Origin of the sequence: Streptomyces sp. NPDC102274, assembly GCF_044766385.1 — a bacterium.
In the GTDB taxonomy this organism is placed as follows: Bacteria; Actinomycetota; Actinomycetes; order Streptomycetales; family Streptomycetaceae; genus Streptomyces.
The window spans coordinates 115,344-171,625 of sequence record NZ_JBIWLW010000016.1; the positions used below are offsets into that span (position 1 = coordinate 115,344).

At 70.3% G+C, this 56,282-nt stretch carries 52 protein-coding genes, 4 pseudogenes and 1 riboswitch (2 of these 57 cut by a window edge); of the genes and pseudogenes, 39 read left to right on the forward strand and 17 right to left on the reverse strand.

Features of this window, described 5'->3' with window-relative positions; translation table 11 throughout:
• Both yhfZ and ACIRQP_RS22235 read right to left on the reverse strand, forming a co-directional pair.
• On the reverse strand, positions 1-693 hold the 5' portion of the coding sequence (gene yhfZ / locus ACIRQP_RS22230) for a GntR family transcriptional regulator YhfZ (RefSeq protein WP_403892715.1). Its footprint begins 246 nt before the window's first position; 693 of the gene's 939 nt are visible here — the first part of the coding sequence; the start codon lies at positions 691-693; its stop codon lies off the left edge, out of view.
• A 178-nt stretch (positions 694-871) separates the two neighbouring features.
• Positions 872-1,753: a class I SAM-dependent methyltransferase gene (locus ACIRQP_RS22235; protein WP_403892717.1), complete on the reverse strand. Its 882-nt coding sequence runs from the start codon at positions 1,751-1,753 to the stop codon at positions 872-874.
• Between the two features lie 221 nt (positions 1,754-1,974).
• On the opposite strand from ACIRQP_RS22235, the gene proS reads away from it, so the two are divergent.
• The 18 genes and pseudogenes from proS (at position 1,975) to ACIRQP_RS22325 (ending at position 16,858) form a co-directional block, all read left to right on the forward strand.
• Entirely contained in the window at positions 1,975-3,390 is a 1,416-nt protein-coding gene (gene proS / locus ACIRQP_RS22240; RefSeq protein WP_403892719.1) for a proline--tRNA ligase, read from the forward strand.
• Between the two features lie 250 nt (positions 3,391-3,640).
• Positions 3,641-4,234, forward strand: coding sequence for a hypothetical protein (locus ACIRQP_RS22245; RefSeq protein ID WP_030351743.1), 594 nt, complete (start codon positions 3,641-3,643; stop codon positions 4,232-4,234).
• A gap of 243 nt (positions 4,235-4,477) precedes the next feature.
• Positions 4,478-4,924 carry a 30S ribosomal protein S16 gene (gene rpsP, locus ACIRQP_RS22250; RefSeq protein WP_403892721.1) on the forward strand — a complete coding sequence of 149 codons (447 nt, stop codon included), beginning with the start codon at positions 4,478-4,480 and terminating at the stop codon, positions 4,922-4,924.
• A 2-nt stretch (positions 4,925-4,926) separates the two neighbouring features.
• Positions 4,927-5,166, forward strand: a complete 240-nt coding sequence (locus ACIRQP_RS22255; RefSeq protein ID WP_030351741.1) for an RNA-binding protein — start codon at positions 4,927-4,929, stop codon at positions 5,164-5,166.
• Positions 5,167-5,259: 93 nt separating this feature from the next.
• Positions 5,260-5,892, forward strand: a complete 633-nt coding sequence (gene rimM, locus ACIRQP_RS22260) for a ribosome maturation factor RimM (RefSeq protein ID WP_403892823.1) — start codon at positions 5,260-5,262, stop codon at positions 5,890-5,892.
• Positions 5,892-6,713, forward strand: coding sequence for a tRNA (guanosine(37)-N1)-methyltransferase TrmD (gene trmD, locus ACIRQP_RS22265; RefSeq protein WP_403892723.1), 822 nt, complete (start codon positions 5,892-5,894; stop codon positions 6,711-6,713). The genes rimM and trmD overlap by 1 nt, the downstream gene beginning before the upstream one ends.
• Positions 6,714-6,842: 129 nt before the next feature.
• On the forward strand, positions 6,843-7,193 hold the full coding sequence (rplS, locus tag ACIRQP_RS22270) for a 50S ribosomal protein L19 (protein WP_129772195.1): 351 nt from the start codon (positions 6,843-6,845) through the stop codon (positions 7,191-7,193).
• A 71-nt stretch (positions 7,194-7,264) separates the two neighbouring features.
• Positions 7,265-8,140: a signal peptidase I gene (gene lepB, locus ACIRQP_RS22275; RefSeq protein ID WP_403892725.1), complete on the forward strand. Its 876-nt coding sequence runs from the start codon at positions 7,265-7,267 to the stop codon at positions 8,138-8,140.
• Positions 8,133-9,147, forward strand: a pseudogene (gene lepB / locus ACIRQP_RS22280) (signal peptidase I); the annotation flags it as partial. The gene lepB (ACIRQP_RS22275) and the pseudogene lepB (ACIRQP_RS22280), both read left to right, overlap by 8 nt.
• Positions 9,119-10,054 carry a signal peptidase I gene (gene lepB, locus ACIRQP_RS22285; protein WP_403892825.1) on the forward strand — a complete coding sequence of 312 codons (936 nt, stop codon included), beginning with the start codon at positions 9,119-9,121 and terminating at the stop codon, positions 10,052-10,054. The pseudogene lepB (ACIRQP_RS22280) and the gene lepB (ACIRQP_RS22285), both read left to right, overlap by 29 nt.
• Before the next feature lie 108 nt (positions 10,055-10,162).
• Positions 10,163-10,933, forward strand: coding sequence for a signal peptidase I (gene lepB / locus ACIRQP_RS22290; RefSeq protein ID WP_403892727.1), 771 nt, complete (start codon positions 10,163-10,165; stop codon positions 10,931-10,933).
• Positions 10,934-11,003: 70 nt separating this feature from the next.
• On the forward strand, positions 11,004-11,480 hold the full coding sequence (locus ACIRQP_RS22295; protein WP_403892827.1) for an NUDIX hydrolase: 477 nt from the start codon (positions 11,004-11,006) through the stop codon (positions 11,478-11,480).
• 54 nt (positions 11,481-11,534) lie between these two features.
• The gene (locus ACIRQP_RS22300) at positions 11,535-11,843 is read left to right on the forward strand and encodes a DUF2469 domain-containing protein (protein WP_014675276.1); all 309 of its coding nucleotides are present in this window, start codon (positions 11,535-11,537) and stop codon (positions 11,841-11,843) included.
• Positions 11,844-12,015: 172 nt separating this feature from the next.
• Positions 12,016-12,393: a YraN family protein gene (locus ACIRQP_RS22305; RefSeq protein WP_403892729.1), complete on the forward strand. Its 378-nt coding sequence runs from the start codon at positions 12,016-12,018 to the stop codon at positions 12,391-12,393.
• Positions 12,393-14,018, forward strand: a complete 1,626-nt coding sequence (locus ACIRQP_RS22310; RefSeq protein WP_403892731.1) for a YifB family Mg chelatase-like AAA ATPase — start codon at positions 12,393-12,395, stop codon at positions 14,016-14,018. The genes ACIRQP_RS22305 and ACIRQP_RS22310 overlap by 1 nt, the downstream gene beginning before the upstream one ends.
• The gene (gene dprA, locus ACIRQP_RS22315; RefSeq protein WP_403892733.1) at positions 13,901-15,157 is read left to right on the forward strand and encodes a DNA-processing protein DprA; all 1,257 of its coding nucleotides are present in this window, start codon (positions 13,901-13,903) and stop codon (positions 15,155-15,157) included. Before ACIRQP_RS22310 ends, dprA begins: the two co-directional genes overlap by 118 nt.
• A gap of 245 nt (positions 15,158-15,402) precedes the next feature.
• The gene (whiG, locus tag ACIRQP_RS22320; protein ID WP_403892735.1) at positions 15,403-16,239 is read left to right on the forward strand and encodes an RNA polymerase sigma factor WhiG; all 837 of its coding nucleotides are present in this window, start codon (positions 15,403-15,405) and stop codon (positions 16,237-16,239) included.
• 79 nt (positions 16,240-16,318) lie between these two features.
• Positions 16,319-16,858: a TetR/AcrR family transcriptional regulator gene (locus ACIRQP_RS22325; protein ID WP_403892829.1), complete on the forward strand. Its 540-nt coding sequence runs from the start codon at positions 16,319-16,321 to the stop codon at positions 16,856-16,858.
• A 56-nt stretch (positions 16,859-16,914) separates the two neighbouring features.
• On the opposite strand, the gene ACIRQP_RS22330 is transcribed toward ACIRQP_RS22325, so the two are convergent.
• On the reverse strand, positions 16,915-17,613 hold the full coding sequence (locus ACIRQP_RS22330; RefSeq protein ID WP_403892737.1) for a M23 family metallopeptidase: 699 nt from the start codon (positions 17,611-17,613) through the stop codon (positions 16,915-16,917).
• Between the two features lie 284 nt (positions 17,614-17,897).
• Here ACIRQP_RS22330 and rpsB point away from each other — a divergent pair, with 284 nt between their 5' ends.
• The 9 genes from rpsB to ACIRQP_RS22375 all read left to right on the forward strand — a co-directional run bounded on the left by rpsB (position 17,898) and on the right by ACIRQP_RS22375 (position 27,934).
• Positions 17,898-18,827: a 30S ribosomal protein S2 gene (gene rpsB, locus ACIRQP_RS22335; protein WP_403892739.1), complete on the forward strand. Its 930-nt coding sequence runs from the start codon at positions 17,898-17,900 to the stop codon at positions 18,825-18,827.
• A gap of 93 nt (positions 18,828-18,920) precedes the next feature.
• A complete protein-coding gene (tsf, locus tag ACIRQP_RS22340) occupies positions 18,921-19,757 on the forward strand; it encodes a translation elongation factor Ts (protein WP_403892741.1) in 837 nt (278 codons plus the stop codon).
• A 158-nt stretch (positions 19,758-19,915) separates the two neighbouring features.
• On the forward strand, positions 19,916-20,695 hold the full coding sequence (gene pyrH / locus ACIRQP_RS22345) for a UMP kinase (protein ID WP_403892743.1): 780 nt from the start codon (positions 19,916-19,918) through the stop codon (positions 20,693-20,695).
• 127 nt (positions 20,696-20,822) lie between these two features.
• The gene (gene frr, locus ACIRQP_RS22350; protein ID WP_030351725.1) at positions 20,823-21,380 is read left to right on the forward strand and encodes a ribosome recycling factor; all 558 of its coding nucleotides are present in this window, start codon (positions 20,823-20,825) and stop codon (positions 21,378-21,380) included.
• Entirely contained in the window at positions 21,380-22,450 is a 1,071-nt protein-coding gene (locus ACIRQP_RS22355; RefSeq protein ID WP_403892745.1) for a phosphatidate cytidylyltransferase, read from the forward strand. Before frr ends, ACIRQP_RS22355 begins: the two co-directional genes overlap by 1 nt.
• Positions 22,451-22,658: 208 nt before the next feature.
• A complete protein-coding gene (gene rlmN, locus ACIRQP_RS22360; protein WP_403892747.1) occupies positions 22,659-23,771 on the forward strand; it encodes a 23S rRNA (adenine(2503)-C(2))-methyltransferase RlmN in 1,113 nt (370 codons plus the stop codon).
• Positions 23,772-23,818: 47 nt separating this feature from the next.
• Positions 23,819-23,944, forward strand: a riboswitch (TPP riboswitch).
• Between the two features lie 83 nt (positions 23,945-24,027).
• Positions 24,028-25,152, forward strand: a complete 1,125-nt coding sequence (locus ACIRQP_RS22365; protein ID WP_403892749.1) for a thiamine ABC transporter substrate binding subunit — start codon at positions 24,028-24,030, stop codon at positions 25,150-25,152.
• A 77-nt stretch (positions 25,153-25,229) separates the two neighbouring features.
• Positions 25,230-26,843: an ABC transporter permease gene (locus ACIRQP_RS22370; protein ID WP_403892751.1), complete on the forward strand. Its 1,614-nt coding sequence runs from the start codon at positions 25,230-25,232 to the stop codon at positions 26,841-26,843.
• Positions 26,843-27,934 (forward strand): ABC transporter ATP-binding protein, encoded by a 1,092-nt coding sequence (locus tag ACIRQP_RS22375; protein WP_403892753.1) that lies wholly within the window; start codon positions 26,843-26,845, stop codon positions 27,932-27,934. Before ACIRQP_RS22370 ends, ACIRQP_RS22375 begins: the two co-directional genes overlap by 1 nt.
• 66 nt (positions 27,935-28,000) lie before the next feature.
• On the opposite strand, the pseudogene ACIRQP_RS22380 reads toward ACIRQP_RS22375, so the two are convergent.
• Positions 28,001-28,674: pseudogene (locus ACIRQP_RS22380) on the reverse strand (response regulator).
• Positions 28,668-29,887, reverse strand: a pseudogene (locus ACIRQP_RS22385) (sensor histidine kinase). Before ACIRQP_RS22385 ends, ACIRQP_RS22380 begins: the two co-directional pseudogenes overlap by 7 nt.
• Before the next feature lie 148 nt (positions 29,888-30,035).
• Here ACIRQP_RS22385 and ACIRQP_RS22390 point away from each other — a divergent pair.
• Positions 30,036-30,311: pseudogene (locus ACIRQP_RS22390) on the forward strand (glycosyltransferase); the annotation flags it as partial.
• Positions 30,312-30,345: 34 nt separating this feature from the next.
• Here the strand turns inward: ACIRQP_RS22390 and ACIRQP_RS22395 are convergent.
• From ACIRQP_RS22395 to ACIRQP_RS22415, 5 genes are all read right to left on the reverse strand, one after another.
• Positions 30,346-31,470, reverse strand: coding sequence for an LOG family protein (locus ACIRQP_RS22395; protein WP_403892755.1), 1,125 nt, complete (start codon positions 31,468-31,470; stop codon positions 30,346-30,348).
• Between the two features lie 148 nt (positions 31,471-31,618).
• Entirely contained in the window at positions 31,619-32,956 is a 1,338-nt protein-coding gene (locus ACIRQP_RS22400; protein WP_403892757.1) for a hypothetical protein, read from the reverse strand.
• The gene (locus tag ACIRQP_RS22405; protein WP_403892759.1) at positions 32,938-33,666 is read right to left on the reverse strand and encodes an ABC transporter ATP-binding protein; all 729 of its coding nucleotides are present in this window, start codon (positions 33,664-33,666) and stop codon (positions 32,938-32,940) included. Before ACIRQP_RS22405 ends, ACIRQP_RS22400 begins: the two co-directional genes overlap by 19 nt.
• Before the next feature lie 211 nt (positions 33,667-33,877).
• Positions 33,878-35,257 carry an aspartate aminotransferase family protein gene (locus ACIRQP_RS22410; RefSeq protein WP_403892761.1) on the reverse strand — a complete coding sequence of 460 codons (1,380 nt, stop codon included), beginning with the start codon at positions 35,255-35,257 and terminating at the stop codon, positions 33,878-33,880.
• Complete coding sequence (locus ACIRQP_RS22415) at positions 35,242-35,745, reverse strand: Lrp/AsnC family transcriptional regulator (RefSeq protein WP_383108790.1); 504 nt, start codon at positions 35,743-35,745, stop codon at positions 35,242-35,244. Before ACIRQP_RS22415 ends, ACIRQP_RS22410 begins: the two co-directional genes overlap by 16 nt.
• A gap of 194 nt (positions 35,746-35,939) precedes the next feature.
• On the opposite strand from ACIRQP_RS22415, the gene ACIRQP_RS22420 reads away from it, so the two are divergent.
• Both ACIRQP_RS22420 and ACIRQP_RS22425 read left to right on the forward strand, forming a co-directional pair.
• On the forward strand, positions 35,940-37,379 hold the full coding sequence (locus ACIRQP_RS22420) for a gamma-aminobutyraldehyde dehydrogenase (protein WP_403892763.1): 1,440 nt from the start codon (positions 35,940-35,942) through the stop codon (positions 37,377-37,379).
• Between the two features lie 265 nt (positions 37,380-37,644).
• Positions 37,645-38,568 (forward strand): MIP/aquaporin family protein, encoded by a 924-nt coding sequence (locus tag ACIRQP_RS22425; protein WP_403892765.1) that lies wholly within the window; start codon positions 37,645-37,647, stop codon positions 38,566-38,568.
• Positions 38,569-38,662: 94 nt separating this feature from the next.
• On the opposite strand, the gene ACIRQP_RS22430 is transcribed toward ACIRQP_RS22425, so the two are convergent.
• From ACIRQP_RS22430 to ACIRQP_RS22455, 6 genes are all read right to left on the reverse strand, one after another.
• Positions 38,663-39,877 carry a serine hydrolase domain-containing protein gene (locus ACIRQP_RS22430; protein ID WP_403892767.1) on the reverse strand — a complete coding sequence of 405 codons (1,215 nt, stop codon included), beginning with the start codon at positions 39,875-39,877 and terminating at the stop codon, positions 38,663-38,665.
• Between the two features lie 100 nt (positions 39,878-39,977).
• On the reverse strand, positions 39,978-40,688 hold the full coding sequence (locus tag ACIRQP_RS22435; RefSeq protein WP_403892769.1) for a response regulator: 711 nt from the start codon (positions 40,686-40,688) through the stop codon (positions 39,978-39,980).
• The gene (locus tag ACIRQP_RS22440) at positions 40,685-41,992 is read right to left on the reverse strand and encodes a sensor histidine kinase (RefSeq protein ID WP_403892771.1); all 1,308 of its coding nucleotides are present in this window, start codon (positions 41,990-41,992) and stop codon (positions 40,685-40,687) included. Before ACIRQP_RS22440 ends, ACIRQP_RS22435 begins: the two co-directional genes overlap by 4 nt.
• 1 nt (position 41,993) lies before the next feature.
• Positions 41,994-42,866 (reverse strand): SAM-dependent methyltransferase, encoded by an 873-nt coding sequence (locus ACIRQP_RS22445; RefSeq protein WP_403892831.1) that lies wholly within the window; start codon positions 42,864-42,866, stop codon positions 41,994-41,996.
• 25 nt (positions 42,867-42,891) lie between these two features.
• Positions 42,892-43,650 (reverse strand): glycerophosphodiester phosphodiesterase, encoded by a 759-nt coding sequence (locus ACIRQP_RS22450; protein ID WP_403892833.1) that lies wholly within the window; start codon positions 43,648-43,650, stop codon positions 42,892-42,894.
• Between the two features lie 2 nt (positions 43,651-43,652).
• Complete coding sequence (locus ACIRQP_RS22455) at positions 43,653-44,678, reverse strand: adenosine deaminase (RefSeq protein ID WP_403892773.1); 1,026 nt, start codon at positions 44,676-44,678, stop codon at positions 43,653-43,655.
• A gap of 166 nt (positions 44,679-44,844) precedes the next feature.
• Here ACIRQP_RS22455 and ACIRQP_RS22460 point away from each other — a divergent pair, with 166 nt between their 5' ends.
• On the forward strand, positions 44,845-45,636 hold the full coding sequence (locus ACIRQP_RS22460) for a DUF4190 domain-containing protein (RefSeq protein WP_403892775.1): 792 nt from the start codon (positions 44,845-44,847) through the stop codon (positions 45,634-45,636).
• Here the strand turns inward: ACIRQP_RS22460 and ACIRQP_RS22465 are convergent.
• Positions 45,633-46,205, reverse strand: coding sequence for an NADAR family protein (locus ACIRQP_RS22465; protein WP_403892777.1), 573 nt, complete (start codon positions 46,203-46,205; stop codon positions 45,633-45,635). The genes ACIRQP_RS22460 and ACIRQP_RS22465 overlap by 4 nt on opposite strands.
• A 181-nt stretch (positions 46,206-46,386) precedes the next feature.
• On the opposite strand from ACIRQP_RS22465, the gene ACIRQP_RS22470 reads away from it, so the two are divergent.
• The 8 genes from ACIRQP_RS22470 to ACIRQP_RS22505 all read left to right on the forward strand — a co-directional run.
• Positions 46,387-47,907 (forward strand): gamma-aminobutyraldehyde dehydrogenase, encoded by a 1,521-nt coding sequence (locus ACIRQP_RS22470; RefSeq protein ID WP_403892779.1) that lies wholly within the window; start codon positions 46,387-46,389, stop codon positions 47,905-47,907.
• Between the two features lie 59 nt (positions 47,908-47,966).
• A complete protein-coding gene (locus tag ACIRQP_RS22475; protein WP_403892781.1) occupies positions 47,967-49,214 on the forward strand; it encodes a PotD/PotF family extracellular solute-binding protein in 1,248 nt (415 codons plus the stop codon).
• 75 nt (positions 49,215-49,289) lie between these two features.
• Entirely contained in the window at positions 49,290-50,474 is a 1,185-nt protein-coding gene (locus ACIRQP_RS22480; protein WP_403892783.1) for an ABC transporter ATP-binding protein, read from the forward strand.
• Positions 50,471-51,403 carry an ABC transporter permease gene (locus tag ACIRQP_RS22485; RefSeq protein ID WP_403892785.1) on the forward strand — a complete coding sequence of 311 codons (933 nt, stop codon included), beginning with the start codon at positions 50,471-50,473 and terminating at the stop codon, positions 51,401-51,403. Before ACIRQP_RS22480 ends, ACIRQP_RS22485 begins: the two co-directional genes overlap by 4 nt.
• Complete coding sequence (locus ACIRQP_RS22490; RefSeq protein ID WP_403892787.1) at positions 51,403-52,200, forward strand: ABC transporter permease; 798 nt, start codon at positions 51,403-51,405, stop codon at positions 52,198-52,200. The genes ACIRQP_RS22485 and ACIRQP_RS22490 overlap by 1 nt, the downstream gene beginning before the upstream one ends.
• Before the next feature lie 36 nt (positions 52,201-52,236).
• Positions 52,237-53,697 (forward strand): NAD(P)/FAD-dependent oxidoreductase, encoded by a 1,461-nt coding sequence (locus ACIRQP_RS22495; RefSeq protein ID WP_403892789.1) that lies wholly within the window; start codon positions 52,237-52,239, stop codon positions 53,695-53,697.
• Positions 53,698-53,910: 213 nt separating this feature from the next.
• On the forward strand, positions 53,911-54,399 hold the full coding sequence (locus tag ACIRQP_RS22500; protein WP_403892791.1) for a hypothetical protein: 489 nt from the start codon (positions 53,911-53,913) through the stop codon (positions 54,397-54,399).
• Positions 54,400-54,583: 184 nt separating this feature from the next.
• Positions 54,584-56,282: the 5' portion of a chitinase gene (locus tag ACIRQP_RS22505; RefSeq protein WP_403892793.1), read on the forward strand. It continues 128 nt past the right edge of the window; 1,699 of the gene's 1,827 nt are visible here — the first part of the coding sequence; its start codon is at positions 54,584-54,586; its stop codon lies beyond the right edge, outside the window.

The following is a 56,282-nucleotide window of genomic DNA, read 5'->3' on the forward strand; positions in this document are numbered from 1 at the left end:
GTGTTCGAACAGCTCGCGCAGCTGCATGTACGACGCCTCGATCCACTCGATGTCCGAGCGTCCGGCGAACGCGCGCTCGGCGAGCATCCGCTGATCCTCGGAGGCGTGGTCGACGGCGACGCGCAGCCCCGGGGTCTCCGGGTCGGAGCCGCGACGCAGCAGCAGACCGTGTGCCCCGACATAGGTGGCCGGGCCCAGATCCGCGACCAGCTCGACCGGATGGTCCTCGATCAGCCGGTCGGCGGCGAAGCGCGAGAGGACGACGAGATCGACCTTGCCTTCGAGGAGGGCGGTCGTACGGGCGCCGGCGCCCCGCATGAAGGTGATCGCGAAGGGCGCGCCGGCCTCCTCGAAGGCGGAGCGCAGCCCGGTCGCCAGCCCTTCGTACCGGCGGGAGTACGGCAGCGGCATCGCGGCGAGGAGCGTGCCGAGCCCGGAGAGCCGCCACAGTATGGAGCGGTCCGAGCGTATGAGGAAGGTGCCGAGATGGCCCCGGGCCGTCGTCTCGATCGCCTCGGCGTTCTCCAGCAGCTGGAGCGCGGCCTGGACGGTGCCGTTCCCGACGCCCAGCTCCACGGCGAAGTCCCGCACGCGCGGCAGCCGGGTCTCCGGCTCGTGGTTCAGCAGGAGAACCGCCAGCTGCCGGGCCGCGAGGCCGTTGCGGGTCAGGAAACGCTCGTCGAAGCCAGTCACGCGAGAGACAGTAAACAGAATTCTGGATACTGTCCAGGGTCGTGCACCGGTCCGTTTCCGGACGGGCATCCCTCTCCGATCGGACGGGCATCCGTCCCCGGGCGGACGGGCATCCGTCCCCGAGCGGGCGACGGACCGGCCGTTCAGGTCAGGATCGCGCGGGCCGGGAAGCCACCCCTCAGGGCGTACGGGCGATCAGATACCGGAAGACATTCGGCATCCAGACCGTGCCGTCGCGGCGCAGATGCGGATGGAGCGCCTCGCCGATCTCCTTCTCCACCAGCCTGCGGTTCGTCGTCCGGATCGCGCCGTCGAACAGCCCCGTCGACAGCAGGCCGCGTACCGCGCTCTCCTGGTCCGCGTACCCGAACGGGCAGGCCACCCGCCCGGAACCGTCCGGCTTCAGACCGGCCCGCGCCGCGATCTCCTCCAGATCGTCGCGGTGCCCCGGCCGCCGGGCGCCCTTGCGCGGGCGGTCGCTCAGCCGGCCCGCGACCCGCAGCACCCCGTCCGTGGCACAGCGCTCCGGCGGACCCCAGCCCGCGAGCACCACGGGCGTGCCGCGCCGGGCCGGCGGTATCGCCTCGTCGAGCGCCGGTCCCAGCCCCTTCGCGTCGCCCGCCACGGAGCCGATCGGCTGGAAGGCGGTGATCAGGTCGTACGGTGAACGGCCGGTCCCCGGCGCGGCGTCGGCCATCCGGTCCACCGGCAGCAGCGTGCCCGTGTCGGCCGCCCGGTCCGCCCGGCCGTCCCCTTCCAGGTCGGCGCCCAGCCGCTGGCGGGCCAGCGCCAGCCGCTCATGGTCGGAATCGACGCCGGTCACCCGCGCACCCCGCGCGGCCGCGAGCAGCAGGGCGAGCCCCGAGCCGCAGCCGAGACCGAGCACCCGGGTCCCGCTCCGGACCTCAAGGCGCTCGTACACCGCTTCGTAGAGCGGCACCAGCATCCGTTCCTGGATCTCGGCCCAGTCGCGGGCGCGCGCGCCCGCCTCGGGGAGGACCGCCGGTGCCGTGCCCGCGTGCGAGAACCGTTGGTGCTGCCGGCCGAGCGTACGTGTCATGGATAGCGCCCCAATCCGCCGAGAGGTCGGTCGTGCCCTGATGGACTGCCCCCCCCGTGTACGTGCGCGCGTTCTTCCCCCGTATGTCGGAGAACTCCTATGCCAGAGAACTCCGCATCCGTGCCCGCGTCCAGTGGGCGGCGGGCAAAGCGTCCATGCCCCGGGCGTGCGCCCCGCGCGCATGGCCGGTTCCTTTTCCCCGAGCCCGTACGATGCCGGCCATGGCGAAGGCACCTGTTCTCACGCCCCGGGCGGACGACTTCCCCCGCTGGTACCAGGATCTGATCACCAAGGCCGAACTGGCCGACAACGGGCCGGTGCGCGGCACGATGGTGATGAGGCCATATGGGTACGGACTGTGGGAGCGGATGCAGCAGGAGCTGGATGCCCGTATCAAGGCCGCCGGCGCCTCGAACGCGTACTTCCCCCTCTTCATCCCGCAGTCGTATCTCACCCGGGAGGCGGCGCACGTCGAGGGTTTCGCGCCCGAACTGGCGGTCGTCACACACGGCGGCGGCAAGGACCTGGAGGAGCCGGTCGTCGTACGGCCCACCTCCGAGACGATCGTCAACGAGTACTTCGCCAAGTGGGTGCGCAGCTACCGCGATCTGCCGCTGCTGATCAACCAGTGGGCCAATGTCGTCCGCTGGGAGATGCGCCCCCGCGTCTTCCTGCGCACCACCGAATTCCTCTGGCAGGAGGGCCACACCGCCCACGCCACCTACGAGGACGCCAGGGACTACGCGGCGCACATCCACCGGAACGTCTACGCGGACTTCATGACCGAGGTCCTCGGGATCGATGTCGTCCTCGGCCGCAAGACCGCGCGCGAGCGCTTCGCCGGGGCCGTCAACACCCTGACGCTCGAAGGGATGATGGGCGACGGCAAGGCCCTCCAACTGGGCACGAGCCACGAGCTGGGACAGAACTTCGCGAGGGCCTTCCACATCCGGTATCTGTCGAAGGAGGGCACCGAGGAGCTGGTCTGGCAGACCTCCTGGGGCGCCTCGACCCGGATGGTCGGCGGACTGATCATGTCGCACGGCGACGACGACGGACTGCGCGTCCCGCCGCGCCTCGCCGCCGTACAGGCCGTCGTGCTGGCCATCAAGGGCGACGAGCCGGTCCTGGCCGCCGTCAGGGAGACCGCCGACCGCCTCCGGCTCGCCGGCGTCCGTGTCCGGATCGACGACCGCACCGACATCCCCTTCGGCCGCCGGGCCGTCGACTGGGAGCTGAAGGGCGTGCCCGTACGGATCGAGATCGGCCCGCGCGACGTGGAGAACGGCACCGCGATGCTCGTACGCCGGATCCCGGGCGGCAAGGAGCCGGTGGCGGTCGACTCCCTCGCCGGGCTGCTGCCCACGGTCCTGGAGGACGACCAGGCGCTGCTGTTGACGGAGTCCAGGGCGCGCCGCGAGGGCCGTACCGCCGACGTCTCCACCGTCGAGGAGGCCGCCGAGGCCGCGGCGGCGGGCGGCTGGGCACGCATCCCCTGGGCGACGCTGGGTACCCGCGGAGAGGCGGACCTCGCCGAGCGCGGGGTCTCCGTACGGTGTCTGGTCGCCGAGGACGGGGCGGTGCCGGAAACGGATGATGAGGCGGGTAGTGTCGCCATTGTGGCCCGCGCGTATTGAGCGGATCCGTCACCAGGAGTCCTGAAGCGGGGAGCTCTCCCGGAAAGGGAAGCGCTGGTGTACGTAGATCGTCTACGCGCCGAAGCGTACGTGGCGCTACGTACCACCTTGGTAGGAGCTGTGAGACTTCTCCGCAGATCAGCGCACCCGCCCTCCTCCGGACGCATCAATGGCAACTGACGGGTACGTGCAAATTATTTGGGATGCCCCGTAATGGAACCCGGGAGGGTTCCGGCTCGTTGTTCACGACGTGAGCACGACACCACCTGTTCTCGCCGCAGAGCTGGCGCAGGCGTGGGCCGATATTCAGCGGTCCCACCCCGAGCTGCCGGATCTTGCCGCGCCAGAGTCCCTGATCGGAGAGTCGTCGTCCGCCTGTGGCGCCGAGCTCTCTTTCGAACGACTGCTTCACGAAGCGGTCCACGGCATCGCCGCAGCCAGAGGTGTTCGGGACACCTCGCGGGCGGGCCGCTATCACAACCGCCGATTCCTGGCGATCGCCGAGGAGATGGGCCTCGACCATCCCGAGGAGCCGCATCCCAGCAGCGGTTTCTCCCTGGTCTCGCTCAGTCCCGAGGCGAAGCGGCGGTACCGCCCCACCATCGAGCGATTGCAGCGCGCCCTCAAGGCGCACACGGTCGCGACGGCCGCCGACACCAAGCGCAGCTTCCGCGGCCCGGCCGCCAGACACGGTTCGTCCGGCGGCGGGGTACGCGTCAAGGCGGTCTGTGACTGCGGCCGGAACGTACGGGTCGTACCGTCGGTCCTCGCCCAGGCCCCGATCGTCTGCGGCGGCTGCGGCAAGCCCTTCCGTATCCCCGAAGTGGTCGGCGCCGCGGGCTGAGTCCTCGCGGGCCGGGCCACCGGCCGCCCCGGCCGCTCCCGGCCCCTGCCCGCTCGCCGGATCATGACCGCCGGCGGGTCATGGCCGGTCGCGGTCGTATGGCAGAATGGCCAGCTGTACTCGACAGTCGCACAGGACCCCTCTCTCCTCCGGCTGACGCGTCCATCGGGCGGATCGGGTACCGCAACCCCACGCGGCATCCCGTTGTGCCCAACCACGTCAAGACCAGGAGACACCACTCCAGTGGCAGTCAAGATCAAGCTGAAGCGTCTGGGCAAGATCCGTTCGCCTCACTACCGCATCATCGTCGCCGACTCCCGTACCCGCCGCGACGGCCGGGCCATCGAGGAGATCGGTCTGTACCACCCGGTGCAGAACCCCTCGCGCATCGAGGTCGACTCGGAGCGCGCGCGTTACTGGCTGTCCGTCGGCGCCCAGCCGACCGAGCCGGTTCTCGCGATCCTCAAGCTCACCGGTGACTGGCAGGCGCACAAGGGCCTGCCGGCCCCCGCGCCGCTGCTCCAGCCGGAGCCGAAGGCCGACAAGCGCGCCCTCTTCGAGGCCGCCGCGAAGGACGCCGGCGACGAGCCCAAGGGTGAGGCGATCACTCAGAAGGCCAAGAAGTCCGACAAGAAGGCCGACGAAGCCGGGACCGAGTCCTCGGCCGCCGTCGAGTCGACCGAGGCCTGAGCATGCTCGAGGAGGCTCTCGAGCACCTCGTGAAGGGCATCGTCGACAACCCGGACGAAGTGCAGGTGGCCTCGCGCAACCTGCGCCGCGGCCGTGTGCTGGAGGTCCGGGTGCACCCCGACGACCTCGGCAAGGTGATCGGCCGCAACGGCCGCACCGCACGTGCTCTGCGGACCGTCGTGGGCGCCATCGGCGGCCGTGGCATCCGCGTCGATCTGATCGACGTGGACCAGGTTCGCTGAGTCAGCAGAACACCGGCAGGGGCCGGGAGGGCCACGGCCTTCCCGGCCTTCGCTGTTTCCGGTGCGTGATCGTGACAAGAAGGTGGAGTGTCAGTGCAGTTGGTGGTCGGGCGGGTGGGCCGCGCCCATGGGATCAAGGGTGAGGTCACGGTCGAGGTACGTACGGACGAGCCCGAACTGCGGCTCGGGCCCGGCGCCGTACTCGCCACGGAACCGGCCCAGGCCGGACCGCTGAGGATCGAGACGGGCCGGGTGCACAGCGGCAGGCTGCTGCTGCGCTTCGAGGGCGTACGCGACCGTACGGGCGCCGAGGCGCTGCGCAATGTCCTGCTGATCGCGGAGGTCGACCCCGAGGAACTCCCCGAGGACCCCGAGGAGTTCTACGACCATCAGCTGATGGACCTCGATGTGGTGCTCGCCGACGGCACGGAGATCGGGCGGATCACCGAGATCTCGCATCTGCCCTCGCAGGATCTGTTCATCGTGGAACGGCCGGACGGCAGCGAGGTGATGATCCCCTTCGTGGAGGAGATCGTCACCGAGATCGACCTGGAGGAGCAGCGGGCCGTCATCGACCCGCCGCCGGGGCTGATCGACGACAGGGCGGAGATCGCCTCCGGCCGGGACGGCGATTCCGGTGGCTCGGGCAGCACCGACGGGGAGGCCGCGACCGGTAGGGACGGGGCGACCGGTAGGGACGCCGCGATCGGTAGGGACGGCGCCTGATGCGGCTCGATGTGGTCACGATCTTCCCGGAGTACCTGGAGCCGCTGGACGTCTCGCTCGTCGGCAAGGCCCGCGCACGCGGCCGGCTCGACGTCCACGTACACGACCTCAGGGAGTGGACGTACGACCGGCACAACACGGTGGACGACACTCCGTACGGCGGCGGTCCCGGCATGGTCATGAAGACGGAGCCCTGGGGCGACGCGCTGGACGACGTCCTGGCGAGCGGCTACGAGTCGGGTGCCCATGGCCCGGTCCTGGTCGTCCCCACCCCCAGCGGCCGCCCCTTCACCCAGGAACTGGCCGTCGAGCTGTCCGAGCGGCCCTGGCTGGTCTTCGCCCCCGCGCGCTACGAGGGCATCGACCGCCGGGTCATCGACGAGTACGCGACCCGGATGCCGGTGGTCGAGGTCTCCATCGGTGACTATGTGCTCGCCGGCGGCGAGGCCGCCGTACTGGTGGTCACCGAGGCCGTCGCCCGGCTGCTGCCTGGTGTGCTGGGCAACGCGGAATCGCACCGCGACGACTCCTTCGCCCCCGGCGCGATGGCGAATCTGCTGGAGGGCCCCGTCTACACGAAGCCGCCGCAGTGGCGCGGGCGCGGGATTCCCGAGGTGCTGCTCAGCGGCCACCACGGCAAGATCGCGCGCTGGCGGCGGGACGAGGCGTTCCGGCGCACCGCCCTCAACCGGCCCGATCTGATCGAGCGTTGCGACCCGGCGTCCTTCGACAAGAAGGACCGCGAGATGCTGTCCATCCTGGGCTGGGCGCCGGAGCCCGGTGGCCGATTTTGGCGCAGGCCCGAGGCCATGGAAGAATAGGCCGCTGCTGTACGTCCGGTGTGCGCCCCTGCCGCAGGGGGAACGACGCCCGCCCGACGCGAACGGCACATCAGACTCTCTCTCGATATCCGCTGATGACCTGTGGCATCAGCGAGGAAGCAGACCATCATGGCCAGCCTGCTCGACGTCGTCGACGCATCGTCGCTCCGCAGCGACCTCCCCGCTTTCCGTCCCGGCGACACCGTGAACGTCCACGTACGTGTCATCGAGGGCAACCGCTCCCGTATCCAGCAGTTCAAGGGCGTGGTCATCCGCCGCCAGGGCTCCGGTGTCCGTGAGACGTTCACGGTCCGCAAGGTCTCCTTCTCCGTCGGCGTCGAGCGCACCTTCCCCGTGCACAGCCCGATCTTCGAGAAGATCGAGCTCGTGAGCCGCGGTGACGTCCGTCGCGCCAAGCTGTACTACCTCCGTGAGCTGCGCGGCAAGGCCGCGAAGATCAAGGAGAAGCGCGACAGGTGAGCCCCGCGCCGTCCGGGCCGGCTCGGACGCGCACCCGGGTCCACAGGGCCGCCGGATAAGATCTGGCCCCGATGGACGCCGAAGCACGACAGACGGAGCGCGATCGCTCTTCCGCATCCCACGACGGGACGGAAGAGGGGTCGCGCTCCGCGCGTTCCTCCCGGCGGTCCTCCGGACTCCGCGGACTCCCGGGACTTTCCGGACCGTCCGGGCTCTCCTGGGGCAGGGCGGGGCTGCTCGGGCTCGCCTGTGGCGTCTTCGCGCTGCTCCTCAGCAGCTTCGTGGTGCAGCCGTTCCTGATTCCCAGCGGTTCGATGGAGCCCACTCTCCAGGTCGGGGACCGGGTGCTCGTCAACAAGTTGGCGTACCGTTTCGGTACCGCGCCGGAGCGTGGTGATGTGGTGGTCTTCGACGGCACCGGATCCTTTGTCCAGGAGCCGGCGCGGGAGAACCCCGTCACCGGGCTGCTGCACGGGGCGGCCGCGGCCCTGGGTCTCGCCGAGCCCGCCGAGACCGACTTCGTCAAGCGCGTGGTCGGGGTGGGGGGTGACCGCGTGGTCTGCTGCGACAAGGGGGGCAGGGTCGAGGTGAACGGCCGGTCCGTGGACGAGCGGTATCTGTACGCCGGAGACGCGCCCTCCAGCGTCCCCTTCGACATCGTCGTACCCCGGGGGACCCTGTGGGTGATGGGCGACCACCGCGGCAATTCCCGCGACTCCCGCGACCATCTGGGCGATCCCGGCGGCGGCATGGTGCCCGTGGACAAGGTCATCGGACGGGCGGACTGGATCGGCTGGCCGCTGGGCCGCTGGGCGGTCCTGGAGCCGACAGAGGCCTTCCGCGACGTACGGGGCCCGGGTGACGCGGACATCCGGGGTGACGGGGAGATCCCGGGTGACGCGGCGGCCTCGGGTGGCATAGAGGCCCCGGGCGGGGGCCATGGGTAAGCGGGGGCGCCGCCCCAGTCATGGGGCCGACACCCGGCTGCCGACCGGCTCCCGGCCCACCACCGGCCGGACGCTGCCGGGGCGCGCGGAGCGCCGTAAGCTCGCCCGCCGGGTCAAGCAGCGCCGTCGCAGGTCCGCGGCGAAGGAGATACCGCTGCTCATCACCGTGGCGGTGCTGATCGCGCTGGTCCTCAAGACTTTTCTGGTGCAGGCGTTCGTGATCCCCTCGGGATCGATGGAGCAGACGATCAGGGTCAGCGACCGGGTGCTGGTGGACAAGCTCACGCCGTGGTTCGGCTCGAAGCCGGAGCGCGGCGATGTCGTGGTCTTCAGGGACCCCGGGAACTGGCTTCGGGACGAGAAGCCGCCGCCGGACAACTCACCCGTCGTGATCAAGCAGGTCAAGCAGGCGCTGACCTTCATCGGACTGGTGCCGTCCGCCGACGAGCAGGATCTGATCAAGCGCGTCGTCGCGAAGGGCGGGGACACCGTGAAGTGCTGCGACCGGGACGGCAAGGTCACCGTCAACGGCACCCCGCTGACCGAGCCGTATCTGAACCCCGGGAACGCGCCCTCCACGATCCCCTTCGAGGTACAGGTGCCGGCCGGACGCATCTTCGTGATGGGGGACCACCGGTCCAATTCGGCCGACTCCCGCTTCCACCTGCAGGAGCCGGACAAGGGGACCGTCTCGGAGGACGAGGTCGTGGGCCGCGCGGTCGTCATCGCCTGGCCGTTCGGTCACTGGCGGCGACTGGAGGAGCGGGAGACCTACGCATCGGTCCCGGATCCGCGTGCCGCGCCGACGACGGCACTGGGACCGTCCCATAGTGTGTCTTCCCAGGATCTGAACGGATTGATCCGGCTCCCGAGCCCTGCGGAACTCCCGCTCGTTATGGGAGTGGTGGGCCTGTCCCGTCTCCGGGGCAGGCGATCGCACGGAGTAATCGCACGGAGTGAGGAGTGGATGTGGGGGATGTGGCGGTCGGCGCACGATCCGGACACGATGATCCCGAGGAGGGACACGAGCAGCTCGCCGAGTCGCCCGAAAACGTGACGGACCAGCCGACGGAACGCGGGAGCGGGTCCGGTGGGATCCACGACGGCGACAAGGACAGCGACAGCGACGGATCGGACGCGAGGAAACCGCGCTCCTTCTGGAAGGAGCTGCCCCTTCTCATCGGGATCGCGCTCCTGCTGGCGCTTCTGATCAAGACTTTCCTGGTACAGGCGTTCTCGATCCCCTCGGACTCGATGCAGGACACCCTGCAACGGGGCGACCGAGTGCTGGTGGACAAGCTCACCCCCTGGTTCGGCTCCGAGCCGGAGCGGGGTGAGGTCGTCGTCTTCCACGACCCGGGCGGCTGGCTGGACGACACCCAGGCACCCGCGCCGAATGTGGCGCAGCGGTTCCTGAGCTTCATCGGACTGATGCCGTCGTCCGAGGAGAAGGACCTGATCAAGCGGGTCATCGCGGTCGGCGGTGACACGGTGGAGTGCAAGAAGGGCGGAAAGGTCCAGGTCAACGGGGTTCCGCTGAACGAGACCGATTACATCTACCCGGGCAACACTCCCTGTGACGACAAGCCGTTCGGGCCGATCGACGTGCCCAAGGGCAGCATCTGGGTGATGGGTGACCACCGGCAGAACTCGCTGGACTCCCGCTACCACCAGGAGCTGCCCGGAAACGGCACGGTCTCCAACGACGAGGTCGTCGGGCGCGCGTTCGTGGTGGCCTGGCCGGTCAACCGCTGGTCGCTGCTTCCGGTGCCCGGCACGTTCGACCAGTCCGGGCTGAGCGCGGCGGCGTCGGTGGCCTCGGCCGCGGCTCCGGGGGCGCTGGGCCTGGCCGGGGCGGTGCCGTTCGTACTGTGGCGCCGCAGGAGGCTGACCCGGGGGCGTACCGCCGGGTAGGGTGCCGTCCCGGATCGTCGATCTCCGAGGATCACTCCCGGGAACGGTGCAGTGCACGGTGGAGTGCACGTCGGAGTGATCGTTCTCCGGAACGGGGGGAGTGCTGGGATGAGCGGAACAGGACGAGCGGAACGTTCGAACGGCGGCCACGGCCGCCTCGGCAGTGTGCTGTCGGGGCTGGTCGTGGCCGTCGGCTGTGTGCTCTTCCTCGGCGGGTTCGGGTGGGGAGCCGTCGAGTATCTGCCGTACACCGTCCCGACCAATTCGATGGACCCGACCGTGAAGGCCGGTGACCGGGTGCTGGCGCAGCGGATATCCGGCGACGAGGTGCGCCGCGGCGACGTGGTGGTCTTCAAGGACGTGGACTGGGCCAATATGCCGATGGTGAAGCGCGTGGTCGCGGTCGGCGGCGACAAGATCGCCTGCTGTGACGCGGACGGCCGGCTCACCGTCAACGGCACGGCGATCGAGGAGCCGTACGTACAGGGAATGATCGGCGGGCGGGCGTCCTCGACCGATTTCGACGCGACCGTGCCCGAGGGGAAGCTGTTCCTGCTCGGTGATGAGCGCAGCGGTTCGCTGGACTCCCGGGTTCATCTGGAGGACGCGGGGCAGGGTTCGGTGCCGCGCTCGGCGGTCGACGCGCGCGTCGATGCCGTGGCCTGGCCGCTGGGCGGGGTGATCGAACGGCCGGCGGGCTTCGCGGCGCTGCCGGGCGGGGTGTCCGGGCCGGGGCCGGTGCGGCTGATCGTGGTGGCGGTGGTGACCGGGGCGCTGCTGATCTTCGGCGGGGCGGCGTACGGGCCGATCGCCCGGAGGTTCTCAAAGCCGCGGAGCGGCCGCGGGATCGGTGAAGGGGTGTCCGCCGGTGTCCGCTGAATCCGCTGGGACCGGCGAGTCGGCTGGGTCGGCCGGATCGGTCGGGGCCGTCGAGTCGGGTGGACGAGCGCTGCGGAAGGTGGCGCGGGTGGTGCTGCTGGATCCGGAGGACCGGATTCTGCTGTTGCACGGATACGAGCCCGGTGATCCGGACGACGACTGGTGGTTCACGCCCGGCGGGGGTCTGGAGGGCGACGAGACCCGGGAAGAGGCCGCGCTGCGCGAGCTGGCGGAGGAGACGGGGATCACACAGGTGGTGCTGGGGCCCGTGTTGTGGCGCCGGACCTGTTCCTTCCCGTTCGACGGGCGCCGCTGGGATCAGGATGAGTGGTACTTCCTGGCACGTACGACGCAGACCGAGACGTCGGCCGAGGGGCTGACCGAGCTGGAGCTGCGAAGTGTCGCGGGGCTGAGGTGGTGGACCTCCGCCGAACTGTCGGCAGCGCGTGAGACGGTGTATCCGACCAGGCTCGCCGAGCTGCTGCGCACGCTGCTCGACGAGGGTCCTCCGGGTGCGCCGGTGGACCTCGCCCCCGAGAGCGTCTAGGGGCGCGAGGGCCGGAGCACAATAGGGGGACGTACGGCTGAAGGGGAACATGCCATGAGCGCCGAGGACCTCGAGAAGTACGAGACCGAGATGGAGCTGAAGCTCTACCGGGAGTACCGAGATGTCGTCGGTCTGTTCAAATACGTGATCGAGACCGAGCGACGCTTTTATCTCACCAATGACTACGAGATGCAGGTGCACTCGGTGCAGGGTGAGGTCTTTTTCGAGGTCACGATGGCGGATGCCTGGGTCTGGGACATGTATAGGCCGGCCAGGTTCGTCAAGCAGGTACGCGTGCTCACGTTCAAGGACGTGAATATCGAGGAGCTGAACAAGAGCGACCTCGAACTCCCCGGCGGCTGAAGAGCGTGATCGGGCCGGGAGCCAGGAGCCCGGGAGCCGGTGTGAAGCTGGGGGCCGGTGTGCGGGGGCGCCACGAACGAGTGAGCGAGTTTTCCACAACCGCCGGGTTGTCCACCAAGATCCACTAGCTTCGGGCGATCGCGTCAGAGTCGGTACCGGAGGTGGTGCCGGAATGAACGCGACGGGGGCACTGGGGCGGTACGGCGAGGATCTGGCGGCGCGGCGGCTGGCCGACGCGGGGATGATCGTGCTGGCGCGCAACTGGCGGTGCGGCAGGGTCGGCGAGATCGACATCGTGGCCCGCGACAAGGACAGCGGGGGCCGGGACGTGCTGGTCGTCTGCGAGGTGAAGACCCGCAGGGCCGGCTGGTTCGAGCATCCGATGGCCGCGGTCACGCCGGTGAAGGCGGAGCGGCTGAAACGGCTCGCGTACTGCTGGCTGGAGCGGTGCGGCGGTCCGCCGCCTGGCGGGGTGCGTATCGATCTGATCGGTGTGCTGCTGCCCGGCCGGGGCGCTCCCGTGGTCGAGCACGCCCAGGGGGTGGCCTGATGGGGTTCGCGCGTGCGTGCTCGGTGGCGCTGCTGGGCGTCGAGGGTGTGGTGGTCGAGGTCCAGGCGGACCTGGAGCCCGGAGTGGCCGCCTTCACCCTGGTGGGGCTGCCCGACAAGAGTCTCGTGGAGAGCCGCGACCGGGTGCGGGCGGCCGTCGTGAACTCCGGGGGCGAGTGGCCGCAGAAGAAACTCACGGTGGGGCTGAGCCCCGCCTCCGTGCCGAAGAGCGGCAGCGGCTTCGACCTGGCCGTGGCCGCCGCGGTGCTCGGGGCCGCCGAACGGATCGATCCCGGGGCCATCGCCGATCTGGTGCTGATCGGGGAGCTCGGCCTGGACGGACGGGTCAGGCCGGTGCGCGGGGTGCTGCCCGCTGTGCTCGCGGCGGCCGAGGCCGGCTATCGCCAGGTCGTCGTCCCCGAGCAGACCGCGGGGGAGGCTTCCCTGGTGCCGGGGGTGTCGGTCCTCGGGGTACGGACCCTGCGCCAGCTCATCGCCGTACTGACCGACGCGCCGGTGCCCGAGGAAGCGCCGGAGAGCGCGCGGGGGCGTCCCGACGCGATGCTCGCGGGGCTGATGGTGCCCGGCGCGGGGGTGGGCACCGGTCTGGCGGCGGGCGGCGGGACGGGCGACGGACACCGGCCGGATCTCGCGGACGTGGCCGGCCAGGAGGTGGCCCGTACGGCGCTGGAGGTGGCCGCAGCGGGCGGGCACCATCTGCTGCTCCACGGACCGCCGGGGGCGGGGAAGACGATGCTGGCGGAGCGGCTGCCCGGCGTCCTGCCGCCCCTGACCGGGCAGGAATCCCTGGAAGTCACCGCTGTGCACTCGGTGGCCGGCATGCTGCCGCCCGGCGAGCCGCTCGTCCGTACCCCGCCCTACTGCGCACCGCACCACTCGGCGACCATGCAGTCCCTGGTCGGCGGCGGGAACGGGCTCCCGCGGCCGGGCGCGGTGTCGCTGGCCCACCGAGGGGTGCTTTTTCTCGACGAGGCGCCGGAGTTCTCGGGCCGGGCACTGGACGCCCTGCGGCAGCCGCTGGAGTCAGGCCATGTGGTGGTGGCCCGCAGCGCCGGGGTGGTACGGCTGCCGGCGCGGTTCCTGATGATCCTCGCGGCCAACCCCTGCCCGTGCGGGCGGCACACCCTGGTCGGGGCGGCGTGTGACTGCCCGCCCTCGGCGATCCGCCGCTACCAGGCCCGGCTGTCCGGGCCGCTGCTCGACCGGGTCGATCTGCGGGTCGGCGTCCAGCCCGTCCACCGCGCGGATCTGCTGGGGCAGGGCGGCAGGGGCGAGACCACGGCGGCGGTGGCCGCGCGGGTACGGGACGCCCGGCAGCGGTCGGCGGCCCGGCTGGACGGCACGCCGTGGACGGTCAACAGCGAGGTGCCCGGCCATGAGCTGCGTACGCGCTGGCCCGTCGCCCCCGGAGCGCTCGCGGCGGCCGAACGCGATCTGGAGCGTGGCCTGCTCACCGCGCGCGGCTTGGACCGGGTACTGCGGGTGGCATGGACGGTCGCGGACCTCGCCGGGCGCGCCCGGCCGGAATCGCGCGATGTGGCCCTGGCGCTGGAGCTGCGTACCGGCGTCGCCCGGGGTGCGGCGGTGGCCGGAGCGGCGTCATGACCTCCGTCGCCGCGGGGGAGCGGCTGGCGCGGGCCGCGCTCACGCGGATCCTGGAGCCGGGGGACGAGTGCGGCGGACGGTGGCTGCGGAGGTACGGGGCGGCCCGGCTGCTGGAGCTGCTCACCTCACCGGATGCCGGACCGGAGAGGCTCACCGAGATCGGTGAGCGGCGGCTCGGCGGCTATCGGATACGGGCGACCACGGCCGACCCCGAGCGCGATCTGGCGGCGGTCAGCGCGCTCGGCGGCCGGTTCGTCTGCCCCGGCGACCGGGAGTGGCCCAGCCAGCTCGACGATCTGGAAGCGGCGGCGCCTATCGGGCTGTGGGTGCGCGGCGCCGCGGATCTACGGCTCTGGTCACTGCGCTCCGTCGCGGTGGTCGGCGCCAGGGCGTGTACTCCGTACGGGGCACATATGGCGGCGAGTCTGGGCTCGGGTCTGGCGGAGCGCGGCTGGGTGGTGACCTCCGGTGCGGCGTTCGGGGTGGACGGCGCGGCGCACCGCGGTGCGCTGGCGGCTGACGGTGCCACCGTGGCCGTACTCGCCTGCGGGGTCGATGTGGTTTATCCCCGCGGTCACACGGAGCTGATCGGACGCATCGCCGAACAGGGCCTGGTCATCGGTGAATTACCGCCGGGCGACCATCCCACCCGCAGCAGGTTCGTCCTCCGTAACCGCGTGATCGCCGCGCTCACCAGAGGGACTGTCGTGGTGGAGGCGGAGTACCGCAGCGGATCCCTGGTCACCGCGCGCGACGCGCGGCGGCTCGGCCGCTTCACGATGGGCGTGCCCGGCCCCGCCACCAGCGGCCTCTCGGCGGGTGTGCACGAACTGCTGCGCGGTGAGGGAGTGCTGGTCACGGACGCCGCGGAAGTAGTCGAGCTGGTGGGCGACATGGGCGAACTGGCACCGCTGCGACGCGGCCCCGTACTGCCCAGGGATCTGCTCGACCCGGTCAGCGCACGGGTTCTGGAGGCGCTGCCCGCGCGGGGAGCCTCGCGGGGGCCGGAGATCGCGCGCGGCGCGGGCACGACCACGGACGAGGCGCTCGGCAGATTGTACGAACTGCACTCGTTGGGGTTTGTCGAACGGCGTGGCGACGGCTGGCAGTTGGCCGCCGCGCGGCGAGGCGGTACTTGACCTGGGGCATTCGGGTGAAAAGGTGATGCGAATGACCCCTGTCTCTCGATCGGTGACACACCGGGGGCCGGCGCGAGCGGCGTCGGCCCCGGATCGAAGGTGTGGTCGACGCCGTCCGTCGAGGCGAGTGCGGGCGCCGGTTCCTCGCTCAGCGCGACGCTTCAGTCACGCTACGCTCACCTGCATTCCGGCCACCGAGACAGATGTCCTCCCGCACTTCACAGCAGAACGGCTCAAGGCAACGCATGCCCCAGCACACCTCCGGGTCTGACCGCGCGGCGGCGCCCCCTGCCGCCCGGAGCGGCGTGCGGCCCCCCGCGCCCTCGTCGCTCGACGAGTTGTGGCGGTCGTACAAGACCACGGGCGACGAGCGGCTGCGCGAGCAGTTGATCCTGCACTACTCGCCCCTGGTGAAGTATGTGGCGGGCCGGGTGAGCGTGGGGCTGCCGTCCAATGTCGAGCAGGCCGACTTCGTCTCCTCCGGGGTCTTCGGTCTGATCGACGCGATCGAGAAGTTCGACATCGAGCGGGCCATCAAGTTCGAGACCTACGCGATCACCCGTATCCGCGGCGCGATGATCGACGAGCTCCGGGCCCTGGACTGGATCCCGCGCTCCGTACGGCAGAAGGCCAGGGCCGTCGAGCGCGCCTACGCCACGCTGGAGGCCCAGCTGCGGCGTACGCCCTCGGAGCCCGAGGTCGCCGACGAGATGGGGATCGCGCTGGAGGAACTGCACGCGGTTTTCAGCCAGTTGTCCCTGGCGAACGTCGTGGCGCTGGAGGAGCTGCTGCATGTCGGCGGCGAAGGCGGTGACCGGCTCAGCCTCATGGACACCCTGGAGGACACCGCCGCCGACAACCCGGTGGAGGTCGCCGAGGACCGTGAGCTGAGACGGTTGCTCGCGCGGGCCATCAACACCCTGCCCGACCGGGAGAAAACCGTCGTCACGCTCTACTACTACGAGGGTCTCACGCTCGCCGAGATCGGCCATGTCCTCGGGGTGACCGAGAGCAGGGTCAGTCAGATCCACACAAAGTCCGTGCTGCAACTGCGGGCGAAGCTGGCCGACGTCGGACGCTGACGCTGTGCCGCCGCCCGCTCATCCGTAGAGTGGAGGCGTGCCCAGGATTCGAGCGGCCTCCGTGGCCGAGCACCGGACGATGCAACGAGGCGCCCTGCTGGACGCGGCGCGCTCCCTCCTGTCCGAAGGCGGTACGGACGCGCTGACCTTCCCCGCACTCGCCGAGCGCACCGGCCTCGCCAGGTCCTCCGTCTATGAGTACTTCCGCTCGCGCGCCGCCGTCGTCGAGGAACTGTGCGCCGTCGACTTCCCGGTCTGGGCGGCCGAGGTCGAGGCGGCCATGGCCGGGGCGGAGACGCCCGAGGCCAAGATCGAGGCGTATGTGCGCCGTCAGCTCGCGCTGGTCGGGGACCAGCGGCACCGCGCGGTGGTCGCCATCTCCGCGAGCGAGCTGGACGCCGGAGCCCGGGAGAAGATCCGTGCCGCGCACGGCGGTCTGATCGCCATGATCGTGGAGGCTCTCGGCGAACTGGGCCACGAACAGCCCCGGCTCGCCGCCATGCTGCTCCAGGGCGTCGTGGACGCGGCGGTCAGACGTATCGAGCTCGGCGCGACCGAGGCGCCTCCGGAGATCGCCGAGGCGGCCGTCTCCATGGCGCTGCGCGGCGTACGGGGCTGACCTCCGGGCGCGTACGCCGGCGGATGCGCCGTCGGTGCATCGCGCGCCCCGCTGGACTAGGGTGTGTCTTCAAAGTCCCGCCTGCCCGGCGGTGCTTTGAAGACACGCCCTGGCTCAGGCCCCGGCTCGGGAACGCCGAAGACCGGCAGAAGCCGTGACGGGCCCCGGCGCAGCAGCTCGCGGGGCAGCAGGGACAGCGGGTTCAGATAGACCGCACCCCGCAGCAGACCCCAGTGCAGACACCCCGGCGCGCAGTGGGACGGGCCGCCCGTCACCGTGGCGACCCGCCGGCCCGCCGTCACCTCGTCCCCTTCGGCGACGAGAGGTGACACCGGTTCGTAGGTCGTCCGCAGCGGCGGATCACCCGTACCGGACAGCGTGATCGAGAGCACCCCGCGCCCGGCCACCTGCCCCGCGAAGGAGACCCGGCCCGAGGCCGCCGCACGGACCGGCGCCCCGACGGCCGCGGCCAGATCGACGCCGCGATGACCGCGACCGTACGCCGTGGCGGGTGGCTCCCAGCCCCGCAGCACCGCCGGACGCGAACCCACGGGCCAGGCCCGGCCCTCACCGCTGCCACGCGTCTGCGCGGCCACCGCCTCCTGAGGCGCCCACAGCCCGAGCGGCGCCGGGACGGCAGCGGGGAGGACGGCAGCGGAGAGTGCGAGCAATATGTGAAGAAGGAATACGTGAAGAAGGAAAAGGAATACGTGAAGTGGGGCGAGGGTGCCGATGCGGCTACGGACAGTGTTCATGCGGTCCACGGTCCCGCATGAGAGCCCCAGCGCGCTGATCATGAACGGGATCTGTGGAGTACCGACCAGTTGTGGACAGCGCCGTCACCCAGAGGTGCGAAGGTCCCGTACACTTCTTGTGGCGATCCGGGTCACCGGGTCGACTTCGCACGCCCCGCCATCGGCCCCTTCGCGCCGATGTCAGCGCTTCTCGGTCTCGGACTTCCGTGGCACAGCGCATCGGGGCGTCAGGCGCGACTGCCGTCCGGCGGACGCGACAACCGAGTATCTCAAGGAGTACGGCCATGGCCGTCGTCACGATGCGGGAGCTGCTGGAGAGCGGCGTCCACTTCGGTCACCAGACCCGTCGCTGGAACCCGAAGATGAAGCGCTTCATCTTCACCGAGCGCAACGGCATCTACATCATCGACCTGCTCCAGTCGCTGTCGTACATCGACCGCGCCTACGAGTTCGTCAAGGAGACCGTCGCGCACGGCGGCTCCATCATGTTCGTCGGTACGAAGAAGCAGGCCCAGGAGGCCATCGCCGAGCAGGCGACGCGCGTCGGCATGCCCTACGTCAACCAGCGCTGGCTGGGCGGCATGCTCACCAACTTCTCCACCGTCTACAAGCGCCTTCAGCGTCTGAAGGAGCTTGAGCAGATCGACTTCGAGGACGTGGCCGCCTCCGGCCTCACCAAGAAGGAGCTGCTGGTCCTCTCCCGCGAGAAGGCCAAGCTGGAGAAGACCCTCGGTGGTATCCGCGAGATGCAGAAGGTGCCCAGCGCCGTCTGGATCGTGGACACCAAGAAGGAGCACATCGCTGTCGGTGAGGCGCGCAAGCTCCACATCCCCGTCGTCGCGATCCTCGACACCAACTGTGACCCCGACGAGGTCGACTACAAGATTCCGGGCAACGACGACGCGATCCGCTCCGTCACCCTGCTCACCCGTGTGATCGCCGACGCCGTCGCCGAGGGACTCATCGCCCGTTCCGGTGTCGCCACCGGTGATTCGAAGCCGGGCGAGAAGGCCGCCGGCGAGCCGCTCGCCGAGTGGGAGCGCGACCTGCTCGAAGGCGAGAAGAAGGACGACGCCGAGAAGCCGGCCGAGGCCGAGGCCGAGGCCAAGGCCGAGGGCGACGTCCAGACCTCCGCCGAGACGGAGAAGGTCGCCGACGCGGAGCAGGCCGAGGCCCCCGCCGAGGCTCCGGCCGCGGACACCGAGCAGGCCTGACCTTTCCCAGGTTCGGTAGTTGACGGCGGGGGCCCACCGGCCCCCGCCGTTCACCCGTAGATCCTTCAGACCTTCGAGAGAGAATTACAGATCATGGCGAATTACACCGCCGCTGACGTCAAGAAGCTCCGTGAGCTCACCGGCGCCGGCATGATGGACTGCAAGAAGGCGCTCGACGAGGCCGACGGCAACGTCGACAAGGCCGTCGAGCTTCTCCGCGTCAAGGGGCAGAAGGGCGTCGCCAAGCGCGAGGGCCGTTCGGCCGAGAACGGCGCCGTCGTCTCCCTCATCTCCGAGGACAAGACCTCCGGCGTTCTGGTCGAGCTGAAGTGCGAGACGGACTTCGTCGCCAAGGGTGACAAGTTCCAGACCGTCGCCAACACGCTCGCGGCCCACGTCGCCGCGACGTCCCCGGCCGACCTCCCGGCGCTGCTCGCCTCCGAGATCGAGGCCGGCAAGACCGTCCAGGCGTACGTCGACGAGGCGAACGCCAACCTGGGCGAGAAGATCGTCCTGGACCGCTTCGCGCAGTTCACCGGCGGTTACGTGGCCGCCTACATGCACCGCACCATGCCCGACCTCCCGCCGCAGGTCGGCGTCCTCGTCCAGCTGGACAAGGAGAACGCCGAGGTTGCCAAGGACGTCGCGCAGCACATCGCCGCCTTCGCCCCGAAGTACCTCAGCCGCGACGAGGTCCCGGCCGAGACTGTCGAGAACGAGCGCCGCGTGGCCGAGGCCACCTCGCGCGAGGAGGGCAAGCCCGAGGCCGCTCTGCCGAAGATCGTCGAGGGTCGTGTCAACGGCTTCTTCAAGGACGTCGTCGTCACGGAGCAGGCGTTCGCCAAGGACAACAAGAAGTCCGTCCAGAAGGTCCTGGACGAGGCCGGTGTCGCCCTGACGCGCTTCGTGCGCATCAAGGTCGGCGTCTGAGGCTGTACGCGATCAACCAAAGACCCCGATAGGGTCTGACGCAGTCGTCCGGGTACTTGTCGGGCGGCCGCAGATCTGACGAGGAGGCCATTGCCGCACAGGGAACCGCGAGGACCCCGGCAATGGCCTTCTTCGTATGCGCACGAGGAGAGATCTCCATGGAACAGGCCGACACAAGCGACGACGGCAAGAAGAGCGACGACGGCAGGAGCCACGGCCACGGCCGCTTCATGCTGAAGCTGTCCGGTGAGGCGTTCGCCGGACGGGGAGCGCTCGGCGTCGACCCCGATGTCGTCCACGCCATCGCCCGCGAGATCGCCGCCGTCGTCCGGGACGGCGCCCAGATCGCGGTCGTCATCGGCGGGGGCAACTTCTTCCGGGGCGCCGAACTCCAGCAGCGCGGCATGGACCGGGCGCGCTCCGACTACATGGGCATGCTCGGCACGGTCATGAACTGCCTCGCCCTCCAGGATTTCCTGGAGAAGGAGGGCATCGACTCCCGTGTCCAGACCGCCATCACCATGGGCCAGGTCGCGGAGCCGTACATCCCCCTCCGCGCCGTGCGCCACCTGGAGAAGGGCCGCGTCGTGATCTTCGGCGCGGGTATGGGCATGCCGTACTTCTCGACCGACACCACGGCCGCCCAGCGCGCGCTGGAGATCGATGCCGAGGCATTGTTGATGGGGAAGAACGGGGTCGACGGGGTGTACGACTCCGACCCCAAGACCAACCCCGCCGCGGTCAAGTTCGACGCCCTGGAGTACGGCGAGGTGATCGCCGGAGATCTGCGCGTCGCCGACATGACCGCCATCACGCTGTGCCAGGACAACAAGTTGCCGATCCTCGTCTTCGAATTGCTGAAGGAAGGCAATATCGCGCGTGCGGTCAAGGGTGAGAAGATCGGCACACTCGTGAGCGACCAGGGCACCCGGAACTGATCCGGGGCTGTCCCGCACGGGAATGGACAAAGCCCTGCCGGTCGGACACCGTGCAGGACAAGACGCGACGCAGGTTCCGCCGGCCGATTCGCACGCCGGGCCCACTCAAGACACGCAGGAGCAAGTGGTGATCGAAGAGACCCTCCTCGAGGCCGAGGAGAAGATGGAGAAGGCCGTCCTGGTCGCCAAAGACGACTTCGCCGCGATCCGCACAGGGCGGGCGCACCCGGCGATGTTCAACAAGATCGTGGCGGACTACTACGGTGCCCTGACCCCGATCAACCAGCTCGCCTCGTTCGCCGTGCCCGAGGCGCGGATGGCCGTGGTGACCCCGTTCGACAAGAGCGCGCTGCGCAATATCGAGCAGGCGATCCGCGACTCCGACCTCGGCGTCAATCCGAGCAACGACGGCAACATCATCCGGGTGGTGTTCCCCGAGCTGACGCAGGACAGGCGCAAGGAGTTCATCAAGGTCGCCAAGACCAAGGCCGAGGACTCGAAGATCTCGATCCGCGCGGTCCGCCGCAAGGCCAAGGAGACCATCGACAAGCTGATCAAGGACGGCGAGGTCGGCGAGGACGAGGGCCGCCGCGCCGAGAAGGAGCTCGACGACACCACCGCGAAGTATGTCGCGCAGGTGGACGAGCTGCTGAAGCACAAGGAAGCCGAGCTGCTCGAGGTCTGATGAACGACTCTTCCCGGGGAGCCTCGTCGACAGCCGGATACTGGGGACCGACCGACCCGGGGGCTGTCCCGGCGGGTCCCGCATACGATGAGCATCCCGCACAGCAGACTCGGCCCATGCCCATCGTGCCCGACGGACCCGCTGACAGCGGGAACCAGGATGACGACCGGGGGGCTGCTCGGCCGGGCGGCCCCCTGTTCCGTGACGAGACTCCGCAGGAGCCCATGGCAGCCCCTCCGCCACCCCCGCCGAAGAAGCGGGCCGGACGTGATCTGCGTGCGGCCATAGGGGTCGGTATCGGGCTCGGCGCGGTGGTCGCGGCCTCGCTCTTCATCGTCAAGGCCGTCTTCATCGGCGTCATGGCGGTCGCGGTGGTGATCGGGCTGTGGGAGCTGACCTCACGGCTCGACGAGAAGAAGGGCATCAAGGCACCGCTCGTGCCGCTGGCCGTCGGCGGCGCCGCGATGGTCGTCGCCGGATACGCGCGGGGGGCGGAGGGCGCCTGGGTCGCGATGGCCCTGACCGCGCTCGCGGTGCTGATCTGGCGGATGACGGAACCGCCGGAGGGCTATCTCCGAGATGTCACGGCGGGTGTCTTCGCCGCGTTCTACGTACCGTTCCTGGCCACCTTCGTCGCGATGATGCTCACCGCGCACGACGGTCCGTGGCGGGTGCTGATGTTCCTGGTGCTGACGGTCGTCAGCGACACGGGCGCGTACGCCGTCGGCTGGCGCTTCGGCACGCACAAGCTGGCGCCCCGTATCAGCCCCGGCAAGACCAGGGAGGGGCTGGCCGGAGCAGTCGTCTTCGCGATGGCGGCCGGTGCGCTCTGCATGGAGTTCATGATCGACGACGGGGTCTGGTGGCAGGGACTGCTGCTGGGGCTCGCGGTCGCGGCCAGTGCCACCCTCGGTGATCTCGGCGAGTCCATGATCAAGCGGGATCTCGGCATCAAGGACATGGGCACCCTGCTGCCGGGCCATGGCGGGATCATGGATCGGCTGGACTCCCTGCTGCCCACGGCTCCGGTGGTCTGGCTGCTGCTGGTGCTCTTCGTGGGCTCCGGCTGAAACCACTCCCGGCACGGTTGGCCCGTCGTGGCACTACCCGCACCGGTTACCCTGAAAGGGCTCGCCGCTCACGGGTGGCGGGCCCTTTTGAGCCCCGCGGCTGTGAAGCCGTTCCCGTGAGGTCTCCCGGCACCGGCACCGTTCTGCCGTACTCCCCGCCACAGCGGGGGGCGCCCGGCCTCGCCGCACCGAGGAGATTTGGTTTTTCATGGCCCCGCCGACCCCCGGAGAACTCACTTTCGTCGCGCCCCGCGGAGCCAAGAAACCCCCGCGGCATCTCGCCGACCTCACCCCCGCCGAGCGCCGCGAGGCCGTCGCCGCGATCGGCGAGAAGCCGTTCCGCGCCCGGCAGCTGTCACAGCACTACTTCGCGCGATACGCGCACGACCCCGAGCAGTGGACCGACATCCCGGCCGCCGCGCGCCAGAAGCTCGCCACGGAGCTGCTGCCCGACCTGATGTCGGTGGTACGGCACATCTCGTGCGACGACGACACCACCCGTAAGACGCTCTGGCGGCTGCACGACGGCACCCTCGTCGAGTCGGTGCTGATGCGCTACCCGGACCGGGTCACCATGTGCATCTCCTCACAGGCGGGCTGCGGGATGAACTGCCCGTTCTGCGCCACCGGTCAGGCCGGTCTGGACCGTAACCTCTCCACCGCCGAGATCGTGCACCAGATCGTCGACGGGATGCGCGCGCTGCGGGACGGCGAGGTCCCCGGAGGTCCCTCGCGGCTGTCCAACATCGTCTTCATGGGTATGGGCGAGCCGCTCGCCAACTACAAGCGGGTGGTCGGGGCGATCCGCCGGCTCACCGACCCCGAGCCGGACGGTCTGGGCCTCTCGCAGCGCGGGATCACCGTCTCGACGGTCGGTCTCGTGCCGGCGATGCTGCGCTTCGCCGACGAGGGCTTCAAGTGCCGGCTCGCGGTCTCCCTGCACGCGCCCGACGACGAGCTGCGCGACACCCTCGTGCCGGTCAATACGCGGTGGAAGGTGCGCGAAGTACTGGACGCCGCCTGGGAGTACGCGGAGAAGTCGGGCCGCCGGGTCTCCATCGAGTACGCGCTGATCCGCGACATCAACGACCAGGCGTGGCGCGGCGACCGGCTGGGCCGGCTGCTCAAGGGCAAGCGGGTGCACGTCAATCTGATCCCGCTCAACCCGACGCCCGGCTCGAAGTGGACGGCGTCGCGCCCCGAGGACGAGAAGGCGTTCGTCGAGGCGATCGCGGCCCACGGTGTGCCGGTGACCGTACGGGACACCCGGGGCCAGGAGATCGACGGAGCGTGCGGACAGTTGGCCGCGTCGGAGCGGTAGGAGCCTGTTCGGCGCCAGGGGGTAACCTTGACCTGAACGCATTGCATATTTTCCGACAGGGGAGCGCCACAGCGCTGAGAGTGCGGCACATGTCCGTGGGAGCGGACAGCGGTCGCAGACCCTCTGAACCTTGCCCAGGTCATTCTGGGTAGGAAGTTCGGACACCACTCAAGCTGTTGCGCCCTGCCCGGAGTCCGGCCGGTACGGACCCCGGGCAGGGCCGCGTCTTCTCCTGGACATCCCAGGAGGAAAGTCAGTGAGCAGTACCCGCACCCGTACCAACACGAGAAGGGCGGCCGTCGGCGCGCTCGCCGCCGCGCTCGGTGTCTCGGCCCTCGCCGCCTGCGGCGGGTCCGAAGGCTCCCCGTCGTCCGGCGACGGCGGCAGCGGCGGTTCGGAGTCGAAGACCGTCACCCTCGTCAGCCATGACTCGTTCAACGCCTCGCCCGCCGTGCTGAAGGAGTTCACCAAGGAGACCGGTTACACGGTCAAGGTCCTGAAGAGCGGCGACGCCGGCGAGGCACTCAACAAGGAGATCCTGACGAAGGGTTCGCCCCAGGGCGATGTCTTCTTCGGCGTCGACAACACCCTGCTCTCCCGCGCCCTCGACAACGGCCTGTTCACGCCGTACAGGGCGAAGGGCCTGGACCGCGTCGAGGAGAGTACGCGGCTCGACAAGGACAAGAACCGGGTCACCCCGATCGACACCGGCGACATCTGCGTCAACTACGACAAGAAGTACTTCGCGGACAAGAAGCTGGCGCCGCCGCGGACCTTCGACGATCTGATCAAGCCCCAGTACAAGAACCTGCTCGTCACCGAGAACGCCGCGACCTCCTCACCCGGCCTCGGCTTCCTCCTCGGCACGGTCGCGCGGTACGGCGACAAGGGCTGGCAGGACTACTGGAAGAAGCTGAAGGACAACGGCGTCCAGGTCGTGGACAGCTGGGAGCAGGCGTACAACGACAGCTTCTCCGGCTCCGCCGGCGGCAAGAAGGCCAAGGCCGACCGGCCGCTCGTCGTCTCGTACGCCTCCAGCCCGCCCGTCGAGGTGCTGTACGCCGAGCCGCGGCCGAAGGAAGCGCCGACCGGGGTCTCCACCGGCACCTGCTTCCGGCAGACCGAGTTCGCCGGTCTGCTGGACGGAGCGAAGAACGAGGCCGGCGGCAAGGCGCTGCTCGACTTCCTGATCGGCGAGAGGTTCCAGGCGGACATGCCGCTCAACATGTTCGTCAACCCCGTGGTCAAGGATGTCGCGCTGCCGGAGCTGTTCACGGAGTTCGGCGCGACCGTCGACACGCCCAAGACCGTGGCGCCCGGCACGATCGCCGCCAACCGCGAGCAGTGGATCCAGTCGTGGTCCTCACTCGTAGTGAAGTAACACCCAGGACGCCGGGGGGAGGGCGGTCCGGGCGCGGCCGGGTCCGGGGGCGCGCGAACGCCGTCCGGCCCGCCCTCATGGCCGTGCCCGTCGCCTTCTTCGCGGTCTTCTTCGCCTATCCGGTGGCCGCGATCGTCGGCAGGGGACTGAAGACGGACGGCGGCTGGCAGTTCGGCCGGATCGGGGACGTACTGACCCGCGCGGACATCCTCGGCGTTCTGTGGTTCACCACCTGGCAGGCGCTCGCCTCCACCGCGCTCACCCTGCTGATCGCGCTGCCGGGCGCGTATGTCTTCGCACGCTTCGACTTCCCCGGCAAACAGGTGCTGCGCGCGGTGGTCACCGTCCCGTTCGTGCTGCCCACCGTCGTGGTCGGCACCGCCTTCCTGGCGCTGCTCGGGCGCGGCGGACTCCTGGACGACCTGTGGGGCGTACGGCTCGACACCTCCGTCTGGGCGATCCTCCTCGCGCATGTCTTCTTCAACTACGCGGTGGTCGTCAGGACGGTGGGCGGCCTGTGGTCGCAGCTCGACCCGCGTCAGGAGGAGGCGGCACGGGTGCTCGGCGCGGGGCGGCTCGCGGCCTGGTGGCGGGTGACGCTGCCGGCCCTCGGCCCCGCCGTCGCCGCCGCCGCGCTGATGGTCTTCCTCTTCACCTTCACCTCCTTCGGGGTCGTACAGATCCTGGGCGGCCCCGGCTTCTCCACCCTGGAGGTGGAGATCTACCGGCAGACCGCGCAGCTCCTCGATCTGCCCACCGCGGCCGTGCTCACGCTGACGCAGTTCGCGGCGGTCGGCGCGATCCTGGCGGTGCACGCGTGGACCGTACGGCGGCGGGAGACCGCGCTGCGGCTGGTCGACCCGGCGCTGACCGTCCGCCGGCCGCGCGGCGCCGGACAGTGGACGCTGCTCGGCGCGGTGCTCGGCACCGTACTGCTGCTGATCCTGGTGCCGTTGGGGGTGCTCGTCGAACGCTCCCTGGGCGGTCCCGGCGGGTACGGATTCGAGTTCTACCGTGCCCTCGGATCGGTGGAGGCCGGCGGCGGCACCTTCCTCGTACCGCCGCTGGAAGCGGTCTGGAACTCCCTGCGGTACGCGCTTGTCGCGACCGCCGTCGCGCTGGTGGTCGGGGGGCTGGCCGCCGCCGCGCTCACCCGGCGCGCGGGCCGTCTCGCGCGCGGCTTCGACGCGCTGCTGATGCTGCCGCTCGGCGTCTCGGCCGTGACCGTCGGCTTCGGTTTCCTGATCACGCTGGACAAGCCGCCGCTGGATCTGCGGGCCTCCTGGATCCTGGTGCCCCTCGCCCAGGCGCTGGTGGGGGTCCCCTTCGTCGTACGGACGATGCTGCCGGTGCTGCGCGCGGTGGACGGACGGCTGCGCGAGGCGGCGGCCGTGCTCGGAGCGTCGCCGTTGCGTGCCTGGCGGGAGGTGGATCTGCCGCTGGTACGGCGGGCGTCGCTGGTCGCCGCCGGGTTCGCGTTCGCCGTCTCGCTCGGCGAGTTCGGCGCGACGGTCTTCATCGCGCGCCCGGACCGGCCGACGCTGCCGGTGGCCGTCGCGCGGCTGCTGGGGCGGCCCGGTGAGCTGAACTACGGCCAGGCGATGGCCCTTTCCACGGTCCTGATGGTGGTGTGCGCGGTGTCGCTGCTGGCGCTGGAACGTATCCGTACCGACCGCTCGGGAGAGTTCTGATGGCCCTGCTGACCCTGTCGGACGTGACCGTACGGTTCGGTGCCCGCACCGCGCTCGACGCGGTGGATCTGGAGGTCGACGAGCACGAGATCGTCTGTGTGCTCGGGCCGAGCGGCAGCGGCAAGTCGACGCTGCTGCGGGTGGTCGCCGGACTCCAGGAGCCGGCCGGCGGACGGGTGGCGCTCGACGGCTCGGACCAGTCGGGGGTACCGGTGCACCGGCGCGGCGTCGGCCTGATGTTCCAGGATCACCAGCTCTTCCCGCAGCGCGACGTGCACGGCAATGTCGCCTTCGGCCTGCGGATGCGCGGCGCCGCCCGGGACGAACAGACCCGCCGCGTCGAGGAGTTGCTCGACCTCGTCGGACTGCCGGGGGCCGGCCGCCGGGCCGTCGCCGAACTGTCCGGTGGCGAACAGCAGCGGGTCGCGCTGGCACGGGCGCTCGCGCCGAGGCCGCGGCTGCTGATGCTGGACGAACCGCTCGGCCAGCTGGACCGCGGTCTGCGCGAACGGCTCGTGGTCGAACTGCGCGGCCTGTTCGGACGGTTGGGTACGACCGTGCTCGCCGTCACCCATGACCAGGGCGAAGCCTTCGCTCTCGCCGACCGGGTGGTGGTGATGCGCGACGGACGTATCGCCCAGACCGGCACCCCGCTGGAGGTCTGGCAGCGGCCCGCCTCCGCCTTCGTCGCGCGGTTCCTCGGCTTCGACAATGTCGTGGACGCGACGGTGAGCGGCGCGCTCGCCGACACGGTCTGGGGAAAGGTCCCGGTCCCCGGCGGATCGGCCCAGGGCGAGCGGACAGTGCTGGTACGGCCCGCCGGGGTATGTCTCGTGGCCCCCGGCGAAGGGCTGCGCTGCACGGTCGGGGCGCGTACGTTCACCGGCGGCCGGGTCGCCGTACTCCTGCGGCCCGACGGACTCACCGGCGCACCGGACATCGAGGCCGAGTGCGGGCTGCGCGAGGCGCCGGAGGAGGGGGCGGAGGTGGGGGTCGCCTTCGACGCCGAGGACGTGGTGGTGCTGCCGGGGGAGGGGCGGAGCGCGGCTCAGGGCGTGCGGTCGGCGGCGCTGGCCAAGCTGTCCTCGTAGGGGCGGTGGCGGCCGGTGATCAGGCCCGGTGGCCGCTGATCAGGCCGTCCTCGACGGTCGGCCGCGTCACGGGTCCCGGCGCCGCGCGCCCGGCCGCACCAGACCGAGTTCGTACGCCAGGATCACCGCCTGCGCCCGGTCCCTGAGCCGCATCTTCGTGAACAGCCGGTTGATATGCGTCTTGACCGTGTGGTCGAGATGGTGAGCCGGTCGGCGATCTCCGCGTTGGACAGACCGCGCGCGATCAGTACGAGCACCTCGGCCTCGCGCGCGGTCAGTCCGTCCAGCGTGCGTACGGGCAGTACCGACTCCCGCTGCCGGGCGAACTCCGCGATCAGCCGCTTGGTGACCTCGGGCGCGAGCAGCGCGTCGCCCCTGGCCACGACCCGTACGGCGGGCAGCAGTTCGGGAAAGGTCGCGTCCTTGAGGAGGAAACCGCCCGCTCCGGCCGCGAGCGCGTCGTACACGTACTCGTCGAGATCGAAGGTGGTCAGGATCAGCACCTTCGTCGATCCGCCCGACCCGGCGAGGATCTCGCGGGCCGCCTCGATGCCGTTCTTGTGCGGCATGCGGATGTCGAGCAGCGCCAGATCGGGCCGGTGCTCGGCGGCGGCACGGACCGCCTGGACGCCGTCTTCCGCTTCGGCCACCACCGCGATGTCGTCCTGCGTGGCCAGCAGATTGACGAAGCCGGTCCGTACGACCGCCTGGTCGTCGGCCACGATCGTCCTGATCACCAAGGGAGTTCAGCCTCCACGAGAAAACCGCCGTCAGGACGGGACCGGCCGTGAGCCGCCCGCCCAGCAGGGCGGCCCGTTCCCGCATCCCCTCCAGACCATGCCCCCAGGGCCGGTCGGCGGCGGGCCCGGGGCCGTCGTCGCCGACCCGGATGGCCGGCCGGTCGGCGAGATAGCCGATCTCCACCAGCGTACGGGCGCCGGGAGCGTGCCGGCGGGCGTTGGTCAGCGCCTCCTGCACGATGCGGTGCGCCGACAGCTCCCAGGAGGCGGGCAGCCCGCTCCGTACGCCGGCGGCGCCCCGCTCGCCGGTGAACCGCAGCTCCGCCTCGCCGCCCACCGCGTGGTGCTGCTCCAGCAGTTCGTCCAGCGCGTCGAGCGTCGGCGGCGGTGCGGTGGCGGCCTTCTCTTCGGGCCGGGTGCGCAGCACGCCGAGCAGACGCCGCAGTTCGGCCATCGAGGAGCGTGCGGTCCCGGCGATGTCCTGGAACGCGGTCCGGGCCTCGGGCGAGAGTCCGGGGGTGGTGTACGCCGCGCTCTCCGCCTGCACCGCGATCATCGAGACCGAGTGGGAGACGACGTCGTGCAGTTCGCGGGCGATCGCCGCGCGCTCGGCCTCCGCCGCCCGGCGGCGCTCCATGGCGATCAGCCGTTCCTGCGCCGCGCTCCGTTCGCGCCGCGTCTCCTCACGCGCGCGTACGGCGTCCCCGGTGCTGACGGCGCCCAGGATCACGGCGGTCAGGACGAAGGTCTCGGCGAACCATCCCAGCGAGAACGAGTCGCCCCCTTGCATCGAGGGGATGAGGTCCCCGGACGTGCGATGCCTGTTGCCGATGTGCACCAGATTCGCCGCCAGGGCCGCGAGAAAGCCACCGCCGACGAGCAGCGCGGGGTGCTGCACCCGCTGTCGGCCCAGGCTGTAGCAGCCGATCAGCCCGGCCGCCGCCGCTGTGGCGTAGAGGCTGGAGGACGGACTGGCGGTGAAGCTGATCAGGACCGACGCCACCGTCACCATCGACATCGCGGGCAGGGTCCGGCGCCACATCAGGGACGCTGTCGAGACCAGCACCCCCGCCGAGACCGTGGGTCCGGCCGGCAGCCGTCACAGCTCCGCCGCCGCGCAGCCCGTCAGCAGGGCTCCGGTGACCCAGGGACAGGCGGGGGAGGCGACCGTACGGCGCAGTCGTGCCCGCAGGGTCCTGAATCGGTCGTCCATGCCCCCGATTCTTCGGCATCCCGGCCGGTGGCCGCGTCGGAGTACGGGTTGATCCCCGGCCCGGATCTCGTACCACGAGGTGACTCCCAGGACCGGAGCCACGGTTGACGTGCCGGATCACGCCCCTTCCTAGCCTCGTGACCACGCCAGGAGAGGGGGGTTTCGTGCTGGGTCGACGGGTGCCGCGGCGGCCGGACTGCCGGTTCTGGCGGGCGACTCGGGCGGGGCGCCCGACGCCGTGCGCGACGGGGAGACGGGACATGTCGTGGACGGCCGCCGCACCGACGAGATCGCGGACCGGCTCGTGGCGCTGCTCCACGACCGCCACGCCGCCCGGGAGATGGGGCGCAAGGGGCGCGACTGGGTGCGTACGGAGTGGGACTGGAACCGTTCGTACGAGCGGCTGGCCGCGCTGCTCGCCTGAGCCGCCGCCGACAGCCCGCCTCTCAGCCCGCCTTTCAGCCCGCCGCGAGCCGGGCGAGCGCCGCCGGTGCCTCGTCCACCGTGTCGACGAGCGCGATACGGGACTCCATCCGGCGTTCCCGCGCGAGCGCCGTCAGCAGCGGCCAGGCAGGCAGCCGCTCCGTCCAGTGGGCCCGGCCGACCAGGACCATCGGGGTCGGCTCGCCGCGCGACTCGTAGTAGTTCGGCGTCGCGTTGTCGAAGATCTCCTGGACGGTGCCCGCCGCGCCCGGCAGGAAGACCACCCCCGCGTTGGAGCGCGCCAGCAGGCCGTCCTCGCGGGTTGCGTTGGCGAAGTACTTGGCGATGTGCGCCGCGAAGGCGTTGGGCGGCTCGTGGCCGTAGAACCAGGTGGGGATCCCGACCGACGCCTCGCCCTTGGGCCAGCGCGCGCGTATGTCGAACGCGGCCCGCGCCCAGTCGGATATGGAGGGGACGAACGACGGCGCCTTCGCGAGCATGTCGAGCGCCTCGTCCAGCATGTCGTCGGGGTGGGAGGCCGCGTACGCGCCGAGGTTCGCGGCCTCCATGGCGCCGGGGCCGCCGCCCGTCGCCACGGTCAGTCCCGTACGGGTGAGCGCGCGGCCGAGCCGGGCCGCGCCCGCGTACGCGTCGGTACCGCGTGCCATCGCGTGCCCGCCCATCACCCCCACCACCCGGGCGCCCGCGAGGAGTTCGTCCAGGGCGTCGGAGATCGCGTCGTCGTGCACCGCGCGCAGCATGGACGCGAAAATGTCGCCGTCCGTCTTGGTCCGCTGGAACCACGCGTAGGCGCGCGCGTCGGGCGTGGCCTCGTAACCGCCCTCCGTCAGTCCCTCGAAGAGCTGGTCGGGCGAGTAGACGAACCCTCGGTAGGGATCGAACGGGAGATGGGGAACGGGCGGGAACACCATGGCGCCGTCGGCCCGTATCTTGTCGGCGGCGCGGGGCTCCATCGGACAGCCGAGGAAGATGGCCTCGGCGGTGTCGGTACGGAGCAGTTCGGGCGTACGGGCCGTCAGATCGACGGACTGCACCCGGTATCCGCCGAGCGTTCCCGTCCGTACGACCCGGTCGAACTCGTCGAGGGTCTCGATCTCGTGGTCCTCGGCGTGCGCGGGGGACTGGGCGTCGTTCGGCATGGGGTCACGATAGGGCGTGGCCGACGGGGTGTTGCCGCCAGGGCCCCCGTCCCTCCGTCCCCCTCCGTCCCCCTCCGTCCCCCGGAAAACCGCGACCGGCCGTGCCCCGCACTCGGGCGGGGCACGGTCGGTCAGGGAGGAGCGCCGCTCACTTGGTCAGAGGGACCGCCGCCAGGGCCGCCATCGCCCAGGTCAGCGGGGCGAACACCACGAGGATCGTGGTCGCGCGCACCGCCGCCGCCGTACGCAGGAGCGTGGCGGGGGCACCGAGCGTGTACAGGGACTCGGTGGTGGAGACACGGGTCTGTTTGGCTTCCAGGAACGCCGTCAGGACCGTGGCCGCCGTACAGCCGATGACCAGGGCGGCGCCGAGGCCGGTGAGCGGGCCGAAGGGCCGTTCGTCACCGGGCCCGTACAGGGTCGTCGCGGCGAACGCGCCCGACACCACCGCGCACAGCACGCCCATCGGGCGCCCGATACGGCGTGCCTCGGCCATCAGCGTGCGGCCCGCCAGCAGCCTGATCGCGCCGGGCCGCACGGCCTGGAGCAGCAGGCCACAGAGATGGGTGATCCCCGGCCCGGCCAGCGCCAGCCCGACCGCCGTCAGCGCCCAGCCCGCCAGCACTCCGGCCGAACCGCCGTCGAAGTGGCCCGGCAGCGGCGGCGGGGTGCCGCCACCGCCCCGGCTCGCGTAGGTCTCGACCGCGAGTCCCGCCGCCGCGATCGCGACACCCCACGGCAGACCGGTCGGCGCCGGTGTGGGGTCGGGAACGCGCGCGGGCGTCATGGCCCTGGCCTCGTTGACGGCTGTGTCCGGGACCTTCTCGGGATCCGCGGCCTCGGTCGTGGCCGCCTCCGCGGCCTTGCCCGACGCCGTGTCCCCGTCCGTGTCCATGGCCGTGGCCGTGCCCGGATCCGCGGTCGCCGCCCTGGTGATGGCGGGCCGGGCCGGCGCCCTGGCGGGAGCGGGCGGGAGCCCGGTCGTCGTGCGGGTCCGCAACGCCAGCCAGGTGGCCGCCGACGCCAGCACCGGCACCGCGGCCAGCAGCGTCAGCGCCGCGCCCAGCGGCAGCGGCCGGCCGGCGGCGAGCAGTTTCGCGGCCTCGCCGTCGAACGGCATCCCCGTCAGATCACCGCGCAGATGCAGGAAGAACAGCAGCGCCAGCGCGCTGCCCAGCGTGCAGGACACGGCGGTCGACGAGGCGGCCAGCGCCGCGAGCCGCGACGGGCCGAGGCCCACCGCCGACAGCCCGGAGCGCGGCAGGGTGCTCTGATCGGTACGGGCCGTGGCGACCGCGAACTGCACCGTCGCGGCCAGCGGGATCAGACACCAGAGCAGCCGCGCCTGGGATCCGGCCGGATGGCCCAGAGCCCAGCCCAGTGTGCACAACAGAAGGAAACCGACCCCGGCGGAGGCGGCGACGACCAGCAGCCGGCGCAGCAGGACCAGGGGGTGTGCGCCGAGGCCTAGACGGAGAGCGAGCACGCGGCCCGGCCTTCCGCCTCGAACGGCCGGAGCGAGCCGACCCGGCGTCCGTCCACCAGTGAGACCGTACGGTCGGCGAGCGCCGTGAGCTCCTCGTCCAGGGTGGCCAGGACGACGGTGATCCCGTGCGAACGGGCCGCGGTGGTCAGCGTACGCAGCACCTGCGCCCCGTCCGTGAGATGCAGCGCCGCCGCCGGCTCGTCGGCGAAGAGCACCGCGGGCGTGGTGACCAGCGCGCGGGCGACGGCGACCCGCTGCCGCTGGGCCTGGTACAGCGCGTACGGACGTTTGCGGGCGCAGCCGCCGATGTCGAGGCGTTCCAGCCACTCCATCGCCGCTGTCTTGGCGGCGCGCTGGGACGAGCCGCGCATCAGCAGCGGCAGGGCCGCGTTCTCCCAGGTGTTGAGTTCGGGGACGAGGGACGGCTCGGGGCCGATCCAGCTGAAGCGCTCGCGGCGCAGCTGTTCGCGGAGCGCCGCGCTCATGGTGTGGACCGGCGAGCTGTCGAACCAGACCTCGCCCTCCTGCGGCACCAGCTGACCCGACAGACACCGCAGCAGAGTCGTCTTGCCGCTGCCGCGCGGGCCGTTGACGGCGAGGATCTCACCCTCGCGCACCCCGAGCGAGACGCTGTCGAGCGCGGGGGAGCCGTTGTGTGAGTAGTTCAGAGAACGCGCCCAGAGCACGTCGTTGTCCGGTGGGGCCACCATTGGCGTACACCTCGGTTCGGATTACCTCCCCCGTCCGGGGGAACGAAGGCCTCGACGATCGGTCACTGGGCACGGTAGGGATTCGGAGCCGGGAGTACGGACAGCACACGGCCCGGGTGCCGTCCTTCTCACTCGAAAGGCGGTACCCGGGCCGTCATGCGGGGGGTTCCGTACGGTCGGTACGGAGCCGGCCGGAGGAACAACGTCACCGTCAGAGCTTCGTCCACGCCTCCGTCAGCACCGACCGCAGGATTCCCTCGATCTCGTTGAACGTCGACTGGTCGGAGATCAGCGGCGGCGCCAGCTGCACGACCGGGTCGCCGCGGTCGTCGGCCCGGCAGTACAGGCCGTTCTCGTACAGCTTCTTGGAGAGGAAGCCGTACAGGACGCGCTCGGTCTCCTCGTCCGTGAACGTCTCCTTCGTGGCCTTGTCCTTCACCAGCTCGATGCCGTAGAAGAAGCCGTTGCCGCGCACGTCGCCGACGATCGGCAGATCGCGCAGCTTGTTCAGCGTGCCGAAGAAGGCGGCCTCGTTGTCCAGGACGTGCTGGTTGAGGCCCTCGCGCTCGAAGATGTCGAGGTTGGCGAGGCCGACCGCCGCCGAGACCGGGTGGCCGCCGAAGGTGTAGCCGTGCAGGAAGGTGTTGTCACCCTCGTAGAACGGTTCGGCGAGCCGGTCGGAGACGATGCACGCGCCGATCGGGGAGTAGCCCGAGGTCATGCCCTTGGCGCAGGTGATCATGTCCGGTACGTAGTCGAACTTGTCGCACGCGAACATCGTGCCGAGCCGGCCGAAGGCGCAGATGACCTCGTCGGAGACGAGCAGGACGTCGTACTGGTCGCAGATCTCGCGGACCCGCTGGAAGTACCCGGGCGGCGGCGGGAAGCAGCCGCCCGCGTTCTGCACCGGCTCCAGGAAGACCGCCGCGACCGTCTCCGGGCCCTCGAAGAGGATCTGCTGCTCGATCTGGTCGGCGGCCCAGCGGCCGAAGGCCTCGGGGTCGTCGCCGAAGAGCGGCGCGCGGTAGATGTTGGTGTTCGGCACCTTGTGCGCGCCGGGGACCAGCGGCTCGAACGGCGCCTTCAGGGCCGGCAGACCGGTGATGGACAGGGCTCCCTGCGGTGTGCCGTGGTAGGCGACGGCGCGTGAGATGACCTTGTACTTGGTCGGCTTGCCGGTCAGCTTGAAGTACTGCTTGGCGAGCTTCCAGGCGGTCTCGACCGCCTCGCCGCCGCCCGTGGTGAAGAAGACCTTGTTGAGGTCGCCCGGCGCGTAGTGGGCGAGCCGCTCGGCCAGCTCGACGGCCTTGGGGTGCGCGTACGACCAGACCGGGAAGAAGGCCAGCTCCTGCGCCTGCTTGTAGGCGGTCTCGGCCAGCTCGTGGCGGCCGTGCCCGGCGTTCACCACGAACAGTCCCGAGAGACCGTCCAGATAGCGCTTGCCCTGATCGTCGTAGATGTAGGTGCCCTCACCACGCACGATGGTGGGCACGGGTGCGTTCTCGTACGACGACATGCGGGTGAAGTGCATCCACAGGTGGTCGTACGCGGTCTGGGAGAGGTCCTTGCTCACGGCTATCGGGTTCCCCACATGTAGGTCTGCTTCTTCAGCTTGAGGTAGACGAAGCTCTCGGTGGAGCGCACGCCGGGGAGCGCGCGAATCCGCTTGTTGATCACGTTCAGCAGGTGGTCGTCGTCCTCGCAGACGATCTCCACCATCAGGTCGAACGAGCCCGCGGTCATCACCACGTACTCGCACTCGTCCATGGCCGACAGCGCGTCCGCGACGGGATCCAGATCGCCCTCGACATTGATGCCGACCATCGCCTGGCGCCGGAAACCCACGGTGAGCGGGTCGGTGACGGCGACGATCTGCATCACGCCCTGGTCGAGCAGCTTCTGGACGCGCTGGCGAACGGCCGCCTCGGAGAGGCCGACGGCCTTGCCGATCGCGGCGTACGGGCGCCGCCCGTCCTCCTGGAGCTGTTCGATGATCGCGAGGGACACGGCGTCGATGGACGGCGACGATCCGTTCCCGGTCCTGGAGTCTGTCCTGGAGTCTGCGCTACGACTGGCCACGCGCTTCACTGTGCACTGCGACTCGTCTGTCCCGCAACCCTGTATCGATGAAATTCGTTGTTGAAGCGACTGAATCTCACCGAATCCGAAGTTGTGGAGGGTCCGACCTGTCGAAAGCGTCGACCGAGCGATTAGGGTGGGTGTCTCACCCATCGGACATTCCGATACGTAACTTCCGACAGGAGGGGTGGCAAGTGACCACCGAGCTGCGCCGGCTGCGTAACTACATCAACGGAGAGTTCCGGGACGCCGCGGACGGGCGGACCATCGAGGTGGTCAACCCGGCCACCGGCGAGGTGTACGCCACCTCCCCGCTCTCGGGGCAGGCCGACGTCGACGCCGCCATGGAGGCCGCCGCGGCGGCCTTCCCGGCCTGGCGCGACACCACCCCGGCCGAACGACAGAAGGTACTGCTCAAGATCGCGGACGCCTTCGAGGAGCGGGCGGAGGATCTGATCGCCGCCGAGTCCGAGAACACCGGCAAGCCGCTGGAGCTGACGCGTACCGAAGAGATCCCGCCGATGGTGGACCAGATCCGGTTCTTCGCGGGCGCCGCCCGGATGCTCGAAGGCCGCTCGGCCGGGGAGTACATGGAGGGGCTCACCTCCATCGTCCGCCGCGAGCCGGTCGGCGTCTGCGCGCAGGTCGCGCCGTGGAACTACCCGATGATGATGGCCGTGTGGAAGTTCGCGCCGGCCCTCGCCGCGGGCAACACCGTGGTGCTCAAGCCGTCGGACACCACCCCGGCCTCGACCACGCTGATGGCCGAGATCATCGGCGCCATCGTCCCCAAGGGCGTCTTCAACGTCATCTGCGGCGACCGCGACAGCGGCCGGGCGATGGTCGAGCACCCGATCCCGGCGATGGCCTCGATCACCGGTTCCGTACGGGCCGGCATGCAGGTCGCCGAGTCGGCGGCCAAGGACGTCAAGCGCGTCCATCTGGAGCTGGGCGGCAAGGCTCCGGTCGTCGTCTTCGAGGACGTCGACATCGCCAAGGCCGTCGAGGGCATCGCGGTGGCGGGCTACTTCAACGCCGGGCAGGACTGTACGGCCGCCACGCGCGTCCTCGTCCACGAGTCGATCCACGACGAGTTCGTGACGGCGCTCGCGAAGGCCGCCGCCGACACGAAGACCGGCGCCGCGGACGACGAGGACGTGCTGTACGGCCCGCTCAACAACGCCAACCAGCTGAAGCAGGTCTCCGGCTTCATCGAGCGGCTGCCGGCCCACGCCAAGGTCGAGGCGGGCGGCCACCAGGTCGGGGACAAGGGCTACTTCTACGCCCCGACCGTCGTCTCCGGCCTCAAGCAGGACGACGAGATCATCCAGAACGAGGTCTTCGGCCCGGTCATCACCGTCCAGTCCTTCACGGACGAGGCACAGGCGCTGGAGTACGCCAACGGCGTCGAGTTCGCGCTCGCCTCCTCGGTGTGGACCAAGGACCACGGGCGGGCGATGCGGATGTCGAAGGCGCTGGACTTCGGCTGCGTGTGGATCAACACCCACATTCCGCTGGTCGCGGAGATGCCGCACGGCGGCTTCAAGAAGTCCGGCTACGGCAAGGACCTCTCGGCCTACGGCTTCGACGACTACACGCGTATCAAGCACGTGATGACCTCGCTCGACGGCTGATCAGGCCGCTGGGGCGGGTCCTGGGCGGACGCGGAATTCCCGCCGGAGGGGCGGGCGATGGACTTCTTGTCCACCGCCCGCCCCTTTCGTTCGCGCGCGGCGGAAAACCCTCACCCGAATGGCTCCCCATGCCGGTGTGACATGCCTTCAGCTGTGCGCCGCACTCGCCGGGCGCATTTCATCGGACGGTCCTACAGTCGCTTCTACAAAGGCCCGTTCGGGCCGTCTGAAGGCTGTCCGAAGGCTGTCTGCGGCAGGAGGAGCTATGGCGACTACCAGTACGAAGCGTCGCGGCTACCACGAAGGACTCAATGGCGAGCTGCTCGCGGAATTCCTGGGAACGTTTGTACTGATCCTGCTGGGCTGCGGTTCGGTCGCCGTGGCCGTCGCCGGGCTCCCGGGTTCAGGCCGCCAGACGGTCGCCTTCGGCGCGGCGAACTGGCTGATCATCTCGTGGGGCTGGGGTCTCGGCGTGGTCTTCGGGGTGTATGTCTCCGGGGGTATCAGCGGAGGGCATATCAACCCGGCCGTCACGCTCGCTTTCGCCGCGCGCCGCGGATTCCCCTGGAAAAAGGTCCTCCCGTACTGGGGCGCGCAACTCCTGGGTGCCTTTATCGCCGCCGCCGTGGTCTTTTCCGCGTACAACTGGGCCATCGACGATTTCAATGACAAGGCCGGAGTCGCCAGGGACCAGTCGCTCTCCACCTTCTCGATTTTCTCCACCTTCCCGGCTGAATACTTCGGAAGTTCCTGGTGGGGTCCCTTCCTGGACCAGCTCATCGGCACCGCGATTCTTCTCCTGCTGATCTGTGCGCTCACCGACACCCGCAACAGCGCGCCCCTGTCCAATCTGGCACCGTTCCTGATCGGTCTGGTCGTCTTCGCGATCGGTCTGAGTATCGGGACGAACGCCGGATACGCGATCAACCCCGCACGTGACTTCGGCCCGCGGCTGTGGACGTACTTCCTGGGCTGGGGAGATATCGCGCTACCGGGCAGCTTCCAGTGGTTCAGCGGCTATTTCTGGATCCCGATCGTCGGACCGCTGGTCGGGGCGCTCGTCGGGATCTACGTCTACGACATGCTCATCGGGAAGGTACTGACGGCCCGCGCCAAGGATGTGCCGCCCGAGACGCTCAGGGCCGAGGAGCCAGGGCCGTCGAGGGAGGACCCGGGCGCCGATCTGTGAGGGCGCGGAACGGGACCTGTGCGTACGCGATCTGTGCGTGCGACCTGTGCGTCCTGTGCGTGCGACCCACGTGGACGGGCCTACGGGGTCGGGCCTACGCGGACGGGGCCCGACCCTCCGACGGCTCGCCGAACGTGGCGACCATCAGCTTCAGCGCGGTCGGGTTCATGTCCCGGCCCTTCGCGTCCGTCGCGTTGACGCTGTACAGCAGCGTCCGGGAGAGATCCCGGGTGGCGCCGATCGCCGTGTTGTAGCCCCACCGTCCGCCCGTTTTGCCCCACACCTGACGGCCCCCGAGCGTCGTCACCGACAGCCCGGCGCTGAACACGGCCGGGTCGCCGGAGACATGGTCGCGCACGGACGGGTCCGGCAGGGTGAACATCTCCTCCAACTGCGGCTCCGGCACCACCTGGCCCCGGAACAGGGCCTGGACGAACCGTTCGAGATCGGCCGTGGTGGAGATGATGTCGCCCGCCGCCCAGCTGTCCGTGGTCCCCCACACCGTCACATCGCGCAGTTCGAACCCCCCGTCGGAACCGCCTTCGGCGCGGGGGAAGGACTGGTAGCCGTGGTTGTGCGGCCCCTTGATACGCGGGTCGTCGCCGGGGAAGTACGTGTCGCGCAGACCGAGCGGTGCCAGCACACGGCGGTGGACCTCGTCGGCGTACGGGCCGCCCGTGACCCGCTCGATCAGCAGGCCCAGCACGGTGTAGTTGATGTTGAGATAGTGCTGCGCCGTCCCGGGGGCGAACTCCCGCTCCTTCGCGGTCGCCGACACGACCATGTCCCGTGGATCGTGGCGGTCGAAGCGGTGGGCGTACCACTCCTCGACGTTCTCCCCGGGCAGCTCGGCCGCCGGGATCCCGCTGGTGTGGTTGAGCAACTGGCGTACGGTGACCGCGCCGTACGCCGCCGGGATCAGCGCCGGCAGATAGGACCTGGCCGGGCGGTCGAGGTCCACCTTCCGTTCGGCGGCGAGCTGGAGGACCACGGCGGCGGTGAACACCTTGGTCACCGAACCGGCCCGGAAGCGGCCGTCCTCGTCGGCGGGCCGGCCGCCGCGCAGATCGTGGACGCCCGCGCTGCCGCGCCAACTGCCGTCCGTGCCGCCGACCCTGACCAGCGCGGCGGTCGCGTCGGCGTCGGGCAGACCGGCGAGAGCGGCCCGCAGCGCCTCGGCGTCGGGGGCGGTTCTCGTCGCGCTGCTGTGCGGAGCCGCCGTGGCGAGGGCGGCCGGGGCCGCGGGACCCGCCGCGATCCTCAGAACGAGGGCGGCGGCCACGGCGGCGGTGCGTGTGCGGGCATGCATCTCTGGGTCTCCAGACGGGAGGCGGGTGGGGTGCTGACCCGTCCCATCCTGCTGAGCGAGGCGCTCCGGCGGATCGCCGGAGCGAGCGGTCCTCGCGGTCTCAATCCCTCGCCGGTACGGGGGAGTCGCGCACGCCGTCTCCTCCGTGGGGAGGATGTCCGGCGGCGACCAGACCGGTCTCGTACGCGCAGATGACCGCTTGGACGCGATCGCGCAGACCGAGCTTCGCCAGCACATGGCCCACATGCGTTTTGACGGTGTGTTCGCTGACGGTGAGCGCTGCCGCGATCTCCGCGTTGGACAGACCGCGGGCCAGATGCAGCAGTGTCTCGCGCTCCCTGGCGGTGAGGACGCCGAGCCGCGCGGCGCTCGCCGCGGCGGGGCGCGGCGGCTGCCGGGTGTACTCCTCGATGAGACGGCGGGCCACCGACGGGGCGAGCAGGGAATCCCCGGCCGCCACCACCCGTACGGCGTGCACCAGGTCGTCGCGCCGGACGTCCTTGAGCAGGAATCCGCTCGCCCCCGCGTGCAGGGCCTCGTACACATACTCGTCGGAGTCGAAGGTGGTGAGCATGACCGCGCGGCAGCCGGTCGCGTCCGTGATGGCGCGGCACGCCTCGATCCCGTCCATCACGGGCATCCGGATGTCGAGCAGCGCCACCTCGGGGCGGTGGCGGCGTACCGCCTCGACCGCACGCGCGCCGTCGCCCGCCTCGGCGACCACTTCGATGCCGGGCTGCGCGTCCAGGATCATCGAGAATCCGCTGCGCACCAGCTCCTGGTCGTCGGCCACCACCACACGGATCGTCAACTCCCCACCTCCGCACGGGAGTGTACGAACAAAAGCCGTACGGCGAGCCGGAAGCCCACTCCCCCGGGGCCCGGTCCGGTGCCGGCCGTTCCGCCATGGGCCGCGGCGCGTTCCCGGATGCCGAGCAGCCCATGACCGGGGACGGCGTCGGCGGCGGGGACGGTGGGGTCGGCGGGACCCCGGCCGTCGTCGGTGACCGTGATCACCAGGGCCTCCGCCCCGTACTCCAGCCGTACGTGGACGGAGCGGGCGGCGGCATGTCTGACCACATTGGTCAGCGCCTCCTGGACGACGCGGTAGACGGTCGCCTCCGTGTCGAGCGACAGCGGGCGGGACCGGCCCTCGGTCACGTAGTCGACGGCGAGTCCGCCCGCGGCGACCCGTTCGACGAGCCCGGGGAGCCCGGCCAGGGAGGGCTGAGGCCGGCGCGGCGACCGCCCGGTGGCTCCGGCGTGCGCGGCGTTTTCGGTGGTCCCGGTGGTCCCGGCGTGCGCAGTGTTTTCGGTGGTCTCGGAGGCATCGGTGTGCTCGGTGTTCTCGCGGAGCAGCCCCAGCATCCTGCGCAGCTGGACCATCGCGTCCCGGCCGGTCTCCGAGATGGCCTCGAAGGCCGCCTCGGCACGTTCGGGCGCGGTGCGTACGGCGACCGGGCCCGCCTCCGCCTGGACCACCATGACGCTGACCGCGTGCGACAGGATGTCGTGCATCTCCCGGGCGATCCGGGCCCGTTCACGCGCCGTCGCCTGCTCGGCCTCGATCCGGTTCGCCCGCTCCAGCTGAGCCGCCCGGTCCTCGACCGCCGCCGTATAGGCCCGGCGGGTGTGGGTCAGCCGGCCGAACGCGTACGCCGCGCCGAACACGAAGAGCGAGAACAGCAGCTCCCTGGCATCCCCGGAGTTCAGGGCGACCCCCGCGGGGACGAGCGCGAAGGTCAGTACGGCGACGGGGACGCGGTGGCGGGCGGGGGACAGCGCGGCGACGGTGTAGAGCGCCATCAGGCTGGTGTACGGCAGTGACTGGCCCGGACCGTCGAGCGTGAACTTGTAGAGGATCTGCGCCATCAGAACGGCCAGTAGTACGGTCACGGGCGCCCGCCGCCGCCAGACCAGCGGCAGCACGGCCAGCGTGGTCAGACCGTACGACGGCCAGTCGGCAGGCGGCAGTCCGGGCCCGCGCGGCACGACGAACGGAATGGTCACCGCCGCCTGGATGAGCAGGGCCACCCCGATGTCGACGGCCCACGCACCGGCGCCGGACGCCGCTCCGGCTCCCGCATTCGCCCCTTTGCTCCCGGTTCCAGGCATGTCAGGGCTTGCGGGCCACCACGCCGAACTGGGCCACCTCCACCGCGCTGTCGTCCGCGCGGGGGTCGGGGCGCCAGCGCGCACAGGAGACGATGCCCGGCTCAAGCAGCTCCAGACCGGCCACGAAGGACTCGATGTCCGCCCGGCCGCGGGCGGTGATCGGCGGAGTCGCGTTCTCGTTCCAGAACCGCATCGCCGCGGCATTGCCGTCGCCGCCCAGCTCCAGCGTGGGGTGGGTCAGCACCAGATAGCTGCCGGAGGGTACGGCGGCCATCAGTTTCCGTACGATCGACCGCGCCTCGTCGGTGTCGAGGACGAAGTTCAGGATGCCGAGCATTATGACCGCCACCGGCCGCCGCAGGTCGAGCGTCGGCTCGACACCGGCGAGGATCGCCTCCGGGTCGTGGGCGTCCGCGTCGATGTACTCGGTGGCGCCCTCCGCCGAACCCGTCAGCAGCGCGCGGGCGTGCGCCAGCACGATCGGGTCGTTGTCGACGTAGACGATCCGGGACTCGGGCGCGATCCGCTGTGCCACCTCATGGGTGTTGTCGACGGTGGGCAGGCCCGTGCCGATGTCCAGGAACTGCCGTACGCCCAGGTCCCCGGCGAGATGCCGGACCGCCCGGCCGAGGAACGCCCGGTCCGCGCGCGCCACTTCACCGATGCTCGGATACATCTCGGTGACCTGGTCGCCGATCGCGCGGTCCACCAGATAATTGTCCTTGCCGCCCAACCAATAGTTCCAGACGCGCGCGTTGTGGGCGATGTCGGAGCGGATACGCCCCGTCGGGCGCGGGGTGTCGTGGTCGTCGGACACATCTTCTCCTCTGCTCCTGCCGCGCCCGCCGCGATCACGGGAGGGACCGTCGCTCATCATGCCGGACCGTATGCCCGGAGGTTCAGGAACGACGAGTCCCCAGCAGTCCGGACAGGACATCGATCCGGTTGGTGGTGACGGAGTCGACGCCGTGCGCGATCAGCCGGCGCATGCTGCGCCGAGTGTCCACGGTCCAGGCGGATACCAGCAGCCCGTCCCGGTGGTTGCGGTCGGCCAGCTCCCGGCTGACCAGCCCGAACCGGTAGTTGAGCCAGCGCGGCCGCACTGCCGCGAGCAGGGCCGGACGCGGGGGCGCGAGCGTCGTCCACGTCATGGCGATCTCGGCGTGCGCGTCGGCGGCGCGGACGGCGAGCATCGCGCTCGGGCCCGCGCAGTAGTACACGCGCTCGGCGGCGCCGCAGTCACGCACCGTGCTGACGATCGTGCGTACCGACTTCTCGGTCGCGCCGGGAAGGTCCAGCATGAAACGCGCACTGTCCGCGCCCGCGTGGCCGCCGCCCGTTCCGTCCGGGGCCTCCGCCGTGAGCGCCTCGCGCAGCGTCGGGACCCCGCCGTCCGTCAGCGCGCGCAGTTCCTCGTACGTCAGCTCCGCCAACCGCCGGTCATGGCCCCAGAGCCGCTCCAGCGTGGAGTCGTGCAGCAGCACGGGCACGCCGTCGCGGGTGAGCCTGACGTCGATCTCGACCGCGTCCGCGCCCCGCCGCCGGGCGGAGTGCACGGACGGGAGGGTGTTCTCCCGCACGCGGTAGGGATCACCGCGGTGGCCGACGGCGACGACGGTCCGCGCGGCGGTGTCCGGGTCCGTCCGGTCGTCGGCCATCGTCAGCGCGCGAGCCACTGGGCGGTGTACGCGTCGATCTCGGTGGTGAGCTTCTTCTTGTCGTCCGTGTCGAGGAACGAGGCTTCGACACCGTTCTTCGCGAGATCCGCGAGGCCGCGCTCGTCCAGACCGAGCAGCCGGGCGGCCACCCCGTACTCCTGGTTGAGGTCCGTGCCGAACATCGGCGGGTCGTCGCTGTTGACCGTCACCAGCACACCGGCCGCGACCATCGCCTTGATCGGGTGCTCATCGAGATCGAGGACGGCGCGGGTGGCGATATTGGAGGTCGGGCACACCTCCAGCGGGATGCGGTGCTCGGCGAGGTACGCGAGCAGCTCCGGGTCCCGGACGGCGCTCGTGCCATGGCCGATGCGCTCCGCGCCCAGTTCGCGCAGGGCGTCCCAGATCGTTCCGGGACCCGTCGTCTCACCGGCGTGCGGCACGGAGTGCAGACCCGCGGCGATCGCGCGATCGAAGTACGGCTTGAACTGCGGCCGGGGCACCCCGATCTCGGGACCGCCGAGACCGAAGGCGATCAGTCCCTCGGGCCGCAGGTCCACCGCGAGCCTGGCGGTCTCCTCGGCCGCGGGCAGCCCGGCCTCGCCGGGGATGTCGAAGCACCAGCGCAGCACGACCCCGAACTCGGCCTCGGCGCTCTTCCTGGCGTCCTCGATCGCCTCCATGAAGCCCTGCTCCGGGATGCCGCGGCTGGTCGAGCTGAAGGGGGTGACCGTCAGCTCGGCATAGCGGATGTTCTGCCGGGCCATGTCACGGGCGACCTCGAAGGTCAGCAGCCGGACGTCCTCGGGCGTACGGATCAGATCGACGACGGAGAGATAGACATCGATGAAGTGTGCGAAGTCGGTGAAGGTGAAGTAGTCGGCGAGCGCCTCGGGGTCGGCGGGCACCTTGGAGTCGGCGTGCCGGGCGGCCAGTTCGGCAACGATACGGGGCGATGCCGATCCGACATGGTGGACATGCAGTTCGGCCTTGGGCAGCCCCGCGATGAAGGGGTGCAGATCGGTCATCGGGGTCCTCCGGATGCTCGGGCGGGTGCCACGAATGAACGGCGTCGGAAGGGACGGGACGTCCGCACCCTGCCCGGGGCCGCTCGGGTCAGGGATCATCGTAGGCCGGGCCCGTTCCGGGTGGAGCGGAGGCCGTAGCATGACGGAATTACGATGGGGGAGGCCCATGTCAGACAAGAGCGAGCAGCCGCCGGGCGGCTACGAGCCGGGTGATCCGTGGGCTCCGCCAGAGCAGCGGATTCCGCTGGACAAGCCGGCGCCGCTGCCGCCGCCGCCGATATCACCCGAGCTTCCGGGACAGCGGTCATCAGGGGCCGCTCAGCCCCCGCAGGACCCGTGGCCGTCGGCCGGATCGGTGCACCAGCAGCCGACGATCGCCGGTACGCCGACCGGAGGGCCCGAGTCCGGCGCCGTGCCCCCGCCGCCCACCGCTCCCGGGGGACCTGCCCAGCCCGCCGCCGGTCCCTATGGGTACCCGGGCGCCTCGCCCGTCCAGCACCCCGCCGCTCCGTACGGCGCCGGTGCGGGACCGGGATCGGCCCCAGGCTATGGCTATCCCGGCTACCCCGCCGCACCCCAGCCGTACCCGGGCATGCCGGGGTACGGCCAGCCCGGCTGGCAGCCCCCGGCGAACGGTATGGGCGTCGCCGCGATGGTGCTCGGCATCCTGTCCGTCTGCCTGTTCTGTCTCTACGGCATCGGCGGCATCGTCCTCGGCGTACTCGCGCTGATCTTCGGCATCGTCGGCAGGAAGAGGGTGCAGCGCGGCGAGGCCAACAACGAGGGTCAGGCCCGCGCCGGTGTCATCCTCGGGTCGATCGGCATCGCCCTCGGCGTCATCTTCCTCGGGTTCATCATCTGGGGCATCACCCAGGCGATCAACGAGGAGAGGAACAACGACTACGACAGCACCTACGACGACTACAGCACCTCGCTGGTGGTCGACGTCACCCGCTAGCGTGTCGCGAAAGTAGCGCCGTCGGTCCGGAGCCGCTCACGCGCCTCCATCAGCGCCAGACCCAGCAGATTCAGTCCGCGCCAGCGCGCGGGATCCCGCGCCCGCTCGTCGTCCGAGGCCAGTCCGATGCCCCAGATCCGGTCCATCGGGCTGGCCTCCACGAGCATCCGGTCGCCTGTGGCGAGCAGGAATCCGCGCAGCGCGGCATCCTGCCCGAATTTGTGGACGCTGCCCTCCACCACGATGCCGAAGCGCTCGCGCTCCCAGACGGCCTCGTCGAAATCGCGCACCAGCCGCCCCGCCTTCTTGGCGAGCGCGGGATTCGCCGCCTCCAGAGCGGCCCGCTCGGCCTGCTCGTCCCCGAAGAGCCGCGCCTTGCCCGCCATCATCCAGTGCTCGGCCGTCGCGTATTCCACCCCGTCCACCGTGAACGGCGACGGCCACCACTGACTGAGGCAGCTCGCGCCGAGCGTGCCGTCCCGGCGCGGTGCGTGCCCCCAGAAGAGCAGGTACTTCTCACGCCCCGAGTTGTTCCCCACGCATGCGAGTCTGGCAGCCACCACTGACATCGCGTCCGCCGATCAGCATGCCGACGCGACACATGGTCGACCGATTCCGTCGCGTAACCAAAAGGCAACAACGGAATCCCTTGTTGAGGTGGCGGCGCTCTGTCAGGATCGGCACTCAATTGAAGCCGGAACAACAGCCGGAACAACAGCTGACCAACCAGCTGGGACATCGGAGAGCGTCATGGCCAACCGCTTCCAGGTGCGGGACCGCTTCGCGGCCGGTGCGCAGTTCATCGGCGGGCAGCCGCGACCGGGCACCTCGGGACGTACGCACGCCGTCGTGAACCCGGCGACCGGCGAGGAACTGTACGCGTACGAACTGGCGGGCCCGGCCGATGTCGACGCCGCCGTCGCCGCGGCGCGCGAGGCGTTCCCCGGCTGGTCGGCCGCCACCCCGGGGGAGCGTTCGGACGCCCTGCACCGGCTGGCGGCCGTCCTCGCCGAACAGGCCGACGACCTCGCGTACGCCGAAACGCTCCAGTGCGGCAAACCGATCAAGCTGTCCACCGAGTTCGATGTCCCGGGCACCATCGACAACACCGCCTTCTTCGCGGGCGCCGCGCGCCATCTCCAGGGCGCCTCGGCCGGTGAGTACAGCGCCGATCACACCTCGTACGTACGCCGCGAGCCGATCGGGGTCGTCGGCTCCGTCGCGCCCTGGAACTACCCGCTCCAGATGGCCGCCTGGAAGATCCTTCCGGCCGTCGCCGCGGGCAACACCATCGTGCTCAAGCCCGCCGAGATCACCCCCTTCACCTCGCTGATGTTCGCGCGGGCCGCCCAGCGGGCCGGACTGCCCGACGGCGTGATCAATATCGTCACCGGCGCGGGTCCCGACGCCGGGGAACGTCTCGTCGGCCACCCCGATGTGGTGATGACCTCCTTCACCGGCTCCACGGCCGTCGGAAAGCGCGTCGCCGAGATCGCCACCGCCACCGTCAAACGCCTCCATCTCGAACTCGGCGGCAAGGCGCCCTTCCTGGTCTTCGACGACGCCGACCTGGAAGCCGCCGTCCACGGCGCGGTCGCGGGCTCCCTCATCAACGGCGGCCAGGACTGCACGGCCGCCACCCGCGCCTATGTGCAACGGCCGCTGTACGACGCCTTCGTCAGCGCTGTCGCCGAACTGATGGAGACCGTGCGTCTCGGTGACCCCTTCGATCCGGCCACCGACCTCGGCCCGCTGATCTCGCACACCCACCGCGACCGGGTGGCAGGCTTTGTCGACCGGGCCCGCGGCCACGCCCGGATCGTCACCGGCGGCGAGGTGCCCGGGGGCCCGTGGAAGGACGGCGCGTACTACCGCCCCACCCTCGTCGCGGACGCCCCCCAGGACAGCGAGATCGTCCGGTCCGAGATCTTCGGCCCGGTCCTCGTCGCCCTGCCCTTCGACTCCGACGACGAGGGCATCCGGCTCGCCAACGACACCCCGTACGGCCTCGCCGCCTCCGCCTGGACCCGCGACGTCCACCGCGCCGGTCGGGCCACCCGTGAGATCGAGGCCGGCTGCGTCTGGGTCAACGACCACATTCCGATCATCAGCGAGATGCCGCACGGCGGCTACAAGGCCAGCGGGTTCGGCAAGGACATGTCGGTGTACTCCTTCGAGGAGTACACGCAGGTCAAGCATGTGATGTACGACAACACCGCGGTGGCCAGGAAGGACTGGCACCGCACGATCTTCGGGGACCGTCCCCAGTGACCGTCCGCCCCCAGTGACCGTCCGCCCGCAGTGACCACCCATCCGAAAGGGCACAGCGCATGGAGCAGTACGAGCCCGGCCGTCTCTCCGGGGCCCAACTCGCAGCGATGCGGCGCAGCCTGACCAGCGGCAGAGGCGCCCTCACCCGCCGTTCCATGCTGCGCGCCACCGGTGTCGGCGCGCTCACGATCGGTGGGCTCGCCGGTTTGAGCGGCTGCGGGATCCCGCCCGCCAAGCGGGAGGGCGACGGCCCCGCGTCCACCGACCACTCGGCCGACGAGAAGCGGGTCGTCTTCTCCAACTGGACCGAGTACATGGACGTCACCGAGGACGAGAAGCACTATCCGACGCTGGAGGCGTTCACCAAGCGCACCGGCATCAGCGTCAAGTACACGGCGGACATCAACGACAACGTCGAGTTCTTCGGCAAGATCCAGCCGCAGCTGGCGGCCGGCCAGGACACCGGCCGCGACCTCATATGCGTCACCGACTGGCTCGCCGCCCGCATGATCAGGCTCGGTTACGCGCAGAAGCTCGACCCCTCCCAGCTGCCCCACGCGTTCGCGAACCTCTCCGACCAGTTCCGCTCACCCGACTGGGACCCCGGCCGCGCGCACAGCTACCCCTGGACCGGAATCCCCACCGTCATCGCGTACAACGCGAAGGCCACCGGCGGACGCAAGGTCGACTCCGTCTCCCAGCTGCTCGACGACCCGCAGCTCAAGGGACGCGTCGCCTTCCTCTCCGAGATGCGCGACTCCATCGGAATGACCCTGCTCGATCTGGGCAAGGACCCGGGCGGCTTCACCGACGACGACTTCGACGCCGCCGTCGCCCGTCTCCAGAAGGCCGTCGACAAGAAGCAGATCCGCCGCTTCACCGGCAACGACTACACCGCGGACCTCGACAAGGGCGATATCGCGGCCTGTGTCGCCTGGGCCGGGGACGTCGTCCAGCTCCAGAACGACAACCCGGACATCAAGTTCGCCATCCCCCGCAGCGGCTACATCATCTCCAGCGACAATCTGCTGGTCCCGGCCAAGGCACGGCACAAGACCAACGCCGAGAAACTCATCGACCACTACTACCGGCCGCCGGTCGCCGCCCAGCTCGCCGCGTACATCAACTACGTCTGCCCGGTCGACGGGGTGCGCGCTGAACTCACGAAGATCGACAAGGCGATGGCCGACAACACGCTGATCCTCCCGGACGCGGCGATGGCCGCCGCCTCGCACGCCTTCCGCTCCCTCGGCGCCGAGGAAGAGACGGCGTACGAGCAGAAGTTCGCCAAGCTCATCGGCGCCTGATGCCGTACCTCCTCCATCGCCGGGGGCGGCCTGGTCTCAGCCCGTCCACCTCTCTCATCCCCGGGACCGTTACCCATGACAGAGACTGCATCCACCAGCCGGGGCGGCGGCGACGTCCGCCTGTCCGGGATCAGCAAGACGTACGGATCCTTCCGCGCCGTCCAGCCGCTCGATCTCACCGTGCCGCAGGGCTCCTTCTTCGCTCTCCTCGGCGCGTCGGGGTGCGGCAAGACCACCACCCTGCGGGTGATCGCGGGCCTGGAGGAGCCGACCACCGGCACGGTCTTCCTGGGCGACAAGGACGTCACCGGCCTGCCCCCGTACAAGCGGCCGGTCAACACCGTCTTCCAGAGCTACGCGCTCTTCCCGCACCTCGACATCTACGAGAACGTCGCTTTCGGACTGCGGCGCCGCGGCATCAAGTCCGTACGCAAGCAGGTCGGCGAGATGCTCGATCTCGTCCAGCTCGGCGACTTCGCCAAGCGCAGGCCGCACCAGCTCTCCGGCGGCCAGCAGCAGCGGGTCGCCGTCGCCCGCGCGCTGATCAACCATCCGCAGGTGCTGCTGCTCGACGAACCGCTCGGCGCCCTCGACCTCAAGCTGCGCCGCCAGATGCAACTGGAGCTGAAGCGCATCCAGACCGAGGTCGGCATCACCTTCATCCATGTCACCCACGACCAGGAGGAGGCCATGACGATGGCCGACACGGTCGCGGTGATGAACGGAGGCATGGTCGAGCAGCTGGGCAGCCCCGCCGATCTCTACGAGAACCCGGACACCACCTTCGTCGCCAACTTCCTCGGCACCTCCAACCTCATCGAGGCCGAGGTCGCCGAGATCCACGGCGACGACGTGGTGGTGACGGCGGGCGGCGCCAAACTGCGGCTGCCCGTGGGCCGGTGTTCCGCCCCGACCGCGAGCGGCGGCAGACTGCTGGTCGGCATACGGCCCGAGAAGATCTCGCTGGCGCACGCGGACGACGCGGGCACCGTCCCCGACGGCCGCAACCGCATCACCGGACGGATCGCCGACTCCAGCTTCATCGGGGTCTCCACGCAGTATGTGATCGACAGCCCGGTCTGCCCGGAGTTCGAGGTGTACGCGCAGAACATCGAGCGGGACAGCCGGCTCTCCCCCGGCGCCGAGGTGGTCCTGCACTGGAACCCGGCGCACAGCTTCGGTCTGGACGCGGCCCAGTCCCTGCTTGCCGGGACAGTGGGCTCCGCGGGCATCGAGACGGTGGACGAGGAGGTCTCGTGACGCTCACCGAGGCGCCTCCCGGCGCGCCCGCCACCCCGCCGGAACTTCCGGTGCGCAAGGCTTCCACGCGCAAGCGGCTCGTCCCGTACTGGCTGCTGCTGCCGGGCATCCTCTGGCTGCTGGTCTTCTTCGCGCTGCCGATGGTCTACCAGGCCTCGACCTCCGTACAGACCGGCTCCCTGGAGAAGGGCTTCCAGGTCACCTGGCACTTCCAGACCTACTGGGACGCGCTCCAGGAGTACTACCCGCAGTTCGTGCGCTCCCTGCTGTACGCGGGCACGGCCACGATCCTGTGTCTGCTGCTCGGCTACCCGCTCGCGTATCTCCTCGCCTTCAAGGCCGGACGCTGGCGCAATCTGCTGCTGGTCCTCGTCATCGCGCCGTTCTTCACCAGCTTCCTGATCCGTACGCTCGCCTGGAAGACGATCCTCGCCGACGGCGGCACGGTCGTCGGCATCCTGGACTCGCTGCATGTGCTGGACGTGACCAGCTGGCTCGGCTGGACCGAGGGCAACCGCGTACTCGCCACACCCATGGCGGTGGTCTGCGGACTCACCTACAACTTCCTGCCCTTCATGATCCTGCCGCTCTACACCTCGCTGGAGCGCATCGACGGGCGGCTGCACGAGGCCGCGGGCGATCTGTACGCCAGGCCGCTGACCACGTTCCGCACGGTGACCTTCCCGCTCTCCATGCCGGGGGTCGTCTCCGGCACCCTGCTCACCTTCATCCCGGCGAGCGGCGACTACGTCAACGCCGAACTGCTCGGCTCCACCGACACGAAGATGGTGGGCAGCGTCATCCAGACGCAGTTCCTGCGGGTCCTGGACTATCCGACGGCCGCCGCGCTCTCGTTCATCCTCATGGCGATCGTCCTGCTGATGGTCACCTTCTACATCCGCCGAGCAGGGACGGAGGACCTGGTCTGATGCGCCGGCTCCGACGCAACATCGTCGTCATCGCGGGCGTGCTGACGCTCGGCTATCTGATCGTGCCCAACCTCGTCGTGATGGTCTTCTCCTTCAACAAGCCGAACGGGCGCTTCAACTACTCCTGGCAGCGCTTCTCGCTGGACGCCTGGAAGGATCCGTGCGGAGTCGCCGACCTGTGCGGCTCGCTGACGCTCTCGCTCCAGATCGCCGCCTGGGCGACGCTCGGCGCCACCGTCCTCGGCACGATGATCGCGTTCGCGCTGGTCCGCTACCGCTTCCGGGCGCGCGGCGCGATCAACTCACTGATCTTCCTGCCGATGGCGATGCCCGAGGTCGTGATGGCCGCCTCGCTGCTGACGCTCTTCCTCAACCTGGGCGCGCGGCTCGGCTTCTGGACCGTGCTCATCGCGCACATCATGTTCTGCCTCAGCTTTGTGGTGACCGCCGTCAAGGCCCGCGTCATGTCGATGGACCCGCGGCTGGAGGAGGCGGCGCGCGATCTCTACGCGGGGCCCGTGCAGACCTTCGTCCGGGTCACGCTGCCGATCGCGGCCCCCGGGATCGCGGCGGGCGCCCTGCTCGCCTTCGCGCTCTCGTTCGACGACTTCATCATCACCAACTTCAACGCCGGCTCGACCGTGACCTTCCCCATGTTCGTCTGGGGCTCCGTGCAGCGCGGCACGCCGGTGCAGATCAATGTCATCGGGACGGCGATGTTCGTCATCGCCGTACTGCTGGTGGTCGGCGGCCAACTGGTCAGCAACCGGCGGAAGAGGACCGCCGCCACCACCTGAGCGGATCCCGCAGTTCCCCGGAAGGAGTTGGAAGACATGGCCGCAAGCGCCATGCGTACCGCCACCGCGGCGCTCTCCGCCGCATCGCTCTCCGACGCGCGGCCGGTCCCGTACTGGCTGGACGACCCCGGCAGGCCCGGGGCCCTGCCGGCCCTCAGCGGCGACGAACACTGCGATCTCCTCGTCATCGGCGGCGGCTACAGCGGGCTGTGGACGGCGCTGCTCGCCAAGGAACGCGATCCGCAACGGGACGTCGTCCTGATCGAGGGCCGCGAGGTGGGCTGGGCCGCCTCCGGCCGCAACGGTGGCTTCTGCGCCGCCTCCCTCACCCACGGATTCAGCAACGGGCTCGCGCGCTGGCCGGGTGAGCTGCGGAAACTGGAGGAGCTGGGCGAGCGCAATCTCGACGCCATCGAGGCGACCGTCGCCCGCTACGCCATCGACTGCTCCTTCGAGCGCACCGGCGAGATCGACGTCGCCACCGAGCCGTACCAACTGGACGAGCTCCATGAGCTGTACGAGGAGGCGACACGGCTCGGCCACACCGGTCTGGAGCCGCTCGACCGGGACGCGGTGCGCGCCGAGGTCGACTCGCCGACGTTCCTGGGCGGGCTGTGGGACCGGCGCGGCGTCGCCATGCTGCACCCGGCCCGGCTCGCCTGGGGTCTCAAGCGCGCCTGCGCGAACCTCGGGGTACGCGTCTACGAGAACACCCGCGGGCTGGAGCTGACGCGTGTCAGGTCAGGAGCCGGATCCGGGGCCGGGTCCGGGTCCGGGATGGCCGTCCGTACACCGTACGGGCGGGTCTTCGCGCGCAGGGTCGCGCTCGGCACCAATGTATTCCCCTCGCTGGTCCGGCGGGTGCGTCCGTACACCGTCCCGGTCTACGACTACGCGCTGATGACCGAGCCGCTGACCGAGGCGCAGCGTGCCGCGATCGGCTGGCAGAACCGTCAGGGGCTCGGCGACAGCGCCAATCAGTTCCACTACTTCCGGATCACCGACGACCACCGCATCCTGTGGGGCGGTTACGACGCGATCTATCCGTACGGCGGGCGGCTCGACACGGCGCTCGACCACCGTCCGGAGACCTATCTCAAGCTCGCCACCCACTTCTTCCGCTGCTTCCCGCAGCTGGAGGGGGTGCGCTTCAGCCATGCGTGGGGCGGCGCCATCGACACCTGTTCGCGCTTCTCGGCCTTCTTCGGCACCGCGTACGACGGCCGGGTCGCGTATGCCGCCGGCTACACCGGGCTCGGCGTCGGGGCGACCCGCTTCGGCGGGGAGGTGATGCTCGACCTCCTGGCGGGCGAACGGACCGAGCGCACCGCGCTGGAGATGGTCAGGAGCAAGCCGCTGCCCTTCCCGCCGGAACCGGCCGCGTGGGCCGGGATCGGCCTCACCAAGTGGTCGCTGGCCCGCGCGGACGCCCGGGGCGGACAGCGCAATCTGTGGCTGCGGACCATGGACCGGCTGGGTCTCGGCTTCGACAGCTGAGCCGCGACGGGTTCGCGTGTCCCGTGTCCCGTGTCCCGCCGTCATTGACGATGATCGCGAGACAGGAGAACGGGGGCCCGCGGTTGTGCGGCCGGGCCCTGTGATCCAGATCACCGCGAGATCGCGGGCCGAACTCGCGTCATCGACCGGCACCCCTCGTGTCTTCTCCCTTGCGGACAGATTGTCCAACAATACGGAGGGGAGGCTCGGCAGATGGCCGGCTCAGGGGCGAACAATGCGGTGGAGTGGCTGATTTCGGTGGCACCGGACCCCGGAGCCTGTCGGTGGGAGTGGGAGCGCAACCCCCTGGGGGTGGCTCTCCTGCCCGCGGGCAGGCGCTGGGACGTGCTGATCCTCCCCGGTGAACTGGGTTATCCGACCCTCGACGTATTGACCAGGCTCGTCGACCGGCCGGGGCCCGTGCTCGCCTGCTCCGGCGACGCGCGGATGGGGTTCTTCGTGCCGCCGGGCACGGTCGCGCGCTGGCTCGGTACGGGCGTACGCGGCGCCGGTTCCGGCAGCTGGATCGTCGTGCCGTACCCGGGGCGGGCGAGCGGCGGCATGCGCTGGCTCATTCCGCCGGACGGCTCGGGCACGCTCACCGACGCGTCACTGCTGGAACTGGCCATGCACGAGGCGACGGCGAACATCGCGGCGGGAGACAGGAATGGGGGCAGGGCAGGGGAGGACGGCGCCGTGTGACCCGAGAGGCCGGGAGCGGGGGAGCGGGGAACGGGCGACTGGGGAGCGGGGCACTGGGGGACTGGGCAGTGGGGGACTGGGGGCAGTTCCGGGGTGGCGCTGTCAGAGGTCTTGACCAACCAATTGGTCTGGACCATGCTGTGCGCGCTCCGCCACCTCATTTCCCCCATGCCCGGAGGCAGTTGTGGAACGCACCAGACGTCCTGCTCTGTACCCAAGACTGGTGGCCGCCCTCGCGGCCGCCGTGCTCACCGCGGGCGGACTCGTCGCCGCCGCCCAGACAGCACAGGCCGCCGACGCGGACATCGCCCGTAACGGCGGCTTCGAGTCCGGCCTGACCGGCTGGAGCTGTACGGCGGGCAGCGGCGCCGTCGTCACCACCCCCGTCCACGGCGGCGTCGGCGCGCTCAAGGGAACCCCCGCGGGCAACGACAACGCCAAGTGCTCGCAGACCCTCACGGTCAAACCGGACTCCGCGTACACACTGAGCTCCTGGGTCCGCGGCGGCCACGTCTATCTCGGCGCCTCCGGCACCGGCACCACCGATGTCTCGACCTGGACGCAGTCCGTGTCCGACTGGCAGAAGCTGACCACGAGCTTCCGTACCGGCCCGAGCACCACCTCGGTGACCGTCTACACCCACGGGTGGTACGGCACGCCCGCCTACTACGCCGACGACCTCACCCTCGTCGGTCCGGGCGGCGCCCCGGAGCAGCCCCCGGCCGTCCCCACCGGCCTGAAGACGGGCAGCGTCACCTCGACCTCCGTGGCGCTCTCCTGGGCGCCCGTCACGGGAGCCACCGGCTACACCGTCTACCGGGGCGGCGCCAAGGCACTGGACGTCAGCGGCACCTCGGCCACCGTCACCGGACTCGGCCCCGCCACGGCGTACAGCTTCCAGGTCGCGGCGACCAACGCCACCGGCGCGTCCGCCCTCTCGCCCGCCGTCACCGCCACCACCTCCGCCTCGGGCGGCGGCGGAGAAGGCGGCGCGGACCTGCCCGCCCACGCGCTGGTCGGCTATCTGCACTCCAGCTTCGCCAACGGTTCCGGCTACACGCGGATGGCCGATGTGCCCGCCTCGTGGGACGTCATCAACCTCGCCTTCGGCGAACCCACCTCGGTCACCTCCGGCGACATCCGCTTCAGCCTCTGCCCGGTCGCCGAATGCCCGAACGTCGAATCGGTCGCCGAGTTCAAGGCGGCGATCAGGGCCAAGCAGGCCGCGGGCAAGAAGGTCCTGATCTCCATCGGCGGCGCGAACGGCCAGGTCCAGCTGTCCACCACCGCCGCCCGCGACACCTTCGTCTCCTCGGTCTCCAAGATCATCGACGAGTACGGTCTGGACGGCCTGGACATCGACTTCGAAGGCCACTCGCTCTCGCTGAACACCGGCGACACCGACTTCCGCAACCCCACGACCCCGGTCGTCGTCAATCTCATCTCCGCGATCAAGACCCTCAAAGCCAAGTACGGCGCGGACTTCGTCCTCACCATGGCGCCCGAGACCTTCTTCGTACAGCTCGGCTACCAGTACTACGGATCCGGCCCCTGGGGCGGCCAGGACCCGCGCGCCGGATCGTATCTCCCGGTGATCCACGCCCTGCGCGACGATCTCACCCTGCTGCACGTCCAGGACTACAACTCCGGCCCGATCATGGGCCTGGACAACCAGTACCACTCGATGGGCGGCGCCGATTTCCATATCGCCATGACCGACATGCTGCTCACCGGCTTCCCGGTCGCCGGTGACACCACGAAGGTCTTCCCGGCGCTCCGCCCCGACCAGGTGGCCATCGGTCTGCCGGCCTCGACCCAGGCGGGCAACGGCCACACCCCACCGGCCGAGGTGAACAAGGCGCTGAACTGCCTGACCAAGAAGA

What these genes read in the sequence shown, in the direction of transcription:
- ACIRQP_RS22235 (WP_403892717.1), bottom strand. Translation starts at nt 1,753, where the DNA reads ATGACACGTACGCTCGGCCGGCAGCACCAACGGTTCTCGCACGCGGGC.
- proS (WP_403892719.1), top strand. Translation starts at nt 1,975, where the DNA reads ATGGCGAAGGCACCTGTTCTCACGCCCCGGGCGGACGACTTCCCCCGC.
- ACIRQP_RS22255 (WP_030351741.1), top strand. Translation starts at nt 4,927, where the DNA reads ATGCTCGAGGAGGCTCTCGAGCACCTCGTGAAGGGCATCGTCGACAAC.
- trmD (WP_403892723.1), top strand. Translation starts at nt 5,892, where the DNA reads ATGCGGCTCGATGTGGTCACGATCTTCCCGGAGTACCTGGAGCCGCTG.
- rplS (WP_129772195.1), top strand. Translation starts at nt 6,843, where the DNA reads ATGGCCAGCCTGCTCGACGTCGTCGACGCATCGTCGCTCCGCAGCGAC.
- lepB (WP_403892725.1), top strand. Translation starts at nt 7,265, where the DNA reads ATGGACGCCGAAGCACGACAGACGGAGCGCGATCGCTCTTCCGCATCC.
- lepB (WP_403892727.1), top strand. Translation starts at nt 10,163, where the DNA reads ATGAGCGGAACAGGACGAGCGGAACGTTCGAACGGCGGCCACGGCCGC.
- ACIRQP_RS22300 (WP_014675276.1), top strand. Translation starts at nt 11,535, where the DNA reads ATGAGCGCCGAGGACCTCGAGAAGTACGAGACCGAGATGGAGCTGAAG.
- ACIRQP_RS22305 (WP_403892729.1), top strand. Translation starts at nt 12,016, where the DNA reads ATGAACGCGACGGGGGCACTGGGGCGGTACGGCGAGGATCTGGCGGCG.
- ACIRQP_RS22310 (WP_403892731.1), top strand. Translation starts at nt 12,393, where the DNA reads ATGGGGTTCGCGCGTGCGTGCTCGGTGGCGCTGCTGGGCGTCGAGGGT.
- dprA (WP_403892733.1), top strand. Translation starts at nt 13,901, where the DNA reads ATGGACGGTCGCGGACCTCGCCGGGCGCGCCCGGCCGGAATCGCGCGA.
- whiG (WP_403892735.1), top strand. Translation starts at nt 15,403, where the DNA reads ATGCCCCAGCACACCTCCGGGTCTGACCGCGCGGCGGCGCCCCCTGCC.
- ACIRQP_RS22325 (WP_403892829.1), top strand. Translation starts at nt 16,319, where the DNA reads ATGCAACGAGGCGCCCTGCTGGACGCGGCGCGCTCCCTCCTGTCCGAA.
- ACIRQP_RS22330 (WP_403892737.1), bottom strand. Translation starts at nt 17,613, where the DNA reads ATGAACACTGTCCGTAGCCGCATCGGCACCCTCGCCCCACTTCACGTA.
- rpsB (WP_403892739.1), top strand. Translation starts at nt 17,898, where the DNA reads ATGGCCGTCGTCACGATGCGGGAGCTGCTGGAGAGCGGCGTCCACTTC.
- tsf (WP_403892741.1), top strand. Translation starts at nt 18,921, where the DNA reads ATGGCGAATTACACCGCCGCTGACGTCAAGAAGCTCCGTGAGCTCACC.
- pyrH (WP_403892743.1), top strand. Translation starts at nt 19,916, where the DNA reads ATGGAACAGGCCGACACAAGCGACGACGGCAAGAAGAGCGACGACGGC.
- ACIRQP_RS22355 (WP_403892745.1), top strand. Translation starts at nt 21,380, where the DNA reads ATGAACGACTCTTCCCGGGGAGCCTCGTCGACAGCCGGATACTGGGGA.
- rlmN (WP_403892747.1), top strand. Translation starts at nt 22,659, where the DNA reads ATGGCCCCGCCGACCCCCGGAGAACTCACTTTCGTCGCGCCCCGCGGA.
- ACIRQP_RS22370 (WP_403892751.1), top strand. Translation starts at nt 25,230, where the DNA reads ATGGCCGTGCCCGTCGCCTTCTTCGCGGTCTTCTTCGCCTATCCGGTG.
- ACIRQP_RS22375 (WP_403892753.1), top strand. Translation starts at nt 26,843, where the DNA reads ATGGCCCTGCTGACCCTGTCGGACGTGACCGTACGGTTCGGTGCCCGC.
- ACIRQP_RS22395 (WP_403892755.1), bottom strand. Translation starts at nt 31,470, where the DNA reads ATGCCGAACGACGCCCAGTCCCCCGCGCACGCCGAGGACCACGAGATC.
- ACIRQP_RS22405 (WP_403892759.1), bottom strand. Translation starts at nt 33,666, where the DNA reads ATGGTGGCCCCACCGGACAACGACGTGCTCTGGGCGCGTTCTCTGAAC.
- ACIRQP_RS22425 (WP_403892765.1), top strand. Translation starts at nt 37,645, where the DNA reads ATGGCGACTACCAGTACGAAGCGTCGCGGCTACCACGAAGGACTCAAT.
- ACIRQP_RS22430 (WP_403892767.1), bottom strand. Translation starts at nt 39,877, where the DNA reads ATGCATGCCCGCACACGCACCGCCGCCGTGGCCGCCGCCCTCGTTCTG.
- ACIRQP_RS22440 (WP_403892771.1), bottom strand. Translation starts at nt 41,992, where the DNA reads ATGCCTGGAACCGGGAGCAAAGGGGCGAATGCGGGAGCCGGAGCGGCG.
- ACIRQP_RS22445 (WP_403892831.1), bottom strand. Translation starts at nt 42,866, where the DNA reads ATGAGCGACGGTCCCTCCCGTGATCGCGGCGGGCGCGGCAGGAGCAGA.
- ACIRQP_RS22450 (WP_403892833.1), bottom strand. Translation starts at nt 43,650, where the DNA reads ATGGCCGACGACCGGACGGACCCGGACACCGCCGCGCGGACCGTCGTC.
- ACIRQP_RS22455 (WP_403892773.1), bottom strand. Translation starts at nt 44,678, where the DNA reads ATGACCGATCTGCACCCCTTCATCGCGGGGCTGCCCAAGGCCGAACTG.
- ACIRQP_RS22460 (WP_403892775.1), top strand. Translation starts at nt 44,845, where the DNA reads ATGTCAGACAAGAGCGAGCAGCCGCCGGGCGGCTACGAGCCGGGTGAT.
- ACIRQP_RS22465 (WP_403892777.1), bottom strand. Translation starts at nt 46,205, where the DNA reads ATGTCAGTGGTGGCTGCCAGACTCGCATGCGTGGGGAACAACTCGGGG.
- ACIRQP_RS22470 (WP_403892779.1), top strand. Translation starts at nt 46,387, where the DNA reads ATGGCCAACCGCTTCCAGGTGCGGGACCGCTTCGCGGCCGGTGCGCAG.
- ACIRQP_RS22475 (WP_403892781.1), top strand. Translation starts at nt 47,967, where the DNA reads ATGGAGCAGTACGAGCCCGGCCGTCTCTCCGGGGCCCAACTCGCAGCG.
- ACIRQP_RS22480 (WP_403892783.1), top strand. Translation starts at nt 49,290, where the DNA reads ATGACAGAGACTGCATCCACCAGCCGGGGCGGCGGCGACGTCCGCCTG.
- ACIRQP_RS22490 (WP_403892787.1), top strand. Translation starts at nt 51,403, where the DNA reads ATGCGCCGGCTCCGACGCAACATCGTCGTCATCGCGGGCGTGCTGACG.
- ACIRQP_RS22495 (WP_403892789.1), top strand. Translation starts at nt 52,237, where the DNA reads ATGGCCGCAAGCGCCATGCGTACCGCCACCGCGGCGCTCTCCGCCGCA.
- ACIRQP_RS22500 (WP_403892791.1), top strand. Translation starts at nt 53,911, where the DNA reads ATGGCCGGCTCAGGGGCGAACAATGCGGTGGAGTGGCTGATTTCGGTG.